The sequence below is a fragment of the Deltaproteobacteria bacterium genome, from assembly GCA_026129095.1.
Lineage (GTDB): Bacteria > JAGRBM01 > JAGRBM01 > JAGRBM01 > JAHCIT01 > JAHCIT01.
The window spans coordinates 115344-173014 of sequence record JAHCIT010000005.1; the positions used below are offsets into that span (position 1 = coordinate 115344).

At 63.5% G+C, this 57671-nt stretch carries 52 protein-coding genes and 2 tRNA genes (2 of these 54 cut by a window edge); 16 read left to right on the plus strand and 38 right to left on the minus strand.

Annotation, left to right across the window (positions count from 1 at the left end; all coding sequences use genetic code 11):
- From sdhB to KIT79_08735, 6 genes are all read right to left on the minus strand, one after another.
- Window positions 1-557: the 5' portion of a succinate dehydrogenase iron-sulfur subunit gene (gene sdhB / locus KIT79_08710; GenBank protein ID MCW5829381.1), read on the minus strand. 229 nt of this gene lie to the left of the window's left edge; only the first 557 of its 786 coding nucleotides appear in the window; it begins with the start codon at window positions 555-557; its stop codon lies off the left edge, out of view.
- Between the two features lie 46 nt (window positions 558-603).
- A complete protein-coding gene (gene sdhA / locus KIT79_08715) occupies window positions 604-2361 on the minus strand; it encodes a succinate dehydrogenase flavoprotein subunit (GenBank protein MCW5829382.1) in 1758 nt (585 codons plus the stop codon).
- A 37-nt stretch (window positions 2362-2398) separates the two neighbouring features.
- Window positions 2399-3145, minus strand: a complete 747-nt coding sequence (locus KIT79_08720; protein ID MCW5829383.1) for a hypothetical protein — start codon at window positions 3143-3145, stop codon at window positions 2399-2401.
- Window positions 3146-3320: 175 nt separating this feature from the next.
- Entirely contained in the window at window positions 3321-3830 is a 510-nt protein-coding gene (locus KIT79_08725) for a DNA starvation/stationary phase protection protein (GenBank protein ID MCW5829384.1), read from the minus strand.
- Window positions 3831-3957: 127 nt separating this feature from the next.
- On the minus strand, window positions 3958-6438 hold the full coding sequence (locus KIT79_08730; GenBank protein ID MCW5829385.1) for a DNA translocase FtsK 4TM domain-containing protein: 2481 nt from the start codon (window positions 6436-6438) through the stop codon (window positions 3958-3960).
- 118 nt (window positions 6439-6556) lie between these two features.
- Window positions 6557-7537 carry a class I SAM-dependent rRNA methyltransferase gene (locus KIT79_08735; protein ID MCW5829386.1) on the minus strand — a complete coding sequence of 327 codons (981 nt, stop codon included), beginning with the start codon at window positions 7535-7537 and terminating at the stop codon, window positions 6557-6559.
- Window positions 7538-7721: 184 nt separating this feature from the next.
- Here KIT79_08735 and icd point away from each other — a divergent pair, with 184 nt between their 5' ends.
- Both icd and mdh read left to right on the plus strand, forming a co-directional pair.
- Complete coding sequence (icd, locus tag KIT79_08740; GenBank protein ID MCW5829387.1) at window positions 7722-9026, plus strand: isocitrate dehydrogenase (NADP(+)); 1305 nt, start codon at window positions 7722-7724, stop codon at window positions 9024-9026.
- A gap of 33 nt (window positions 9027-9059) precedes the next feature.
- Window positions 9060-9995 carry a malate dehydrogenase gene (gene mdh / locus KIT79_08745; GenBank protein MCW5829388.1) on the plus strand — a complete coding sequence of 312 codons (936 nt, stop codon included), beginning with the start codon at window positions 9060-9062 and terminating at the stop codon, window positions 9993-9995.
- Here the strand turns inward: mdh and KIT79_08750 are convergent.
- The 4 genes from KIT79_08750 to KIT79_08765 all read right to left on the minus strand — a co-directional run bounded on the left by KIT79_08750 (window position 9992) and on the right by KIT79_08765 (window position 14259).
- Window positions 9992-10951 (minus strand): TerC family protein, encoded by a 960-nt coding sequence (locus KIT79_08750; GenBank protein ID MCW5829389.1) that lies wholly within the window; start codon window positions 10949-10951, stop codon window positions 9992-9994. The two genes, mdh and KIT79_08750, sit on opposite strands and share 4 nt — an antisense overlap.
- Before the next feature lie 64 nt (window positions 10952-11015).
- Window positions 11016-11825, minus strand: a complete 810-nt coding sequence (locus tag KIT79_08755) for an ABC transporter permease (protein MCW5829390.1) — start codon at window positions 11823-11825, stop codon at window positions 11016-11018.
- A complete protein-coding gene (locus KIT79_08760; GenBank protein ID MCW5829391.1) occupies window positions 11822-12757 on the minus strand; it encodes an ABC transporter permease in 936 nt (311 codons plus the stop codon). The genes KIT79_08755 and KIT79_08760 overlap by 4 nt, the downstream gene beginning before the upstream one ends.
- The gene (locus KIT79_08765; GenBank protein ID MCW5829392.1) at window positions 12754-14259 is read right to left on the minus strand and encodes an ABC transporter substrate-binding protein; all 1506 of its coding nucleotides are present in this window, start codon (window positions 14257-14259) and stop codon (window positions 12754-12756) included. The genes KIT79_08760 and KIT79_08765 overlap by 4 nt, the downstream gene beginning before the upstream one ends.
- Window positions 14260-14346: 87 nt before the next feature.
- Between KIT79_08765 and dacB the strand changes: the two genes are divergently transcribed.
- Window positions 14347-15825: a D-alanyl-D-alanine carboxypeptidase/D-alanyl-D-alanine-endopeptidase gene (dacB, locus tag KIT79_08770; protein MCW5829393.1), complete on the plus strand. Its 1479-nt coding sequence runs from the start codon at window positions 14347-14349 to the stop codon at window positions 15823-15825.
- Between the two features lie 7 nt (window positions 15826-15832).
- On the opposite strand, the gene KIT79_08775 is transcribed toward dacB, so the two are convergent.
- Window positions 15833-16519 (minus strand): HAD family phosphatase, encoded by a 687-nt coding sequence (locus KIT79_08775; GenBank protein MCW5829394.1) that lies wholly within the window; start codon window positions 16517-16519, stop codon window positions 15833-15835.
- Window positions 16520-16647: 128 nt separating this feature from the next.
- Here KIT79_08775 and KIT79_08780 point away from each other — a divergent pair, with 128 nt between their 5' ends.
- Complete coding sequence (locus tag KIT79_08780; GenBank protein ID MCW5829395.1) at window positions 16648-17748, plus strand: response regulator; 1101 nt, start codon at window positions 16648-16650, stop codon at window positions 17746-17748.
- 16 nt (window positions 17749-17764) lie between these two features.
- Here the strand turns inward: KIT79_08780 and KIT79_08785 are convergent, their stop codons facing one another.
- The 7 genes from KIT79_08785 to KIT79_08815 form a co-directional block, all read right to left on the minus strand.
- Window positions 17765-18814, minus strand: a complete 1050-nt coding sequence (locus tag KIT79_08785; GenBank protein ID MCW5829396.1) for a hypothetical protein — start codon at window positions 18812-18814, stop codon at window positions 17765-17767.
- 50 nt (window positions 18815-18864) lie between these two features.
- The gene (locus tag KIT79_08790) at window positions 18865-19686 is read right to left on the minus strand and encodes a sterol desaturase family protein (GenBank protein ID MCW5829397.1); all 822 of its coding nucleotides are present in this window, start codon (window positions 19684-19686) and stop codon (window positions 18865-18867) included.
- 34 nt (window positions 19687-19720) lie between these two features.
- Window positions 19721-20716, minus strand: a complete 996-nt coding sequence (locus KIT79_08795; GenBank protein MCW5829398.1) for a ferritin-like domain-containing protein — start codon at window positions 20714-20716, stop codon at window positions 19721-19723.
- A gap of 152 nt (window positions 20717-20868) precedes the next feature.
- Complete coding sequence (locus tag KIT79_08800; protein MCW5829399.1) at window positions 20869-23952, minus strand: c-type cytochrome; 3084 nt, start codon at window positions 23950-23952, stop codon at window positions 20869-20871.
- A 60-nt stretch (window positions 23953-24012) separates the two neighbouring features.
- A complete protein-coding gene (locus KIT79_08805) occupies window positions 24013-24759 on the minus strand; it encodes a cytochrome C (protein MCW5829400.1) in 747 nt (248 codons plus the stop codon).
- A gap of 279 nt (window positions 24760-25038) precedes the next feature.
- A complete protein-coding gene (locus tag KIT79_08810; GenBank protein ID MCW5829401.1) occupies window positions 25039-25707 on the minus strand; it encodes a cytochrome b N-terminal domain-containing protein in 669 nt (222 codons plus the stop codon).
- Window positions 25708-25941: 234 nt separating this feature from the next.
- On the minus strand, window positions 25942-26391 hold the full coding sequence (locus tag KIT79_08815) for a Rieske (2Fe-2S) protein (protein ID MCW5829402.1): 450 nt from the start codon (window positions 26389-26391) through the stop codon (window positions 25942-25944).
- Between the two features lie 642 nt (window positions 26392-27033).
- On the opposite strand from KIT79_08815, the gene KIT79_08820 reads away from it, so the two are divergent.
- The gene (locus KIT79_08820; GenBank protein MCW5829403.1) at window positions 27034-28011 is read left to right on the plus strand and encodes a calcium/sodium antiporter; all 978 of its coding nucleotides are present in this window, start codon (window positions 27034-27036) and stop codon (window positions 28009-28011) included.
- An 8-nt stretch (window positions 28012-28019) separates the two neighbouring features.
- Here KIT79_08820 and KIT79_08825 read toward each other — a convergent pair whose 3' ends face one another.
- Window positions 28020-29060, minus strand: a complete 1041-nt coding sequence (locus KIT79_08825) for an NAD-dependent epimerase/dehydratase family protein (protein MCW5829404.1) — start codon at window positions 29058-29060, stop codon at window positions 28020-28022.
- A 110-nt stretch (window positions 29061-29170) separates the two neighbouring features.
- Here KIT79_08825 and KIT79_08830 point away from each other — a divergent pair, with 110 nt between their 5' ends.
- Complete coding sequence (locus tag KIT79_08830; protein ID MCW5829405.1) at window positions 29171-29854, plus strand: glycosyltransferase; 684 nt, start codon at window positions 29171-29173, stop codon at window positions 29852-29854.
- Window positions 29855-29864: 10 nt separating this feature from the next.
- On the opposite strand, the gene infC is transcribed toward KIT79_08830, so the two are convergent.
- From infC to KIT79_08850, 4 genes are all read right to left on the minus strand, one after another.
- A complete protein-coding gene (gene infC, locus KIT79_08835; protein ID MCW5829406.1) occupies window positions 29865-30515 on the minus strand; it encodes a translation initiation factor IF-3 in 651 nt (216 codons plus the stop codon).
- 5 nt (window positions 30516-30520) lie between these two features.
- Window positions 30521-32308 carry a threonine--tRNA ligase gene (gene thrS / locus KIT79_08840; protein MCW5829407.1) on the minus strand — a complete coding sequence of 596 codons (1788 nt, stop codon included), beginning with the start codon at window positions 32306-32308 and terminating at the stop codon, window positions 30521-30523.
- Window positions 32309-32389: 81 nt separating this feature from the next.
- Window positions 32390-32464: transfer RNA gene (locus KIT79_08845), tRNA-Val, on the minus strand.
- A 118-nt stretch (window positions 32465-32582) separates the two neighbouring features.
- Window positions 32583-32864 carry a (2Fe-2S)-binding protein gene (locus tag KIT79_08850; protein ID MCW5829408.1) on the minus strand — a complete coding sequence of 94 codons (282 nt, stop codon included), beginning with the start codon at window positions 32862-32864 and terminating at the stop codon, window positions 32583-32585.
- Window positions 32865-33075: 211 nt separating this feature from the next.
- Here KIT79_08850 and KIT79_08855 point away from each other — a divergent pair, with 211 nt between their 5' ends.
- Entirely contained in the window at window positions 33076-34098 is a 1023-nt protein-coding gene (locus KIT79_08855; GenBank protein ID MCW5829409.1) for an NAD-dependent epimerase/dehydratase family protein, read from the plus strand.
- 87 nt (window positions 34099-34185) lie between these two features.
- Window positions 34186-35847 carry a hypothetical protein gene (locus KIT79_08860; protein MCW5829410.1) on the plus strand — a complete coding sequence of 554 codons (1662 nt, stop codon included), beginning with the start codon at window positions 34186-34188 and terminating at the stop codon, window positions 35845-35847.
- Between the two features lie 18 nt (window positions 35848-35865).
- Here KIT79_08860 and KIT79_08865 read toward each other — a convergent pair.
- Window positions 35866-35941 (minus strand) — tRNA-Cys (locus KIT79_08865).
- Between the two features lie 196 nt (window positions 35942-36137).
- On the opposite strand from KIT79_08865, the gene KIT79_08870 reads away from it, so the two are divergent.
- A complete protein-coding gene (locus tag KIT79_08870) occupies window positions 36138-36359 on the plus strand; it encodes a helix-turn-helix transcriptional regulator (protein ID MCW5829411.1) in 222 nt (73 codons plus the stop codon).
- Here KIT79_08870 and KIT79_08875 read toward each other — a convergent pair.
- Window positions 36284-36850, minus strand: coding sequence for a hypothetical protein (locus KIT79_08875; protein MCW5829412.1), 567 nt, complete (start codon window positions 36848-36850; stop codon window positions 36284-36286). The two genes, KIT79_08870 and KIT79_08875, sit on opposite strands and share 76 nt — an antisense overlap.
- A gap of 126 nt (window positions 36851-36976) precedes the next feature.
- Here KIT79_08875 and KIT79_08880 point away from each other — a divergent pair, with 126 nt between their 5' ends.
- Window positions 36977-38002, plus strand: coding sequence for a site-specific DNA-methyltransferase (locus KIT79_08880; protein ID MCW5829413.1), 1026 nt, complete (start codon window positions 36977-36979; stop codon window positions 38000-38002).
- 139 nt (window positions 38003-38141) lie between these two features.
- On the opposite strand, the gene KIT79_08885 is transcribed toward KIT79_08880, so the two are convergent.
- Genes KIT79_08885 through KIT79_08895 form a run of 3 tightly spaced genes read right to left on the minus strand, consistent with a single transcriptional unit; the run spans window position 38142 to window position 41990 of the window.
- Complete coding sequence (locus KIT79_08885; GenBank protein MCW5829414.1) at window positions 38142-40304, minus strand: beta-propeller domain-containing protein; 2163 nt, start codon at window positions 40302-40304, stop codon at window positions 38142-38144.
- Between the two features lie 4 nt (window positions 40305-40308).
- Entirely contained in the window at window positions 40309-41127 is an 819-nt protein-coding gene (locus tag KIT79_08890) for a hypothetical protein (GenBank protein MCW5829415.1), read from the minus strand.
- Entirely contained in the window at window positions 41124-41990 is an 867-nt protein-coding gene (locus tag KIT79_08895) for a TIGR02147 family protein (protein MCW5829416.1), read from the minus strand. Before KIT79_08895 ends, KIT79_08890 begins: the two co-directional genes overlap by 4 nt.
- Window positions 41991-42189: 199 nt before the next feature.
- Between KIT79_08895 and KIT79_08900 the strand changes: the two genes are divergently transcribed.
- Window positions 42190-43500: a geranylgeranyl reductase family protein gene (locus KIT79_08900; protein ID MCW5829417.1), complete on the plus strand. Its 1311-nt coding sequence runs from the start codon at window positions 42190-42192 to the stop codon at window positions 43498-43500.
- A gap of 66 nt (window positions 43501-43566) precedes the next feature.
- Window positions 43567-44913, plus strand: coding sequence for an IPT/TIG domain-containing protein (locus tag KIT79_08905; protein MCW5829418.1), 1347 nt, complete (start codon window positions 43567-43569; stop codon window positions 44911-44913).
- A 5-nt stretch (window positions 44914-44918) separates the two neighbouring features.
- On the opposite strand, the gene KIT79_08910 is transcribed toward KIT79_08905, so the two are convergent.
- Together KIT79_08910 and KIT79_08915 are read right to left on the minus strand one after the other, a co-directional pair.
- Window positions 44919-45707: an SAM-dependent chlorinase/fluorinase gene (locus KIT79_08910; GenBank protein MCW5829419.1), complete on the minus strand. Its 789-nt coding sequence runs from the start codon at window positions 45705-45707 to the stop codon at window positions 44919-44921.
- Between the two features lie 20 nt (window positions 45708-45727).
- Window positions 45728-46408 carry an endonuclease III domain-containing protein gene (locus KIT79_08915; GenBank protein ID MCW5829420.1) on the minus strand — a complete coding sequence of 227 codons (681 nt, stop codon included), beginning with the start codon at window positions 46406-46408 and terminating at the stop codon, window positions 45728-45730.
- Window positions 46409-46474: 66 nt separating this feature from the next.
- Between KIT79_08915 and KIT79_08920 the strand changes: the two genes are divergently transcribed.
- The 3 genes from KIT79_08920 to KIT79_08930 all read left to right on the plus strand — a co-directional run bounded on the left by KIT79_08920 (window position 46475) and on the right by KIT79_08930 (window position 49112).
- The gene (locus tag KIT79_08920; GenBank protein ID MCW5829421.1) at window positions 46475-47245 is read left to right on the plus strand and encodes an RNA methyltransferase; all 771 of its coding nucleotides are present in this window, start codon (window positions 46475-46477) and stop codon (window positions 47243-47245) included.
- Between the two features lie 218 nt (window positions 47246-47463).
- A complete protein-coding gene (locus KIT79_08925; protein ID MCW5829422.1) occupies window positions 47464-48681 on the plus strand; it encodes an ammonium transporter in 1218 nt (405 codons plus the stop codon).
- A gap of 92 nt (window positions 48682-48773) precedes the next feature.
- Window positions 48774-49112, plus strand: coding sequence for a P-II family nitrogen regulator (locus KIT79_08930; protein MCW5829423.1), 339 nt, complete (start codon window positions 48774-48776; stop codon window positions 49110-49112).
- A gap of 106 nt (window positions 49113-49218) precedes the next feature.
- On the opposite strand, the gene KIT79_08935 is transcribed toward KIT79_08930, so the two are convergent.
- Entirely contained in the window at window positions 49219-51012 is a 1794-nt protein-coding gene (locus tag KIT79_08935; protein ID MCW5829424.1) for a hybrid sensor histidine kinase/response regulator, read from the minus strand.
- Window positions 51013-51243: 231 nt separating this feature from the next.
- Here KIT79_08935 and KIT79_08940 point away from each other — a divergent pair, with 231 nt between their 5' ends.
- The gene (locus KIT79_08940) at window positions 51244-52230 is read left to right on the plus strand and encodes a type I secretion C-terminal target domain-containing protein (GenBank protein ID MCW5829425.1); all 987 of its coding nucleotides are present in this window, start codon (window positions 51244-51246) and stop codon (window positions 52228-52230) included.
- Here the strand turns inward: KIT79_08940 and KIT79_08945 are convergent.
- The 7 genes from KIT79_08945 to KIT79_08975 all read right to left on the minus strand — a co-directional run.
- Window positions 52227-52829, minus strand: coding sequence for an RlmE family RNA methyltransferase (locus KIT79_08945; protein MCW5829426.1), 603 nt, complete (start codon window positions 52827-52829; stop codon window positions 52227-52229). The two genes, KIT79_08940 and KIT79_08945, sit on opposite strands and share 4 nt — an antisense overlap.
- Window positions 52830-52863: 34 nt before the next feature.
- Window positions 52864-53685, minus strand: a complete 822-nt coding sequence (locus KIT79_08950) for a hypothetical protein (GenBank protein ID MCW5829427.1) — start codon at window positions 53683-53685, stop codon at window positions 52864-52866.
- Between the two features lie 169 nt (window positions 53686-53854).
- Window positions 53855-54826 carry a hypothetical protein gene (locus KIT79_08955; GenBank protein ID MCW5829428.1) on the minus strand — a complete coding sequence of 324 codons (972 nt, stop codon included), beginning with the start codon at window positions 54824-54826 and terminating at the stop codon, window positions 53855-53857.
- Between the two features lie 12 nt (window positions 54827-54838).
- Window positions 54839-55801 (minus strand): hypothetical protein, encoded by a 963-nt coding sequence (locus tag KIT79_08960; GenBank protein MCW5829429.1) that lies wholly within the window; start codon window positions 55799-55801, stop codon window positions 54839-54841.
- 4 nt (window positions 55802-55805) lie between these two features.
- Entirely contained in the window at window positions 55806-56279 is a 474-nt protein-coding gene (locus KIT79_08965; protein MCW5829430.1) for a cyclic nucleotide-binding domain-containing protein, read from the minus strand.
- Entirely contained in the window at window positions 56269-56823 is a 555-nt protein-coding gene (locus KIT79_08970; GenBank protein ID MCW5829431.1) for a gamma carbonic anhydrase family protein, read from the minus strand. Before KIT79_08970 ends, KIT79_08965 begins: the two co-directional genes overlap by 11 nt.
- 39 nt (window positions 56824-56862) lie before the next feature.
- On the minus strand, window positions 56863-57671 hold the 3' portion of the coding sequence (locus tag KIT79_08975) for a phosphatidate cytidylyltransferase (protein ID MCW5829432.1). The gene runs 298 nt beyond the window's last position; the window shows 809 of its 1107 coding nt (coding positions 299-1107); its start codon lies beyond the right edge, outside the window — the gene reads right to left on this strand; the stop codon is at window positions 56863-56865.

The following is a 57671-nucleotide window of genomic DNA, read 5'->3' on the forward strand; positions in this document are numbered from 1 at the left end:
ATGAAGCCGGTTTTCTCGTTGTAGTTCGGGCAGGCCTCCACGCAGCAGCCGCAGGTCATGCAGGTGGACAGCGTATAGGTCACATGCTGGTCCTTCGGGCTCTGGCGCGGGCCGGGGCCCAGGTCATAGGTCCCGTCGATCGGGATCCACGCCTTCACGCGCTTCAATGCCTCGAACATCGGCTGGCGGCTCACCTGCAGGTCGCGGATCACCGGGAACTTGCCCATGGGCTCCAGGACGATGGGCTGCTCCAGATGGTCCACAATGGCCGAACAGCTCTGGCGCACCTTCCCGTTGATGACCATGGTGCAGGAGCCGCAGACCTCCTCCAGGCAGGCGCATTCCCAGTTCACGGGGGTGGTGGGCTCGCCTCCGGCGGTTTTCGGATTCTTCTGGACGCCCATCAGCAGCGAGATCACGTTCATGCCCGCCTCGTAGGGGACCTCGAACTCCTGCCAGTAGGGCGCCGAGCCGGCCTCGTCCTGCCGCTTCACCTTGAACCGGACGGTCTTGCCGCCGCCTGTGTGCTGCTGTTCGCTACCGTGCGCCTGCGTCATCTTTGTCTGCTCCTGGAAAAATATCCGGCCTGTCCCGCCCGCCGTGTCAGTCGTATTTCCGGGCCACCGGCTTCATCAGGGAGATATCCACGTCCTCGTAGGCAATCTCCGGTGCCTCGGTGAGCCCCACGAACTTCGCTCGCGTGGTCTTGAGGAACTTCTCGTCATTGCGGTCAGGAAAATCGGGCTTGTAGTGGGAACCCCGCGATTCGTCGCGCTTCAGGGCCCCCAGCGTGATGACCCGCGCCAGCGCCAGCATGTACTTGAACTGGCGGGTGAACAGGATCTCCCGGTTCATGCGCGAGCCCCGGTCCACGATTCCCGTCCGGCTCCAGCGGTCCTGAAGCTCCTGGAGCTTCACGTCGGTTTCCTTGAGCTTGTCGTTGTACCGGACGATCGTGACGTTCTCGGTCATCAGGTCGCCGAGCTGGTCGAGCATCCGGAAGCAGTTCTCGCTGCCGCTCATGCCCTTGATCCGGTCGAACTCCTCCTGCTCGATCCTCACCGCGCCGGTGAATACCGATTCGGCCACCTTGTCGCCGGCCTTCTTCTGGTTGCCGAGGTAGTCCAGTATCTTTTCGGCCGAGTAGAACCCGCCGAAGATGCAGGAGACGAGCGAGTTCGCGCCGAGGCGGTTCGCGCCGTGATACTGGTAATCGACCTCTCCGGCGGCGAACAGGCCCGGAAGGTTCGTCATGTGGCCGTCATCCACCCACAGGCCGCCCATCGAGTAGTGGACGCCGGGGAACACCTTCATGGGCACCTTGCGCGGGTCGAAACCGGCGAACTTCTCGTAGATTTCGAGCACCGCCTTGAGCTTGGTGTCCAGGTAGTCCTTCGGCAGGTGCGTCACGTCCAGGTAGACCATCGCCTTGCCGTCTATGCCGAGCCCCTTGTTGAACACGACATCGTGGATTTCGCGGGAGGCGACGTCACGCGGCACCAGGTTCCCGAAGCGCGGATACTTCTCCTCAAGGAAATACCAGGGCTTGCCGTCCCGGTAGACCCACACCCGGCCTCCTTCGCCGCGCACCGATTCGGAGATGAGCCGCAGCTTGTCCGAGCCGGGGATGGCGGTCGGGTGGATCTGGATGAACTCGCCGTTGGCATAGTGCGCGCCGCAGGCGTAGGTAGACGCCGCCGCGCCGCCGGTGTTGATGGCCGAGTTCGTGGACTTGCCGAAAATGAGGCCTGGGCCGCCCGTGGCCACCAGCACGGCGTCAGCCTTGAACACCTTGAGTTCCATCGTCGGCATGTAGACCGCCACGATGCCCCGGCAGATGCCTTCTTCATCCAGCACGGGACGGAGGTATTCCCATCCCTCGAACTTCTCGACCGCACCCTCGGCCTCGTAGCGGCGGACCTGCTCGTCCAGCGCGTACAAAAGCTGCTGGCCGGTGGACGCGCCGGCGAACGCCGTGCGGTGATGGAGCGTGCCGCCGAACCGGCGGAAATCGAGGAGCCCCTCCGGTGTGCGGTTGAACGTGACGCCCATCCGGTCGAACAGGTAGATGATCCGGGGCGCGGCATCGCACATCAGCTTCGGCAGCTTCTGGTTGGCGAGGAAGTCCCCGCCCTTGATCGTGTCCTTGAAGTGAAGCTCCGGTGAATCGCCCTGGCCCTTGGTGTTCACCGCGCCGTTGATGCCGCCCTGGGCGCAAACGGAGTGGGAACGCTTCACCGGAACGATGGAAAACAGCGACACGGTGCCGCCCAGTTCGCAAACCTTCATCGCGGCCGAGAGCCCCGCGAGCCCGCCGCCGACGATGATGACGTGATTTCCTGCCTTGCCCTGTGCTGTCATGTGAGTTCCAAAATCCTTCAGTATTCGCCTGGAATAATCAGTTGCCGGACGCTTCCGGCAGCGCCGGTGCCTCTGAAGCCGTTTCAGCGAGCACGGCGTGGTGCTTGCCCGCCTCCTCCGTGCGGGGCTTGCCCCAGCCGAAGATCACGGCGGCCCCGACGCCCATGCCCGCCAGCGCCAGGAACAGCCCGAAACAGGCCAGCGCGGCGAGCTTCTGCGCCCTTGCCGTGATGGCGATGCCCCACTTGCAGAGAATCGAGAACATCCCGTTGGCGAAGTGGACCGCCGCGAAGACACAGAAAACGACGTAGAAGATGTTGGCCGGGATTCCGAGCACCGAGCCGCTGCCGATGTAGTTGTACATGTAGGCGGCATCCGGCTCGACGCCATTCACCAGATAGTTCCAGCGGGTGTGATAGACGTGGTAGCCGATCATCACGAACAGGGCGACGCCGCTCCACCGCTGGATGTCGAACATCCAGTTCCGCAGGTACGGGTACTGGGTCGCGTTCTGCTTGGCCTCATACGTGAGGTAGAAGCCGTAGACGCCGTGAAACAGGAGCGCGGCGACGAGCCCGATCTCGATGACCGGGAGCACGGGGATCGCCTGGATCGCCTCGCCGTGCTCGTTCCATGCCTTGTCGCTCCAGAAAATATACGTGTGGGCGTACAGGTGCTGGAGCAGGAACACGCCCAGCGGCACGACGCCGCTCAGGGCGTGGAGCCGCCGGAGAAGGAAATACCGTTCGTTCTGGGTGGGTAGGACCGAAGCGTCGTGAGCCATATCTGGTTTCTGCTGTCTTGCCGCCGTGATGTAGTTTGGCCGTATGCCTGTATACTGTATACAGATATACGGCCCAACGCTGGCCCGCAGTGACCGCCGTGTCAAGATGAATGCGGCTACACAAAAAAGTTGCCCTTCCCCGGTCAGGGGAAGGGCAGCCTGCAAACAAAAGCCCTTATTCTTCCAGCAGGGAGCGGAGCATCCAGGCGTTCTTTTCGTGGAGCTGCATCCGCTGGGTCAGGAGGTCCAGCGTGGCCTCGTCACTGGCCTTTTCGGCTGTCGCCACGATGGACCGGGCCGTGCGGATCACCGTCTCCTGCCCGTTAACCAGTTGCCGGATCATCGCCTTGGCCTTGGGAACCCCCTTGGACTCGGAAAGCGACGACAGTTTGGCGAAGTCCGAATAGGTGCCGGGCGCCGGTTCGCCAAGGGCCCGGATACGCTCGGCGATCAGGTCAACGGCCAGGGCCAGCTCGTTGTACTGGGTTTCAAACATGAGGTGCAGCGTCTGGAACATGGGCCCGGTGACGTTCCAGTGGAAATTGTGGGTGGTGAGATACAGCGTATAGGTGTCGGCCAGAAGGCTGCTCAAGCCCCTGGCGATGGCCACCCGGTCCTTCTCCCCGATGCCGATGTCGATTTTCGGCGGCCCGCTGGCGCCGCCGCCCTTGTTCTTCTTGCCCATGAAAACGTCTCCTTTGCTGCCGCGTTATGTGCATGACACGCGGCAACACCCGCCGCGCATCCTATCCGTGATGCCGGCACCAAACCATGACATTTGGCAGGGATGTCCGGCTGGACGGGCAGCCTGACTACCCGGCGCGCCGCTGGATCATGCCTTCGACGGCTTCGGGGGGAAGGATAAGATCGCGGCGGCCGGTCTGGCCCACCTGGGGGCCGACAATGCCGTCGTATTCCATCTGCTCGACGTAGCGGGCGGCCTTGTTGTAGCCGACGCTCATGCGGCGCTGGAGATAGCTGATGGATATCTTGCGCTCCTTGAGGACCACGCGGATCGCCTCGATGTAGCGGGGATCGCCGAACATGTCCTCGCTGGAGCCGCCGGGCCCCTCCTCGTCGTCACCGGGCATGGTGAGAATCTCGCCGATGTATTCGGGCTTGCCGGTCTTGCGCAGAAAATCACAGACCGCGTTCACCTCGTCGTCGGAAATGAACGCCCCGTGAATACGCTCGGGGGCGCTCGATTTCGAGTGGATGAACAGCATGTCGCCGTTGCCGAGCAGTTCCTCTGCGCCGGGCTCGTCCAGCACGGTCTTGGAATCAACACCCGTGCGGAGCTTGAAGCTGACGCGGGTCGGCAGGTTCGCCTTGAGCGATCCGGTGACGATGTTCACCGACGGACGCTGGGTGGCGATGATGAGATGGATACCGACGGCACGGGCCATCTGGGCAATCCGCTGGATCTGGACTTCCACCTCCTTTCCCACGGTCATCATGAGGTCGGCCATCTCGTCCACGACAACGAAGATGCGGTGCATGGGCACAGGGGGAGTCAGCGCCATCGATTCGGGCAGCGGGGACGGCAGTCCCGATGCGGCATCCACTCCGGCCGATTCACCCGGCCGGATACCCTCGGCGGCGGCCTCGGCCGGAAGGCTGGAGCCGTGCCAGTTTTTCCACGAGCCATCCTTCAGGGCCTTGCGGACCGTCTCGTTATAACCGTCAATGCTCCGCACCCCGCGCTCGGCCAGTTGCGTCAGCCGGTGCTCCATTTCGGCCACGGCCCACCGGAGTGCCGAGGCGGCCTTCTTCACGTCCACGATGATCGGGGCCAGCAGGTGAGGGATGTCCTCATAAGGCTTCAGTTCGACCATCTTCGGGTCGATCATGATGAAGCGGGCGTCCTCCGGACGGCATTTGTACAGGAGCGAGATCAGGGTCGAGTTGATCCAGACCGACTTGCCTGCGCCCGTGGTGCCCGCAACGAGCAGGTGCGGCGCCTTGGTCAGCTCGAAATAGATCGGCTTGCCGTGGATGTTCTTGCCCATCGGAACGATGTAGGGCGACGGGGCCTTCTGGAACTCGTCGTCCTCGACCAGTTCCTTCAGCGTGATCGTCTCGCGGTCCTTGTTGGGCACCTCGATCCCGACCACCGATTTGCCCGGGATGGGCGCGAGAATCCGGATGTTCGGCACGGCGAGGCCCAGCTTGAGGTCCGGTATGAGCTTCTGGATCGCCGAGACACGCACCCCCTGCCCCGGCTCGAACTCGTATGTCGTCGCCACCGGGCCGGGCTCGATCTGGGTCACGCCGCCCTTCACTCCAAAATCGAGAAGCTTCTTTTCGATGAGCCGCGCCGTCGCCTGGAGCGCATCGGGGTTCTGCCTGATGCGGCGGGCGTCGGTTTGCAGGAGTTCCACCGGCGGGAGCGGCGCGGGTGTCCCTTCGGCACGGGCGAATTCAAACGCCTCCTGCACCACCTTCCGCACCTTGGCACGCTTTTTCTTCTGGGCCGGGGCGGCTTCCCCGGCCTCGTCGTGGGTCACCACCACCGGTTCGGGCGTCGGACGCGCCGCATCCAGTTCGGCCGACATCTCGCGGACAATCGATTCGCGTTCTTCCAGGGCGTCCTGGACCAGCTTCTCCTCGCGGGCCTTTTCCATGGCCGCACGGGCCCAGTGCCAGGTGTCACGGATCGCCTTCAGGAGCGAGAACCGCACCAGCAACTGAAGGGAGACGACGGTAAGCGCAAGGCCGATCACCACCGCACCCGACCGGGAGAAGAACCGGGCCAGAAGGCCCTGCCCCACCAGGAGACCGATCGTTCCGCCACCAGCCACCTGACCGGCCGGACCATGGGAAAACACCACGCTCGACAGCGCCGCCGCGCATATAACGAGGCCGCCAAAGGCGGCTGTCCGGGCGGCGAGCGCCTTCCCCCACGGAATCTCCCGCTCGGTGAAAAACCGCCAGGCCAGATACAGTGCCGCCGGTCCCATGAGCCAGGAACCCCAGCCCACCATGTCGATCAGGAGATTCTCGGCCACCCAGTGCCCGGCACGGCCGAACCAGTTGGCCATCTGCTCGCCGGGACGGTCGCTCGCATCGTACGAAACGAGGCTCCCCAGAAGGAATATGCCCAGAAGTCCCCATCCGAGGCCCACCATCTCGTTTTTGATTGCGCCAAAGCGGTCAGCTTCGCCGCCGGTGACAGCGGCGCCGTCCACCGCCGCAGGGGAAGTCCGGCGGGCGCGCCTTTTCGGCGTAGCGGCCTCCGGCGGCGGCAGTTCCGGCATCAGGTCTTCAGTGGTTTCGGGGACAATCGTCGGCATGGTCCGGGCGTACGTCCAAAGAAGGCGCGGCTCCACAAAAGTCGGCCGCACCTATATAAGCCCACACCTGACACCGGAACCCCAACAGGATACCGGACCCTGCGGGGATTGCAACGGATTACCGCGCCGGTTCGAACAGGCCGGCCTTCAGGTAATCCGCGCCCGGAAAATCGGGCGGCGGCGGAAGCCGCTCGACAAGGCGGAACATGGCCAGCGACTGCCGGAACGATGCCCACGACCAGCCGGCAAGGTTCGACGCCGCCAGCAGAAGGCCGCCCGGCGCAAGGACCGTTTTCAGGTCATGGGCCATGCTCAGGTACCCGTCACGAACAGTGAAACGGCCCTCCCGGCTCGTGGCATAGGAAGGCGGATCAACGACGATGATATCGAAACGCTCTCCACGGCCGGCCAGGTCCGCCAGATAGGCCACCGCGTCGGCCCGCACCTGACGGATTGAACCCTGCACTCCGGACAGTTCCGCGTTGGCCCTTGCCCAGTCGAGCCACCGGGGACCGATATCCACCTCGACAACCTCCGGCGCACCGCGGAGCGCCGCCACCACCGAGAAGGCGCCGGTGTAGGAGAACAGATTCAGGGCACGAACGCCCCTGCCCTCCTTCAGCCGGCGCCTGACCTGCGCTCCAACAACCTTGCGGCCGTCGCGCATATCGAGAAAAAGACCGGTCGAAAACCCTGCCTCCAGCGACACCCATAACGGAACGCCGTTTTCTGTCACCTGGAACCGTCCCGCCGGTGGCTCCCCGAACAGGACATCGGGCCTTGCAGGCTCGTCGCCGGAATGGGAGAGGTTGTCCGGCCGGGATTTCCAGACAGCACTCCTCGCTTCCATGCCAAACCGGTCCTTCAGGGCCGAAGCGGCCTGCTCGCACCAGTACCGGGCGGCATTCCGGGGATTCTTTTCGGTCTTCGGATAGTGGGTGGCCAGCAGGTGACCGGCATAGAAGTCGATGGTCAGTTCCGGATGCAGTTCAAAATGGGAAACCCGGAAGGCATCCGATGCCTTGGCTACGCCCGCCCGGAGATCGAGCAGCCGGGCGAGATTGCCGGACGGTGATGATGAACCGGACGCCATACTCAAGGTGCCGAGTGTAGACGAAAAACCGGCATTTGCCGGGCGTTCCGGAAAGGCAGCCGGAACCTGCAACCGGCGTCTTTTCTCCGGGGTATGAATAGGCTACTCAAAAGGCCCGTTCGGCCGGACCGGCACTCCACATGCGGTCCGGATACTCCCCAAGCGCCCGGAAAAGGAGCCCCCGCCGCTCATGGCCAAATACAAGAAACTGACGCCCCCCACCACAGGCAGCAAGATCACCATCGCCAAGGACAAGTCGGTGGCTGTCCCGAATGATCCGGTCATCCCGTTTATCGAGGGGGATGGCACCGGACCTGACATCTGGCGGGCTTCGCAGTTCGTGTTCGATGCGGCGGTCCAGAAGGCATACGGCGGCAAGCGCAGGATCGTCTGGTTCGAGGTGTTTGCCGGTGACAAGGCCAATGACGTCTACGGGCCGAATACCTGGCTCCCCGACGACACGCTGAAAGCCATCAAGGATTACGTCGTCGCCATAAAGGGACCGCTCACGACGCCGGTAGGCGAAGGTATCCGGTCGATCAATGTCACGCTCCGCCAGGTCCTGGACCTTTATGCCTGTGTGCGGCCGGTCCGGTGGTTCCAGGGAGTCCCGGCCCCGGTGAGCCGCCCCGGCGATCTCGACGTGGTGATCTTCCGCGAGAATACCGAGGACGTCTATTCAGGCATTGAATACGCCTCCGGAAAGCCCGAGACGAAACAGATCATCCAGTTCATCAACAAGGTGAACGGCAAGAAGGGCGGTTCCGGCAAGAAGGTCGACCTCGCCGCCGGGGTCGGCATCAAGCCGATCACGAAGAAGGGAACCCAGCGGCTCGTCCGCAAGGCAATCCAGTACGCCATCGACAAGGGACGCCCGTCGGTCTCGATCGTCCACAAGGGCAACATCATGAAGTTCACGGAAGGCGCCTTCCGGAACTGGGGCTACGAGGTGGCGAAAAAGGAGTTCCGCAAGCAGATCGTCACATGGGACGAGGTGCAGAAGGAGCATGGCGGAAAGGTTCCTGCCGGAAAGATTCTCGTGCAGGACGTGATCGCCGACAACATGTTCCAGCAGCTTCTCCTCCGGCCGACGGACTACTCGGTGCTGGCGACCCCGAACCTGAACGGCGACTACCTTTCGGATGCGGCCGCCGCGCAGGTGGGCGGCCTCGGCATTGCGCCGGGAGCGAACATCGGCGACAAGGCGGCGGTATTCGAGGCCACCCACGGCACCGCTCCCAAATACGCGGGCCAGGACAAGGTGAACCCCGGGTCGGTGATCCTGTCGGGAGTGATGATGTTCGAATACATGGGGTGGGATCGTGCGGCACAGCTCATCACGGCCGCGATGGAGAAGACCATCTCCGAAAAGACCGTCACCTACGACTTCGAGCGCCAGATGCAGGGTGCGAAACTGCTGAAGTGCTCGGAGTTCGGCAAGGCGGTTGCGAAGAACATGGACGCCGTGATTGGCTCCATCAACACTCAGAACTGATCCGGCCTCAAGAACCGGGAAGGCAGGTAACCCATGGCTCGCGCAAAAATCGGACTGATCGGCGGAGGCAACATCGGCGGGCAGCTCGCGCTGCTGGCGGCCCAGAAGGAACTGGGCGACGCGGTGCTGTTTGACATCCCCCAGACGGAGAAGATGACCAGCGGAAAGACGCTGGACATCCTCCAGTCCACGGCAGTCTACGGACAGTCGGCCAGCCTGTCGGGCACGACCGACTGGAAGGATCTGGAAGGCTCGGACGTTCTCATCATCACCGCCGGTGTCCCGCGCAAGCCCGGCATGAGCCGCGACGACCTGGTGAAGATCAATACCGGGATCATGAAGGACGTGGCCGAGAACGCGAAAAAATACTGCCCCAAGGCGTTCACGATCGTCATTTCAAACCCGCTCGACGCGATGGTCTACGTGTACCACAAGATCACCGGCTTCAGCTCGAAGAAGGTTTGCGGCATGGCGGGCGTGCTGGACTCCTCACGCATGGAGACTTTCATCGCAGAGGAACTGGGCGTGTCCGTCGCCGACGTGACGGCGCTCGTGATGGGCGGCCACGGGGATTCGATGGTCCCGCTTCCGCGGTTTACCACGGTGGCGGGCGTGCCGATCACGGAACTGCTGCCGAAGGAGCGGATCGAGGCGATCGTCAAGCGGACGGCCGACGGCGGCGGCGAGATCGTGAACCTGCTGAAGACCGGTTCGGCCTACTTCGCCCCGGCCGCCAGCGCCATCAAGATGGCCGAGAGCTACCTGCGTGACCAGAAGCGGGTACTGCCGTGCGCGGCCTACCTGAACGGCGAGTACGGAATCCGCGGCTACTTCATCGGCGTCCCGGCGGTGATCGGCGCGGGTGGCGTGGAACGGGTCGTCGAAATCAGGCTCACCGCGGACGAACAGGCACTTCTCGACCGCTCCAGGGGCCATGTGGCCGACCTCGTCAAGGCAACGGGAATCTAGCCGCCGTCCAGGTTCACATCGAGTTCCGGGCCGCCGGGCGGCTCGTCCATCTTCGGCCACAGGCGGCTGGCCACGACGCTTGCCGTCAGCACGAAGGCAATGAACCCAAGCGCCAGCCATGTGGGCAGATGATAGTGGTTGGCCAGCAGCATCTTCACTCCGACGAACACAAGGATCACCGCGAGGCCCTGCTTCAGGTAGTGGAACAGGTCGGCCAGCGCCGCCAGCGCGAAGTAGAGCGCACGCAGGCCCAGTATCGCAAAGACATTCGAGCTGTAGACGATAAACGGATCCTGGGTGATTGAGAGAATCGTCGGAATCGAATCGACCGCGAAGACGACGTCGGTCGATTCGATCACCACCAGCACGACAAAAAGCGGTGTCGCCACGCGCTTTCCGTTCACCACCGTGAAAAACCGGCCCCCGTCATATTCGTCCGAAACAGGGATGAACCGGCGAACGACCTTTACCACCGGATTCTTGCCGGGATCGACCTCCTCGTCCTTGCCGAACGCCAGCTTGAAACCGGTGTAGACGAGAAAGGCCCCGAAAACGTAGACCATCCAGTCGAAACGCTGGATCAGCACGATACCGGCGCCGATGAACACCGCCCGCATGACCAGCGCGCCCGCAATACCCCAGAAAAGTACCTTGTGCTGGTATTCCCGCGGCACCCGGAAGTACGAAAAAACCAGCAGGAACACGAACAGGTTGTCCACCGAGAGGGATTTTTCCAGCACCCAGCCGGTGAAATACTCAAGGGCGGGCCCTCTCCCCAGCTCGTACCAGATGCCCAGGTTGAACAGCAGCGCCAGCCCGATCCAGAAGGCGCTCCAGCCGAGGGCCTCCTTGATGCCGATCACATGGCTTTTCCGCTGGAAGACGCCGAGGTCCAGAACAAGCAAAAAAATGACGGCCGCACCGAACACGGCCCACATGATTTCCTGGTTGGACATGGGTGAAAGGGCTCCCGGCGGCGCCTGACGCCGGACCGTTCATAGTTCCCCGGAAACCAAAGCGCTAGCGCCGTTCTCCAGACTGGATCCGTACATCCAGCCGGTCCCGCAGGGCTTCACCGGCAAGGTTGAAACCAAGCACTGCCGTGGCGAGCACTGCCCCCGGCACCAGCCCCACGTGCGGCGCGATGAGCAGGTAGTCGATGCCGCTGTCGAGCATCGACCCCCATGAAGGACGGCCGGGAATGCCGAGCCCCAGAAACGACAGGGAACTTTCGGTCAGCACCGCTGCCCCCAGGGCGAATGCCCCCTGTACCGCCAGCAGGGCGTACAGGTTGGGGAGCAGGTGGCGGACCATCACGGACAGTTCGCCCGCGCCGGTCACCAGCGCCGCCTGAACGAACTCGCGCTCCCTCAGCTCCAGGACCTGCCCGCGCACGAGCCGCGCATATCCCACCCATCCAAGGGCCGACATGGCGGCGATAAGATTGATGAGCGATGGCCCCAGCACGAAGGCAAGCCCCAGGGCAAGCAGGATTCCGGGGAACGCCTGCAAGAGGTCTACCGTCCGCATCAGGGCAAAGTCCCAGGTGCCACGCCTCCACCCGGCCCAGAGCCCGACGGCAGTTCCCACGGTCATCGAGATCAGCACGACGGGAACGCTCACGAGGAGTGACACCCGCGCCCCGGCCAGCACCCGTGCCAGAAGATCCCGGCCCAGTTCGTCGCAGCCCAGCCAGTGGGCGGCGGAGGGCCCCGCCAGTTCCAGTTCCAGGTTCGTCTCGGACGCCCCGTACGGAACCAGCCACGGCCCGGCGATCGCCAGCACGCACCAGCCGCCGATGATCCACAGTCCCGCAGGAATCCGCCTCACCCGCCGCCCCCCTTGCCGCCGGACCGGATGCGCGGATCGGCCGCGCCATAGGCGATATCGGTCAGGACATTCACCAGCACGTAGGTCGTGGAGATGACGATGATGACGCCCTGAACGACCGGAAAATCCCTCTGGAGGATTCCATTGATGAGCAGGGTTCCGATACCGGGCCAGGCGAACACCTTTTCGGTAATGATCGCCCCGCCCAGCAGCACGCCAAACTGGAGCCCCAGCACACTGATCACCGGGAGCAGCGCCGCCCGGAGGGCGTGCGTCCAGATGACCGCCCGCTCGGCAAGCCCCTTGGCCCGTGCCGTACGGACGAAATCGGCTGACAGCACATCCAGCATGCTCACGCGAACGATGCGCGACAGGCCCGCCGCGAGGGCCAGGCCGAGCGTGACGGCCGGCAGGATGACCGACGCGCTGCTGTCAAACCCGCCCATCGGCAGGAGGCCGAGATGGACCGCAAACAGAAGAATCAGCACCGGACCCACCCAGAACGTCGGGAGTGAGACACCGAGCAGGGAAACCCCCAGCAGCATCCGGTCTATCCAGGTCCCCCGGAACCGCGCCGCCAGCACCCCCAGAGGCAGAGCGAACAGTATCGAGAACGCAAGGCCCGCCAAGGCGAGCCACAGGGTCGCCAGGTAGCGGTCGGCGATGAGGCGGCTTACCGGCATTCCGGCAGCGATGGATATTCTCAGGTCGCCCCTCGCCAGGTCGGCCATAAACCGTCCGTACTGAACCATCACCGGCTGGTCCAGATGATACTGCTGCCGGATGGCCTCGAGATTCGCGGCCGTGGCCCTCTCCCCCGCGATCACGGCGGCCGGATCACCGGGAAGCATGTGCAGGGCAAAAAAGACCAGTGTGGAGACTCCCCATACGACGGGGAGCGCCGCCAGAAGCCGCCGCCAGATGACGTTCATCTGGCCTCCTTGCGGATGTTTTCGATCATCCAGAAGGAAGCGGCCGGGTCGGGCTCCACTCCCCGGATGCCCGGCTGGGCAACGGCGATATTGTCGCGCCAGAAGAGCGGCACGTACGGGAGATCGCGGGCGGTGATCTCCTGAACCTCTCCGTAAAGCCCGGCCCGGCGCTCCGGGTCGATCTCGGTGCGGGCATCTTCCAGCAGGCGGTCAACCTCCGGGCTGGAGTAGTAACCCCGGTTCTTGCCGCCCCGGTCCGGCGTCTCGCGGGAATGGAAGATCGAATACATCATGTCCGGATCGGCGATGGCGACCCAGCTCAGGGTAAACACCTGGAAATCGCCCCGGACAATCTGGTCGAACAGGGCCGCCCATTCATAGCTTTTCACCTTCACGCGGATGCCGACGGCCGCGAGGCTCTCCTGCATCACCTCGATGTTGCGGAGCGCCTCCTTGTTGGTCGAGGTTTTCCACTCAACCTCGATGCCGCCCGGATAACCGGCCTCGCCGAGCAGCGAGCGGGCCCGGTCCGGATCGAATCCATAGGTGACGGAAGGCTGGCGCCACGCCCAGTGAAAACCGGGAAGATATCCCGTCGCCACCGATGCCATTCCCCGGAGGCGGTAATGCACCAGCCGGTCGCGGTCGATGGCATGGGCGAACGCCTGCCGGACGCGCGGATCCTTCAGCACCGGATCACGGAGATTGAAAGCGAGGTAGGTGTAGTTGGCGCCGGGACCGGTGACGACCTGGAACCCCTTGTCCCCCAGATGCCGGGCATAGAGCGGCGTGATATTGTTGATGGCAAGGTCTACCGATCCGTGCAGGAGCCCCAGAACCCGGCTTGTCTCGTTCGGAATGACCTGCATGACGACCCGCCGCATTGCGGGCGGCGGCCAGTTGCCGCCCTCCTCCACGGCCTCCAGCACCACCTTTTCGGACGGAATATATCCGGCAAGCCGGTAGGGTCCGGTCCCGACCGGCGTGCGCTTCAGCGTGTCCGGCGCTACGTGGGCCGGCGGAATGCCGATCGTGAGATCGGAGAGAAACGACGCTCTCGCCTGCTTCAGCCGGAACCTGAACTCGTAGTCGCCCAGAACCTCGATCGACTCGATATTGTCGAATGTACCCCGGAGCGGGGAAACGGAATCCGGATCCAGGATGATTTCAAACGTACGTGCCACGTCACGGGCCGTCAGCGGTGTGCCGTCATGGAACCGGACGCCTGGACGGAGCAACATGTGCCAGGAAACCGGCGTCTCGGCCGTATAGGCCGCCACAAGCCGGGGCACCGGGCGGCCGGACCGGTCCACGCGGAACAGGCCGTCATAGACCAGCTTGTTCACGTTGTCGGAATAGATGTCGCGGGCGAACCGGGGATCGAAATTCGTGGGATTGGCCTCCAGTGCGACCACAAGAGTGCCGGCATTCGTCCGGGGCGAATGGCATCCTCCGGCCACCACCAGCCAGATCAGCCACAGCAAGTATGAAAAGGTTTTCACGCTGTCAGCCGGTTTCCGCGCCCTGCCTGCACTTGAAACGAGTCTATTTCTGGACCCGCCGGGGAGCAATCGCTACAGTGACTTCCGATGAGAAAGGTTCTTCTTCCTGCTGCCATAACCGTTGCGCTTCTTGTCTCAGGCGTCAGTCTTGCCCAGGAAAGCCCAAAACCGGTTGCCGTTCCCGAGCCCAACTGGACCGAAGTCGCCCGGAAGGAGTTCAGCGGGAAACCCATCGGACAGACCCGCTGGAGCTTTTACGCCGAGGAACTCCCCACTGGCCGTGTGCTCGCCTGCGCCCAGTGCGATGAAATGCGGATTCCGGCCTCGACCCTGAAGCTGCTGACAGGTGCGGCGGCGCTGGACCGCCTCGGTCTCGGCTACCAGTGGGAAACGAAGCTCTTTGCTGACAAGCCGGCAAGCAAAAGGAAAATCGAGGGGAACCTTTACCTCAAGGGTTACGGTGACCCGGCCCTGATTACCGAGCGCCTGCTCCTCATTGCCGCCGACATCCGGAACCGCCTTTTTCAGGAGGTCACGGGCGATCTGGTCGTGGATGCGACCTATTTCGATAACGAGCTGCTGAACCCAGCCTGGGGAGCGATGGCCGACAACAGCGACCGGAGCTACGTGGCCGCGACATCGGCCGTCAGCATCAATTTCAACAGTTTCACGGGTGTCGCCGTTCCGGGTGAAAAAATGGGCGATCCGGCCCTCGTCTACATGGAACCGGTCACCCGGTTCGTCCGGGTAGACAGCACTGCAACCACCGGCGGCCCCAGGGCTCCCCTGACGCTGGTCGCCAGCCGCATCGGCACGGCCGCCAGACCAGTCATGCAGGTGAAAGGCTCCATTCCGTCAAGCCTCGCGGCCAAGCGTTTCTACAAGCAGGTGCCCGACCCGGCTCTCTACGCAGGCCATCTGCTCAAGGAGTTCCTGGAGCGCGAGGGCGTGAAGTTTGGCGGCACGGTACGGGTGGCAGCGACGCCGGAGGGCGCTCAGATAGTCCAGACGTTCACCGGTCCGCCGCTTTCCGAGGTCATCCGCTACCTGAACAAGCACTCGAACAACTTTGTTGCGGAGATGCTGCTCAAGACACTGGGGGCCCAGCAGAAGGGCGAGCCCGGCACCACGGCCAAGGGGCTGGAAGTGGTGAAGGAGTTCGCCGCCGATATCGGCCTCAATCCGGGTCAGGTGGAGATTTACGACGGCTCCGGGCTCGCCCGGAAGAACCAGATGACCGCCCGGCAGCTCGGGAAGGTTCTGGACTGGGTGTTTCACAACGCGGAGATATTCCCCGAATACGCGGCCTCGCTGCCGGTGGCCCAGACAGACGGCACCATCCGCCGCCGGCTGAGAAACCCCAAGGTCGCGCAGCGTATCCGGGGCAAGACGGGGCTGCTTGATGGGGTGACGACCCTCGCCGGTTACATGTTCCCGCTGGGGTCAAAGCCCATCGGATACGTCTTTTTCGTCAACGGCCCCGGCGCGCTCGGCGACATCGAAGCCCAGCAGGACCGCCTGATGATGCAGATGATGGACTTCTACACGCTGGAGCAGGCGCCCTGAGCGGCGCCTACCCTCTCGTACGGCTGGTACTGTGAACAGGCCATGAACGCGCGCGGGCGATGTCGTTCAGCTCTCCGCGCGGATTGATGCAGATCGGGAATCCCACTTCGGACAGCACGGCCGCATCAGCCGGCGAATCGCCCAGATAAACTGCATCCGAAAGCGGTATGCCGAGCTCGCCGCAAACCTTTTTGACAATTTCCAGCTTCCCATTGCCGTGGGGGACCGGGCGAATGGGCCGGTCGGTCATCCGGCCCTGCGCGTCTATTTCCATTTCGGTCCCAACGGCCCGGGTGGCGCCAACCGCCTCCGCGATCATCTCGACGGCAGGTTGCGGTGCCGTCCCCATCACCACCACCGGGACACCCCGGCCGCTGTAGAGCCGCAGCGCGGCCTCGGTTTCCACGTAGATCTTGTGCAGGCAATGGCGGCGGGTTCCCTCGCGGACACGGGCATATCCCGAAATCTTGTCCTCGCCCCTGAAGGCGGCGCTGGATGCCTGGATAAAGTCGTCCATCTGGGCCCGGCCTGCCAGGTACATCGCCATCGTCGCGGTCAGACGCGGGATGATCTTCAGCGCCTTCAGGCCGCTCAGCAGGTGCCGGGCGATATCGATTCCCATCGTGCCGCCATACAGGGTGTTATCGAGATCGCAGAAAACAATCCGGGCCTGCGGGTAGTCGGGAATGGCCATAAGCGCCGTGAGCGTAGCACACCCGGCGGGCAGTCTAGAGAGGGATATGCTGTGAAACGGAACCCGGAGCAAGCCATGTTCCCATTGCACTGGGCCGTTGCTTGGGCAATATACTGTCCCAAACCCGTATGGCCATTGTCACCAAGACGTCAGACCCAAACGAACTCCTCGGCATGATCGAGGATGGCTCGATTCTCGAAATCGTGGAACCGGTCTGCCAGACCAAGGCCAAGGTCGAGGTCGCCATCTGGGATGACGAGCGGGTGGCCAAGTTCTACTTCGACGGCGGCCGGATGGTTCACGCCGTCAGCGGAACCCGCAAGGGCCGCGACGTGGCCTACAACCTGATCCAGTTCCGCCGGGGCGTATTCAAGTTCCGCCGGGACGTGACGGCACCGGAACAGACGGTCGATATCCCCTATGACGCCTTTTTCGACCAGTTCCAGATCGGCATGGCCGAACTGTTCAGCCAGATTGCCGTTGCCCTGGATGACCGCCCCGTGGCCGCCGAACTCCGTTCCCACAAGGGAGCCCTGATTGCGCGGTGGTCGAACTCCCTCGCCCTGGGGTCAAGGCTCGGCAAGCTTGAGCATTTCTCTCACGAGCAGGTCCGCAAGCTCATCGACGCTATCGGCTCCGACCGGCCCGACACCTTCCGCCCGCTGGAGGGGGTTCTCGAGTACCTGCGCCGTCTCCAGAGCTTCAAGGCAGTGGTCCGGATCATCTACACAGATGTCGAGCAGACACCCCGGCTCCGCCAGTGGATCGACGACAACCTGGAAGGGGCCGTCTCCCGCGCCTTCAGCGACGCGCTCCGGAAGGCCGACCGGTTCGTCACGGCGCGCAAGCCCCTTATTCTTCATATTGACGACGACTCGAACATCCACATGCTGGTCAAGTTTGCCCTCGCCAACGTGGATGCGGAAATCATCACGGCACGCGACGGCCAGGAAGGTTTCCGCCGGGCGCTCAAGGATTCGCCCGACCTCATCATCCTGGACCTCGCCATGCCGGGGATGAACGGCTTCGAGGCGTGCGAAAAGCTGAAGGAGCACGAGAAAACGAAGGGCACGAAGATACTGGTCCTGAGCGGTTCCGACACGGAGGTAAACCGCGAAATCGTCCTCGGAAACCTCAAGGCCGATGCATTTCTCGCCAAGCCGTTCGACCGGCGCCAGCTGGTGATGACCGTGCTTTCGCTGGGCCGGTTCGAGATGAAGAAACGCTAGCAGGGCTTACGGAAACCTACTTCACGCTCCGGGCGATGCGAATCAGCTCCGGGTAAGGGTAGTTCCCGACCAGCGTGAGCTGGGTGTTCCCCTGGATCCACATGACCGAAGCGAAGCTGCCGTTGAAATTGAGGTACCCGTCCCGGTCGCCGATCCGGACCTTCTTGCCGAGCATCTGTGGCGTGATGTCGCCCGCCGCCCGGTTCTGGGTCAGTGACAGGTAGCTGGCATCCCTGCCCATGATGAACGAAACCATCGGCAGGCAGTGTTTCGACCGGATGATCTTTTTCTGTTCCACACCCGGCGGGAGATATTCCGGCAGGCGTATGTCGAAGTTCATGGTCGCCTTCGCCTCTTCCATGGTAATTCCCTCGTCGCGGTGGTCCCACTCGAAGACGACGGCGTTCCGGGGGAACTCGAAGGTGAAATCACCGGGCTCCAGGGCGACATCAAATCCCGCCTTCTCAAACTCCATGCGGTACCAGAGTTCCCCTTTCGGAGTGGTGATTTCGACCTTCAGTGGAAGTGAATAACGGTTATACACTGACGAGACATACGGATAGAGGTAGTCCAGTTTTTCCATCGGGACTGCCTTCCATGGGGTCGCCTCGTAACCGGCAATCTTCAAGGGTTCCCGCATCTGCCAGGCGTAGTTTTTCATGTTGTAGCGGGTGAGAAGTTCCACATGGTCACGGATCTGCGGGACGGGCGGGTTTTCGAGGCCCCGGACCCGGATACCGAACAGCTCGTTCGGGTACCAGAAGATCATCGTCTCTCCGTCATAGATGAACAGGTCGCCCGCCCGGCTTCCGGGTTCGAGAACTTCCGACCGGACCTTCCAGGGTTTCTGGTAGACGACCTTCCGGACGACCTTCGCCTTCGGATCCGTCTGGATGAGACCCGTTTCGGCGATCTGGGCACGGTAGCTTTCCAGTGCCAGCAGATTGTTGACCATCTGGTCGGATATGGCCTGCGCGAACAGGTTGGTGCAGGCGGTCAGGCATAACACGACGGCTGGCGGCAGGAGCCGGCGGATGAACCGGTGGCTGATACTGGATGCTTTCATATGCGATCTCTCCTGCCGGGCCGTCATCAGCGGCTACCGGCCTGTTCAGGCTATGCGGATCTGAAGACCCGCCGGAACCAGCTTATCCACTCATCGAATGCGGCATGAACCGGATTGTTGACCGGACGGCCTGCGCCAATCCCGAAACGGACCGGGTCGGAGGTCTCCCGGGCGAAGCTCCCGAACAGCCGGTCCCAGACGATCAGCACGCCGCCGAAGTTCCGGTTCAGGTAAGGGCTGTTCTCGCCATGGTGAACCTTGTGGTGCCGGGGGGTGTTGAGGACCCATTCCAGCGGGCCCAGATTCAGCGGAACCTGCGTATGGAGCCATGACTGGTAGAAAAGGCTCGCTGCCTGCGCGAACAGGACCATCAGGGGGTCGAAGCCGAGGAATACCAGCGGCAGCCAGAAGATCATGGCGGTCATGGGAACCCAGGTCTGGCGCAAGGCGACGCTCAGGTTGAAGTGCTGCGACGAATGATGGGTAATATGAGAAGCCCAGAGCCACCCCACGTGATGGCTGGTCCGGTGAAACCAGTAGAAACAGAAGTCTTCTGCGATGAACAGGAGCAGCCATTCCCACCGGAAGCTGCTGCTCCCGAACGTCCAGCCGGGTGTCCACAACTGGATGACCGGGCGCTCCGCCGCCCACAGATAGATCCGGAGCAGCACTGGCACCCAAACCAGATTGATCAGGAAGTAGCCCGCATAGAGAGACAGGTTGGCAAAGGTGTCCGCAGGGTCGTAGAGGCCGGGCCGGCATTTGCGGCTCCAGAGCCACTCCACGAGTATCGCCAGCCCGAAAAGACCAAGCCCCCAGGCGTAGACGTCACGCAGGGGGCTTGTAAGCAGCGGGGCCAGGATATCTTTCATGGGCGGCCATCCGGCCGGTTCCAGATGGAGGTTTTCAGGCCGTCGCTTCCCAGTCCTCGAACTTGAGGATGTCGAGCTCCCGGAACCGCTCGCGCAGCTTGGGCGTCAGCAGGCCCACGCGCTTCAGGTTCGGTACGATCTTGGAAAAAAGGATTTTCCTGAACTCCTTCATGGCCGGGGAGTTGAGCATGTGCTCCAGGCACTCCTCCTTGGGATATCCCAGCGTCTCCCAGACCTCCTGCATCAGGAACCGGTCGCGCATCAGGATACAGGCCTCGTAGATCCAGTCCTCGCGGTCGCGCAGCTCGCTCGCCGCCATGTCGTCGTAGTAGCCCTTCAGCGACAGGACTCCGAAGGCCACATGGCGGGATTCGTCCTTCATCACGTAGTGGGTGAGATCCTTCACCAGCGGTTCGCGGGTGAAGTTGTACGTCATCTGGAAGGCGGCGAGCGCCAGCCCCTCGACGAGTATCTGCATCCCCACGTACTTGAAGTCCCACCGGGACTCGGTGAGGATCGAATCGAGCAGTTTCTTCAGGTGCGGCGAGATGGGGTAGGTGAGTTCGTACTTCTCGTTCAGGTATCTGGCGAACACCTCCACATGCCGGGCCTCGTCCATCACCTGCGTCGAGGCGTAGAACTTGGCGTCAATGCTGGGCACGGCCGTAACGAGCTGGGAAGCCGTCAGCAGCGCGCCCTGCTCCCCGTGCAAAAACTGCGAAAGCGACCATGAACCCGAGTGGTGGCGGAGCTTGCGGATCTCCTTTTCCGACAGCCTGCGCCAGATGTCGGTATTGTAGAGCGCATGCATGGCGTCGGGATTGTTCTCGGACTCGGGATCGACGCTGGTGTCCCACTTGAGCGTCTCGCCCGACTCCCACTGGTCGCGCTTGGCCTTTTCATAAAGTTCGCGCAGCTCACGCACCTGGACCTCGTAGTTCCAGTTGTAAAGGGTGTCGTACTTGCTGAGAACCCGCTCGATCTCCTCGTGAAGCGGCAGTTCCTGGGCAGCGGTTTCCGGAGGCGTCATGACAAAACTCCCGTTCTGGCAACGGAGCGGCTTGGAGGGCCGTTCGGTCTGTAAGTCCTGACATTGTGACCGGATGACCCGGACGGGACAAATGAAAACCGGCCACCCTGAAGTGGCCGGTTTCCGGGCTTTGGACGGGATTTTACGAAGCCCTAGAACCCGAACCCGTCGTCTCCGCCTTCATCGCCGCCTGCCTCACCGGACGGACCGTAGGAGGGTTCCTGGCCGGGAATACCCGTAACCGGCTGATAGGCAGCTGGCGGAAGCTGCCCGGCGCGGGCGGCGGCCAGGTTCGCATTGAATGTCGAACCGACGGCGCCCTTGACCTGGGCCTCGCGCCCGTAGACCAGCAGCCAGTCGGAAACACCCTTTATTTCCTTCCAGTTCTGGATGATCTGCTCGGCTTCATCCGGGCTGGCCCTGGCCGGGTCATAGATGGTGAGTCCGTCCTCAGTCTGGGGGAACGACCAGAACGAGGGCATCACGATACCCGGGTACATGTGCATCGGGTTCCGGGCGAACCGCTGGACCCAGTCGGGCTTGAGTTTCTCCCAGGCGATCCGGAGGTCGGGAGCGAGCTGTCCCACCTGCCCCTTCACGATCTTGGGATTGACCTGGTGGCAGCTCGTGCAGGCGTTCCGCTCGAACACCTGCTTGCCGAGCGCCACGCTCGCCGGATCGAGCGGGCCCACTTCGGTTGGCGTCAGGTTGGCCAGATCGCCTGCAACACCGCTGAAATAGTTGACCACCTTGAAGTGCTCGCCCTCCTGCCAGCCGAACGTCGGCATCCGGATCTCCAGCCACGGGCGGACTTCAAACGGATTCAGCAGGAACCTGGTCAGCCAGTCCGCCTGGACCTTGGCGCCGAGGAAGGTGAGGTCCGGCGGGCCGAGCCGCTGGTTATCCTCATAGTACCCCAGCACACGGCCGCCACGGCGGTCCACGATATGACAGGCCTTGCAGTTGTAATACTCGACCAGCCGCTGGCCCTCGTCGATCGCCTGCTGCCGGGCCGTGCCGCCGGCCTGCCACTGACCGGTGACCCGGATATTGGTGAAACCCTTGACCAGCACCATCAGGCGGTGGGCCTGATCGTCCGTAAATCCGTGCTCGCCAGTCTCCGGGTTGTAGCCGAACTGCGGCATCTTCTGGAGGTTCCGCTCGTCACGGTAACCACGGGGGTTCTGGACCTTCCCGAGGAACCAGGATTCCCAAGTCCGCTCGACCTGGGTCGCCGGTCCGAACGCCAGCTCGTGCGCGCCCTTGAGCGCAAACTCGGTCAGTTCCGGCGCGACCTTCTGCTCGTTCTCGAAACCCTTGATCGTGTGGCAGCCGAAGCAGCCGTAATTCCGGACGATCCACTCGCCCTTGGCGATCATCTCCTCGTTCGACAGCGCCTCGGCAAGGCCGTCCACTGCCGGGAACTCCATCTCGCGCTTGCCCATCAGGAACGTGGTGAGATCCCGGGCCTCGTCGTCGGAAAGCCGCAGCGACGGCATGGCCGTTTCGTGCGAATAGCCTGACGGGTTCTTGAGCCAGTGATAGAGCCACTTGGCGTTGACCTTGCTCCCGACCGTGTAGAGGTTCGGCGCGCTGTCAAACTCCTTGTAGAAGGGGCTGTCCCGATCGTAGTACCCGGCCGGGCGCGCATTGGCGAAGTCGGAGGTCGCCACATGGCAGGCCTTGCAGCCAATGGAATCAAACAGCTTCTCGCCCTTGCCCGCACTGCCAGCCGTGAACCATGACTCTGCGCGATTGTCGCTGTTTTTGGCCGGGTAGGCATCGTCAGCCTGGCTCCAGATGAACGCCACCAGCGACTTGATCTCGTACTCGCGCTGTTCCTCGTAATCAGGCGATGCGGGATCGGCGCCGTAATCCTGGAAGTAGGGCATCCGCGTCTTGGGCAGGATCTTGTGGGGATCCTTGATCCAGGCATACAGCCATTCGGGCGTCGTCTTGGCCTGAATACGGGTCAGGCTCGGCCCCGGCTTGTGGCCCAGTTCATCAAGAACCTCGAACCCCTTCGCCTGGTGGCAACCCCAGCAGCCCAGCTTCTCGAACGACTCGCGTCCGTTGTTCAGCTCCTGGGCGTAATCAATGTATTTCTGGTACGGAATGCCGGTCCATGGATCGGGCGCACGGCTGGCGACCTGGAGCTCGGTCTTGTGGCACTTGACACACGACGACTGGACCATCGTCGGGTCATAGTGGGAATCGTAGTGGTACCCGTCAGGCAGCCGCTTGCGGCCAAGCAGCGGCCAGTCCCAGTAGTGAATCGTGCCATGAGCCTCGTCCACCGGCTCCAGAGCATAACCCTGTCCCTGGTGGCAGGAGGTGCAGCCGAACTGCTCGGGCGGATGATCACCGAAGATCGCTTCCATGTGCGGGTGCGACCGGAAGAGTTTCTTCTCTTCCTTCTCCCAGCCCAGCTTGTCAATGGCGTAGTGGCAGGTCGAGCACCGGTCCACGGCATACTGCTGCTCGTTAAACTCGTTGAGCCGCGTCCCGCGGATTACGTACTGGACGACGTCGTCATCGCCGAAGAACCACCAGAAGACCCCCTTCGAACGGCGGTGAATGCGGTCGTAACGCGACTGGACCTCGCCGATCCGGTCGCTCACGCGAACATGCATCTGCTGCCACTTGTCCACATCAGACATGATTTCGGCACGCTCGGCAGCGAGCTTTTCAAGCTCGGCGCGGATGCCCCGCAGGATGCCGCCCGTCCGCTCAATCGCAGCGGCGATCTCGTCCAGACGCTTGCGGGCATGCTCAAGGCCCTTGGCGTCACCCAGATCAAGAGCGTGCGTGAAGTGGTACCACCATTCCAGATCCTCGGACTTGGCGTTCTGGAACTCGATATTGGCCAGATACTCCCGGCGCTGGGTCGCCGTAATGCTGCTTTCGATCTTCGAGAGACGGCTGCGATCGACCTTGGCCCATGCGGCGGCCAGTTCCTTCTCGATTTCGGCGAGCGGCGGGAACTGCCTGGCCTTTTCGATCTCTTCCTCGGGCCAGCTTTCGGGGAACTCGCCGTGGATCAGGGCCTTGCGGGTTTCTTCCAGTTCCCTGGCCGCGCGGTCCAGTTCGAGCGTCTTGAACTCGCGCTGGTAGACCTTCCAGTCCCGGCGCAGGACGAACTCGTCCAGCAGCGACCACGATGCGATCAGCAGCATCAGCACCGACAACGCGAAGAACGGTACTTTCAGCGACTCTTGTTCAACCGGCTTTGCCACAGGCGTTTTGCTCCCCGTTCCGAAATCAGTCTCTCAACGGCGTCCTGCCACGTCTCCGGCTCAGACGTTGAACCAGGGTGTCACCCAGATGTATTTCACATGCAGCGTCCACCGCATCACCATCTTGAGCGGCAGCAGCATCATCGTCAGGAAGAAGAAGGCGGTTACGCCGTACCTCGCGACCCCCATCTTCTGCAGCGTGGGCGACTTGTCCTTGTAAAGCTGCCAGTACGCCACACCGGTCGCATAGAAGGCCGCGAGGAACAGGGCGCCAACGAGATCAACCCCCATTACCTTGATGTGAGGCGAGATACTCTTGATGAATCCGAGATCCACCAGGTTCACGTTCGTCAGTGCCACGACCTTGTGCGAATCCCACGGCTCCCATGGCAGGAAGAAGTTCCAGCCGGGGCCCCGGAGGAACACGCCGATGATGATGAGCGCGATCCACAGCACCACGTATCCGAACAGGAAGGTGTTGATGGCGAACTTCCGTTCCTCGTAACAGTAGTAACCGTTACCCTTCGGGTTCACATCGACGTACGGAAGCACCATCAGCCCGGCGATGATGAAACCGGGGAAGATCACGCCCGCAAGCCACGGATCGAAGTAGACGAGCATCTCCTGCAGGCCGAGGAAATACCAGGGCGCTTTCGACGGATTCGGCGTCTTGCTGGGGTTGGCAGGCTCTTCCAGCGGCGCATCCACCACCAGCGACCACAGCATCAGGATGACCAGCGTTGCCAGCGTCGCGATGAACTCCGCCCGGACCAGATAGGGCCACACATAGATGCGGTCCTTGGCCATCTGGCGCGACAGTTCCTCGTCATCAACCACATACACGTTCTGTGCGGGGGGCGTCTGCGACTCCACCGGGCGAAGGGTGCCGGGCTCGGCGGCCAGCGGAGTCACGGGCCGTGCGGCGATCGCCGCACGGGCGCGCATGGCGCGGGCACGGGCGGCGGCCTTGGCCGCTTCCAGGTCCATCTCGGCCCCTTTGGGCTTGCTGTCTTTTTCGTCTGCCATCGTCCCTGTTTCCTTGTGATCCCGCCCGTCCGGGGATCTCCCGTCTGGACCGCCCTGCGATCAGAGCGGACCCGAGATGCCCCCGTCCTTCCGGATCCGCCAGAAGTGAAGGATCATGAGAAGCGCTGCCGCGATGGGAACCACCAGGCAGTGCAGGATGTAGAACCGGAGCAGTGTCGCCGGCGCCACGATCGTGCCGCCCAGCATGACCGTGGCGGCGTCATAGCGGCTCCCAATGCCAAGCTGCTCGGCGAACGGGCCCGCCTGTCCGAGCAGCGGCGTCGCCCGGGCCATGTTCGAGGCCACGGTGATGGCCCAGATGGCGAGCTGGTCCCACGGAAGCAGGTATCCGGTGAACGACAGGAGGAGTGTGAAGGTGATCAGCAGCACGCCGACAATCCAGTTGAACTCGCGCGGCGGCTTGTAGGAACCGGTCATGAAGACACGGAACATGTGAAGCATGACCGTAATGACCATCGCGTGCGCGCCCCATCGGTGCATGTTCCGGACGACGGCGCCGAACGGGACGTCGTGCATCAGGTATTTCATGTCGATGTAGGCGTATTCGCCGGTCGGGCGGTAGTAAAACATCAGCACCACACCGGTGATCGTCAGGACGAGGAACAGCAGGAATGTGATCCCGCCCATGCACCAGGTGAACTTCACGCGCACGGCATGACGGCGCATCTTCGGCGGATGCAGGTGCAGCCACACGTTGCCCAGGATCATGAGCTGGCGGTTACGGCCGGTATCGGCGTAACCGTGCCGGAACGCGCTCTTCCAGACCTGGGAGTTGAACACCTCGTCCGCGGCCTTCGCGGCCCCTGACCGTGTATCAGGCGCCAGCGGCTTCGGCGTGTCGCCCGCCTCCGGCTTGCCCTGCTCGTTCTTTTCTTCTGCCACTTCTGCTCTCTCCCGAAACGCTCGAAAATTCCGATACCTGATGCCGCCAGCTTCCGGCCGTCAGGCTATGAACACCGATCCCGGCTTGCCCCACTCGCCCTTTTCCCACCGGTAAATGATGCTCTTGTCGATGAGGAGCCGTCCGTCTTCGGCCTTCTGGATCCGGTACCGCTCCAGCGGGCGCGGTGCCGGTCCCTCGAAGTGGATCCCCTCGCGGGTAAATCCGGACCCGTGACACGGGCACTTGAACTTGTCCTCGGCCGCCAGCCACCGGGGTGTGCAGCCCAGATGGGTGCAGATGGTCGAAATCGCCACGATCCCTTCATCCAGATGTGCAATCCAGACCTTCTGGTCGCCCTGGTATTTCGTGGAGATGGTCCCCTTCGGGTACTCCTCCGGATAGCCGGCCTTGAAGGTCTTGACCGGCTCGAAGAGAACACGCGGGAACAGGAAGCGGTGGATGGCCGCGATGCTGATCTGGAGCACGCCGCCGATGGCGCCCCAGCCCATCAGGTTCAGCAGGTTGCGCTTGGTGAGCGCCAGCCCCCAGATGTGGTTTTCGGTCAGCTTGTCGGGCGGGAGGCCCACGACCACTTCCGGCTTGGGCTTGCGGGTCGGGACCGGGCCGGCGGGAGCCGCCGGTGCGGTGGCCTTGGGGGCCGGCTTGGGCGCCTCGGCTTTGGCAGCCTTGGGCTTGGGCCCTTCGGTCCGGAGCTTATTGAACTTTTCGAGGAGTTCTTTCTTTCGTGCGTCGTCCATCGGCGAACTGAGGCTCCCCCATCGTTTTCACGCCTGAAAATCCCAAGTCCCGCTGCGCCACCAAAGGAAACGGCGTTGCTCCGGACCGGACGGCCTGAAACCGACCATTTTCGGCCTCCCCCGAACCCGGCCTTTCCGGCCCAATTCACGGGAGTTTCCGGTGCCTTACCGGATAACCTGCAGAGCGCTCCGGTGCTGGCACGGGCTACGTTCTAGCCACAAACGGGCAACCTAGCCAAGTGCCCCCCAACAAAAATCGTATACAGTCCACAGTCGACACCGGCTGTCCTCTCGCAGGGGATGCGGGGTGCCTATTGGAAAATCCCGGCACGCGAGAAATTTCCCCTGGTTTCCCCTCGCACCGGGGCCTGTTCCGGCTAGGCTGCCGGTCCCATGGTGCTTTCAGTTTTTGCGGTTGTATCGGGACTGGCAATTCTTGGATGGAGCGCAGGGCTCTTTGTGGACGGGGCCTCCCTGACAGCCCGTTATCTTGGGATGCCGCCTCTGCTGATCGGCATGGTCATTGTCGGCTTTGGCACTTCCGCTCCGGAGATGCTGGTGTCGGCCCTGTCGGCGATCCAGGGAAGCCCCGGAATTGCACTCGGAAATGCCTACGGCTCCAACATAGTCAACATCGCCCTGATACTGGGAGTGACGGCCCTCGTAGCCCCTGTTGCCGTACACTCCCGCATCCTGCGTTCGGAACTCCCGGTCCTTGCCGCCGTAACGGCACTGGCTGCCTGGCAGCTCCATGACCGGGAACTTTCCCGGACAGACGCAGGGGTGCTTCTCGCCGTGTTCGGAGTACTGGTGGTGTGGAGCGTTCTGCAAGCCCTCCGGCACCGGTCCGATTCGCTCGGCAGCGAAATGGAAGGAGAACTGGAGGCCCGTCCTCTGGGGCCCGGTCCGGCGATCCTCAGGCTTGTGGCGGGACTGGCACTTCTTATCGCCAGTTGCCGGCTTCTGGTCTGGGGGGCCGTGGAAATCGCCAGAACCCTTGGCCTGAGCGATCTGGTGATCGGACTGACTATCGTGGCCATCGGAACGTCACTACCGGAACTCGCTTCTTCCATCGCTGCCATCCGGAAGAACGAGCCGGATATCGCCTTCGGGAATGTCCTGGGTTCCAACCTGTTCAATACCCTGGCGGTCGCGGGAATCGCCGGCGTGATCCAGCCCGGCGCGATAAGCCCGGATCTATATGAACGGGACATCCTGACCATGGGAGCCCTCACGATATCCCTGTTCCTGTTTGGCTACGGTTTCCGGGGGCCGGGCCGCATCAACCGGTTTGAAGGCGGCGCCCTTCTGGGCGCCTACATCGCCTATACGGCCTGGCTTCTCCACGGCGTCATCGAACAGCTGAAATAGCCGGGCGGTCACGGATGCGATGGCCGGGAGCACTCCGCCACCAGCCCCGAAATCCCGGCGTCGGGACTGACGGCCGGCTGCCAGCCAACCGCTTCACGAAGCCTGGCGGAGTCGGTCACGTAAACCCGCTGGTCGAACATCCGTGGAGGATGAAACTCCAGATTCGCGGCGGGCGCTGCATCCAGTGACGGGTGGTTCACCACGTCCAGGAACGAGCGGGCGAAACCGGGGCCACCGCCGGCATTCCAGATGCCGCCCGGAACATCACGGGTCACCAGCAGCTCCACCAGGGCGCAGGCATCGTCCACATGCAGCAAGTCCCGCACCTGCCGGCCGTCACCAAACACGCGGACCGGACGGCCTCCCGACCGGGACCGGACGACATGACTCACCCACCCCTGATCCTCCACGCCTGACTGGCCGGGCCCGTAAATGCACGAGCAGCGGAGCACATGGCCCCTGAAACCGTGACGCCGCGATCCGTCCAGAACGTATCCCTCCGCCGCCCGTTTCGAGCAGCCGTAGGGCGTGAGGCCTGAATCGGCCACCGGGAACAGTTCCGAAATTCCCTGCTCCCACCGGCCCGTGAGCCCCAGACGGCCACCTGGCAGTTCGGCGACAAACCGGTTCACCGCATCGCCATAAACCTTGTTGGACGAAAACAGCACCAATGGACCCCGGTCGTCCCGTCCGGCCAGCGCCTCAATGAGAGCGACCGTCCCGATCACGTTGTTCCGGGCGTCTTCAACCGGGTCCGCCAGGCTGGCGCCGATCCCCACCTGTCCGGCACAGTGAATCGTGGCGGAAACGGCTGGAAGCCCCGCGAGCAGCCGGGCCGCATCGCACACATCTCCATCCACGACCCGGATTCCCTCCACCCGGTCCAGCCCGCGCCAGCGGCCGGGGTCCGGTGCGCCCGGCCTCCCATCCCCCAGAAGGCGTGCGCGCGAGTGGTTGTCGATCAGCGTCACCCGGGCGCCGCGGGCGATGAACCGCCGGGCCAGGTTCGACCCGATGAAGCCCGCACCGCCGGTAATCAGAACGTGCATGCCGCTCCCGTCAGAAAAGCCGTTTCCGGTATACTATCCTGCCGCCTGAACATTCCAAACGGAGGCTATGTCTGCCCTCGCCAACTGCCCATATCCATTGTCTCGCACCTGTGTTCAACGAGGAGTGCGCCGTCGCACGGTTTATCGAAACCACGGCCGCCGCGCTCTCGGCCACCGGACACCCGTTCTCGATCGTCCTGCTGGACGATGGCTCCACGGATTCGACTGTCAGGCAGGCGCAGGCCCTTTCCGGCCAGTACCCGGTACGGGTGCTGGAGTTCCCGCATCGCGGAATCGGCGCCATCCTGCGTGAACTCATCCGGTTCGCCCGGACGGCCGCTCCGGACGACCGGATCGTGTTTACCGAAGGAGACGGCACCTGCGACCCTTCCTTTATTGCCGCCGCCCTGCCACTGATTGACGGTGGCGCGGATATCGTGGCCGGAAGCCGGTACCTGCCCGGCTCGCAGGTGACCGGGTTCCCTCTCCGGCGGCGGCTGCAAAGCGCCGCCGTCAACCGCCTGTGCGCCTGGCGGGCGGACACGGCGGGCGTGTCTGATTATTCGCTTTTCGCCCGCGTCTACCGGGCAGGGATGCTTGCGTCGGTGGATGAAAAGGCGCTCACGACGGATGGCTTCGAAACGAACGCAGAACTGCTGATGGTGATGCTCTCCGGCGGGGCCGCCGCCGCTGAAGTGCCGGTCAGCTACCGGTATGATCTGAAAGAGGGGCCAAGCAAGCTGCCGACGGCAAGAACCATCGCCGGGTACCTGAAGCTGCTCCGGCGGAAATAGCCCGCCTGAGCTACTCCGCAGCGGGTGTTTTTGCCGGCTTCTGTTCCGCCTTCGCACCCGCATCGGCCGCAGGTTTTGGTTTCGCCTTGGCCTTGGCTTTCGCATCCGGCTTGCCGGGCAGCGGGGCCACGATCATGAACAGGTTGCGGCCTTCCATCTTCGCCTGATGCTCGACGGTGGCGGTCTCCTTCAGATCTTCAATCATGCGCTGGATCAGGCGGTGGCCGAACTCCGGATGCTGCATCTCGCGGCCGCTGAACATGATCGTCACCTTGACCTTGTTCCGTTCCTCAATGAACCGGCGCGCATTGCCCAGCTTCACCTGATAGTCATGATCGGCGATCTTGGGGCGGAGCTTGACCTCTTTGATCTCGACGTGATGCTGGTGCATCTTCGCTTCGTGCTGCTTCTTCTTCTGAAGATATTTGAACTTCCCATAGTCCATGATCTTGCAGACGGGCGGCTGCGCGGTGGGTGAAACCTCGACCAGATCCAGCCCCTTTTCACGGGCGAGGGCCAGCGCCTCGCGCGGCGACATGAGGCCAAGCGGCTCGCCGGCTTCGCCGACGACGCGGATCTCCGGGATCCGGATCTGTTCGTTCTTGCGGGGTTCGTCCGAGTTGGGGCGCACAACCCGGCCTCGAAAATCACGTGGAAGGATAGGAACTACCTCCGGGCCGCGGCTTCGGCGCGGCAGAATAAAATGAACTCATCAACGCTCTGGGTGTCAAGCTGGATTTTCCCGCGGCCACGGGGGGCGACCTTGCCCTCGGCCATTTCCTTGTCGCCGGTGACGAGGACGAACGGTATCTTGCGGACCTGCGCCTCCCGGACCTTGAAACCCAGCTTTTCGTTACGCAGGTCGGCTTCTGCCCTTATACCTGCTTCCTTGAGTTTCTTCAACACAGTCTGGGCGTAGTCCGCCTGGGCGTCGGTGATCGTGGCTACCAGTACCTGCACCGGCGCGAGCCAGAACGGGAACGCCCCCGCGTAGTGCTCCACGAGGATGCCGAAGAACCGCTCGATCGAGCCGTAAATGGCCCTGTGTATCATGATCGGGCGGACCTTTGCGCCGCCCGAATCGGTGTATTCCAGCTGAAAACGCTCCGGCAGGTTGAAATCGACCTGCACGGTCGAGCACTGCCACTGGCGGCCGATGGAGTCCCTGATTTTAATGTCAATCTTGGGCCCGTAAAATGCGCCGCCGCCCTCGTCCACCAGATACCTGAGGCCGCGCTTTTCGAGCACTTCCCTCAGCGCCGCCTCGGCCTTGTTCCAGACGGCCAGCTCGCCCACGTATTTCTCCGGCCGCGTCGAAAGGTTCACCTCGAAATCATTGAACCCGAACGTGCTGAGCACCTGGGTCATCAGGTCCAGGATCGCGTTGACCTCGCCGGCGATCTGGTCCTCGCGGCAGAAGATGTGCGCGTCATCCTGGGTAAAGCCGCGCACCCGCATGAGGCCGTGCAGCACGCCACTCCGCTCGTAGCGGTAAACAGTACCCAGCTCGGCATAGCGCACCGGAAGGTCGCGGAAGCTCTTGGGCTGCGAGCGGAAGATCAGCACGTGGAACGGACAGTTCATCGGCTTCAGCTGGTACTGCTCGTCCTCGACCTCCATCGGGCGGAACATGTTCTCGGCATAGAAGTTAGTATGGCCCGACGTGTTCCACAGGTTCAGATGGCCCACATGCGGCGAATAAACGAAATCGTAGCCCGACTGCTGGCAAAGGTCTTTCAGGTAGTCCTCCAGCAGCTTGCGGATCATCGCACCGTTCGGATGCCAGAAAATGAGCCCCGGCCCCGCACCATCGGGCTGGATCGAAAAGAGATCGAGTTCCTTTCCCAGTTTCCGGTGGTCGCGTTTTTCGGCTTCTTCAAGCCTCTGGAGCCAGTCCTTCAGTTCTTTTTCCGTCGCGAAGGCGGTGCCGTACACCCGCTGGAGCATCGGGTTCTTCTCGTCGCCGCGCCAGTAGGCGCCAGCGAGCTTCAGGAGCTTGAGGGCCCGGAGCTCACCCGTCGATTTCACATGCGGGCCGGTGCACAGATCAATGAACTCCCCCTGCGAGTAGGCGCTGATAATTTCGCCCTCGGGGATTCCCCTGATGATTTCCACCTTGAAATGCTGCTTGAGGCCCTCAAAGAGCCGGATCGCGTCCTCGCGGGAAAGCTCGCGCCGCTGGATCGGGTCGTTGCGGGTGATGATCTCCCGCATCCGCTGCTCCATCTTTTCCAGGTCTTCGGGCGTGAACTGCCGCTCGTAGCCGAAATCGTAGTAGAAGCCGGTATCGATGGCCGGGCCGATGGTGATCTGGATGCCGGGGAACAGTTCGCTCGCCGCCTGCGCCAGCAGGTGCGAGGTCGAGTGGCGCAGGATTTCGAGGCCCTCGGGGGTCGTGTAGTCCACCTGACGCCCGTCGGTGAGCACTCCGGTCGTTGCCTTGTCCTTGCCCATGGAAAAACGGGGCCTGTATACCCCGTGCGTTACTCCTGTGTCGTATCCCGCCGGCTTCCGGGCCGAAGCCGGACCGGAAATTGGTAGGCGCAGGCGGTCTCGAACCGCCGACCTCTACCGTGTCAAGGTAGCGCTCTACCCCTGAGCTATGCGCCTGTATGGACCGGTTTTGCCAACATCCGCCGGTTCCGCAGCCATGCGGACTGCCAGCGGGGCGGACAACGTAGAGGGACCGGCGCGGAGCGTCAAGACGGGCCGGGGAATAAGGGCCCCGCTAGCCGTTCTCGACCACCAGTTCGCCGTCAGCGACGATTTCCGACTGGCAGGCAAGGCGGCAGCCCTCGCGCACCCTGCTGTCACCAAGGCGGTTCCGCTCGAACAGGTTGACCTTCGAAAGCATCTCCATGCCCTTCAGGACTTTCACGGTACAGGTGCCGCAGGTGCCCACCTTGCAGCCGAACGGGAGCGAAACCTGGTTCGCCTCGCAAACATCCATGAGGGGCCCCTTTGGAGCCTCGACGGTCTTGCCATCGGTGACGAAGGTGACTGTGGGCATGGGCGGCCTTTCCTGCTCGCGTCCGGAAGCTGGCGCGCATCCTAACCCGGCAAGCGGAACAAAGGGCAACGATAATGTCCCGCAAAGCCCGTTCTTCCCCCAAACACCCGTTGGACTTTACCGACCGATTGGTTAGTAGTGCCGCAGGACGGGCGGGCGGGATTTTCTGAACCGGCCTCACCCGCACAGGCACCGAAGGAGCAGGCACAAAATGGGCAAGACACTCGTTACCGGCGCGGCCGGATTCATCGGATCGCATGTCGTACGCGAACTGCTGGCGAAGAACCGGCAGGTGAAGGCGATGATCATGCCGGGCGAGAACACCAAGAACCTCGAAGGTCTCGACGTGGAAAAAATCGAGGCGAACGTGCTGGATCCTGCCGCCGTCCGCAAGGCGATGGAGGGCGTGGACCGGGTATTCCATCTCGCCGCCGTCTACGCGATCTGGCTTCCCCGCCGCGAGAAGATGTACGAGGTGAACTGCGTGGGTTCGCTGAACCTCCTGTGGGCCGCGCTCAAGGGGAACGTCGAGCGCGTTGTCTATACGTCCAGTATCGCCGCCGTCGGCGTACGCGGGAACAAGGAACCGAGCAACGAAACCGATACCTTCAACAAGATGGGCCACGCCAACGACTACGTCTATTCCAAGTGGCTGTCGGAGGAGGAGGCCAAGACGTTCGCCAACAACGGCCTCGATATTGTTTTCTGCAACCCCGCCTTTCCGTTCGGCGCACGCGACATTGCCCCGACCCCGACGGGACAGATCCTGCTCGATATCGTGAACGGCAAGAACACCTTCTACTTCGACGCCGGGTTCAATGTCGTGGACGTGGAGGATGTCGCCCGCGGCCACGTCCTCGCCGAGGAAAAAGGAAAGAAGGGGGAGCGTTACATCCTCTCCAACCAGAACGTCGAGATGAAGGAGTTCTTCAACGTTATCGCCCGCGTCACCGGCGCCGAGTTCAAGCCCCGGCGGCTTCCGATCAACGTCATCATTCCGGTCGCCGACTGGATGGAGTACCGGGCCGACACCGTGACCCGCAAGCCGCCGCTCTTTGCAGGCAGTGCGCTCCGGTACGCCAAGAGCTACCTTTACTATGACAATGCCAAGTCCCGGCGGGAACTGGGCTATTCTCCCCGGCCCATCGAGGAGTCCATCCGCCGCGCTGTCGACTGGTACGCCGAGAACGGGTACATCACGAACAAGAAGTTCCTGAAGCAGTACCGCCGGTAGCAGGCGAGGCCTGCCGCGCCCGCCGGCACAGGCCTCTGGAAACCGCCAGCTTGTCGAAGGACCGGCGGCGGCCCCACTATAGCGGCCGTGATCGCCGACATTGCCATCGCGTTCCCGGCCGCCGTGCTGGCGGCCATCCTGCTCTGGCCGCTGAACGACCCGGTACGCGGCGGTCTCGCCGGAAAGTCGCTTCTCGTTCTGGCGGTCACGCTCGCCCTGGCCGCGCTGTTTACCCCGGCTTTCGACGGCTACCGGTCGGATCTCTGGGTCTATCTCGCCGTTTCTGAGCGGATCGCCGCGGGCGACTGGCTCCTGGGCCGCGAGCCTTTCCGGCTGGAACCTCCCGCCGGTCCCCACCACTCCGCCATCTGGATTCTGACCGGCCTCCTGAACCGGTGGCTGCACATTCCCGTACACACCCTGGCGAGGCTGGCCGGAATCCTCGGCATAGGTCTTGCCCTTTTCGCCGGATGGCGGCTGGCATCAGCGGCGCTCCCGGAGCGGCGCGCCCTGGCATCCGCCCTGTTCCTGCTTTCACTGAGTGGCCTGTGGGCGGCCATCGGCCTGAACCGTAACGTCGCCATCCCGCTGGCGATGCTCGCCGCGGCCGAAACCCTGAAACCCTCCGGGCGCTTCCCGCTCGCCTCGCTCTGGATCGCGCTCGCCTTCTGGGTCCATTTCTTTGGCGGACTTCTTGCCTGCGGGGCGTTTGCGCTCGCCGTCATGGCCGCCAGTAACGGCCCGCCGCCATTTCCCTGGAAACGCCATCTCCTTGCACTAGCTGCTGGACTGACCGGCGCGCTGCCACCGCTTGCCTACCATCTCTCCAATGCAGGAACGCCTGTGCTGAACCCCGACTATCTCTGGGGGCCCGGCCAGTTCACGTGGAACGGGCTCCGCCTGCTGAACCCGCTGCAACTTCTCCGCGAGATTCCGCCCACGCTGCTGGTCCTGGGAATGGCGGGGCTTCTCACCTCCCGGTGGAGCGGACCGCTCCTGCCATCCGGCCTCAGGCTTTCCCGGTATGGAAGCGCCGCCGTGGCCCTCCTGCTGCTCACCCCGCTCTACCATCTGTTCTCGGAGCACTTGGGCGGCTGGCTCGCCCTGAGAACCGTTCCGCTCGCCTTTCTGTGGCTCCCGGCCGCGGCGGCCATTGCCACGCTTACCCGGCCGGAACAGGGACTCCCGGCGAGACTGGCCGCCACCCTTCTCGCCGCCTGCATCTTCTGGCAGGGGGCGGCCCGGGTGGTGCGGGATTTCCGGCACGACGGCCTTCACTTCCCCTTTTCCGCCGGGGCGCAGGCAGAAGCCCGGTCATTCAGGCCCCTTCTGGAAGGACGTCACTACCTGTCGATCGAGGGTATCGCCTACGCCCTCGCCGCCCCCACGCTTGGCCATCCGGCCGCCGTGACACCCGGCCGCGCCTCGCCCTTTCATCCCTGGAAGCGCCGGGCCGCCGATCTCTCGATGGCCTTCTCTGCGAACAGCGTCGCCTGCTGGGCGGAGTTTTTCCGCCGCCATCCGGAGACAGAGTATCTCGTCACTCCGTCGCCGGAAGCGGCGGTCGAGAGGCAGCTCTGGAATGAACTCCTGCCGGGGATATCGCCGGAATCGGTGCGCGAAAAGTTCATGGAGCCGGGTGCACTGGATCCGGCGGCCGAGGGCCGCTGGTTCATCGTGGACCGGATTGATACCGGCCGGATCGTGACCGCGGAGAGCGGAACGTGCGCCGCACTGCAGGCTGAATGAGTTTCCGGGGAGAAAACATGGAGGCGGCTATCGGATTCGAACCGATGGATGACGGTTTTGCAAACCGTTCCCTTAACCACTTGGGTAAGCCGCCCCGGAGCGGAGAACTGTCTTAGCGGCTGGGCCGGGGGCAAGACAAGGGACACCGTACTTCAGGATTCAGGGCGCCGCGAGCTCGGCCGTGGCGGTTTCCTCCAGCGTGTCGAGATCGAAAGCCGATAAGAGTTCGGGCAAGGCGGCAATACTTATAGTCTCTGTATTCCTATACTGCTTCTTCCTACAGTTTCTGCGTGCCTGCTCCGCAACAGGTTCTTGGTAAACGGATCCGCCATCTTCGCGAGCAGCGGGGTTGGACGCAGGAAGACCTTGGCCGCAAGGCCCGAAAACACCCCACTTATATTGGCGGGATTGAGCGTGGTGAACGGAATGCAACCGTTCAGGTTCTTGCGGATATTTCCAAGGCGCTCGGAATCAGCATCGCTGATCTGTTTACAGGGGATTCAGGCCAGTGAGTCCTCCACATCCGATCGAAAGATTTTTCAATGCGAGTGCCGACGATATCATGTCGGCAATCGAGCACGGTTTTCGTGCACAAGTAGACGTTAAGGGAAAGCTTGCGGAACTGTTTCTGCACCGACAGCTGTGTGCTCTTGAAACTGGCGGCACAATTTCCAGACTCCAATGGCTCGATAGAGACAATCAGCCGGATTTTATATTTACCGCTCGCCAACATACGTTCCGTGTCGAGTGTAAGAATGTCCGAGCTGGCAGGGATCAAAGATATAGACAAAGCCCGCATCAGGAATGGTTCAAAGTCGAACTTCAGAAGACACGTTCCGGAACCGACAGGCAGGGGAACCGGACCCGAGGATACAGAACAGACCGGTTTGATATCCTTGCGGCGTGCCTGTTCAATCAGACCGGCCAGTGGAACTTCCTCTATGCTCACATACGTGATCTTGCCCACCGAAGAGACCTGCCAAGTATCTTGGAAATTATGCATCCGGTACCTCCCGTTTCACAGGGAATATGGAAGGCCGATATCGAAGAGTTCCTCCGATAGGAGCCATTTCTCTGAGACACCTCGTGACCTATACTCTGCTCCGTGAACAAATCGCCGCTGGATCATATTGAAGTCAATTACGCTACTGAACTGGGGCGTGCCTACTGTGGCAATGCGGAGCAGTTGCTTCGGTTGTTGCCCAAGGAGTCCGTAAACCTCGTATTTACATCTCCTCCGTATGCACTAGAGTTCAAAAAGGAATACGGTAACGTTGCAAAATCCGAATATGTTAGCTGGTTTCTAAAATTTGCTCGCCACATCCACACGGCACTTGCCAATGACGGCAGTTTTGTCCTGAATATCGGTGGCAGTTACCAAGCGGGTTCTCCAACCCGTTCCCTATACCATTTCAAGCTGCTTTTGGCTCTCTGCGAGGAGGTCGGTTTTCATCTCGCTCAGGAACTATTCTGGTATAACCCAGCAAAGTTACCAGCCCCTGCCGAGTGGGTGAACGTAAGACGAATCCGGGTCAAAGATTCAGTTGAATACTTGTGGTGGTTTTCCAAGGGATCTTTTCCCAAGGCTAATAACAAAAACGTCCTGAAGCCTTATTCGCCGGATATGGAACGTCTCATGGAGAGAGGATACAAGGCCAAGCTTCGGCCGTCCGGACATAACATCACAAACAAGTTCGACACGCGTCACGAAGGCTCTATCCCGTCTAACCTGCTGGAGCATGGGAACAACGACAGTAATGGGTTTTACCTGAAAGCCTGCCGCGAAGCCGGACTCAAGGTTCATCCGGCAAGATTTCCTCCTGCATTACCCAACTTTTTTATTAAACTGTTAACGAATCCTAGTGATCTGGTTCTGGATCCGTTTGCGGGCAGTAATACTACGGGTGCTGTAGCGGAAAAACTTGGCCGACGGTGGATCGCGTTCGAGCTGAATGAGGAATATCTGAAGGGCAGCCGTTTCAGGTTCGAACCCAATAAAACCGGGCAGCCGCCTAGGGAAGCTAGCCCGAAAAATTCAGCAGCCAGCAATAAATCCCAACTTTCATTTATGATTCGCGAAGAACCTCCCCCCTTGGCCAAATCTCCCAAAACACCAGCAAAAAGAATGGCGAAACATCATCGAACCGTGCGCTAAAGCCTGCCGCCGGACGAGTATGCGATCAGAATGTACAAGAACTATAGCGAATGGGGAGCAGCGATCTCGCTCCCCGCTCCTGCTGATCAGATTCCATACGGTTCGTCTGTAGTCGGGTTCATCCACCCGCAGCTGTATTTCAGGGCGCCGTGAGTTCCGCCGTGGCGGTTTCCTCCAGCGTGTCGAGATCGAACGCCGATACCCGCACCGTGCCGATCAGGTAGACATGGTCGCCGACAAACACCGACCGGCGGACCCGGTTCGGCATGCAGTAAAAGAGGGGGTCCTCGCACTCGCCCGCCTCGGCATCCTGGGCGAGGCTGCCCGCGTGCGAGAGGGTACCGCCATCAACCTCGACAAGCTCCAGTGTCGTCGAATACTCGTAGTCGTCAGAATCGAAACGGTACCGCTCCATCGGGATGGCCAGCAGCGAATGGGGCGGCCAGTACTGGAACGCCTTGTGCTCCCAGGTGGCCTCACTCCATCCGCCGCCCAGGAGCGCGCCGAGGTCCAGCGTGTCCGACTGGACCGGCGCGGCAAAGTCGCTGACATCGAACAATGCCACCTGCGTGGACCAGTCGAAGGTTTCCGTATCGACGGCGAAGCCGACCGTGAGCAGCCGGTCCCCCGCCAGCGGATGGATGTAAGTGGAAACACCCGGCACCTCGACATGCCCGGCGACTGACGGCGCAGCCGGATCTGCCAGATCGATCGCCCAGAGCGGATCGATGTTCCGGAACGTCACCAGGAACGCCTTGTCCTCCAGAAACCGCGCCGCCCAGATGCTTTCACCCCTGGCGATGCCGCCCAGATGCCCGGTCACTTCGAGCGAATCCCCGCCTTCCATCACATAGACATGATTGACCGGCTCCACGCGCCGGACTCCCCACCACCAGGGGAAGCCGCCGCTCGTCACGGCAATCCGCACACGGTTCTCCCGCTCCGAGAGCGCAAACGGGCCGTACAGGGTCCCCTCCACGCGGCCGCTTCCGGTATAGGCGGTATTAGCCCCGTCCAGATGGAAACGGTGCAGGTTGGTATGGCCGGGCAGTATCTCCTGATCCCAGAACCACCACGAGGCGAACGCCTCGTCGGCGACCAGCAGCGTGTCCCCGCTGGAATAGACATGACTCGCGCCCGTGGCGACCTGCAGGACCGGCGATTCCGCGAGATCGCCCGACAGGTCCAGCGTCCGGATCGTGGTGAAGCTGCGGGACCAGGAGTCCTCCGGGAGCGCGAAGTTCTGGCAGTTCTCCCCAGAAAGGCTCTCCAGATCGTACCCGCCGTCACCATCGCTCACGGCCGACTGCGGCGCGAAATCGGCCAGGCCCATGCGTGCAATGATCCGGTCGTTCTTCCCGATCGCCTCGATGACCGCGCTGCGGATAGCCGCCCATCTCTGGAGATCGCTGCCGCCGCCTTCCCAGAACCAGTCCGGAAGCTCCGGCCAGTAGTTGAGGGCGTCGGCCGCCTTGCCCCCGAAGGTGACCACCCGCACCACTCCATCCGTGAGCCGCGCCGCCCGGTAGTCGCCCTCCGTGTAGATTTCGTGCAGCACCGCCGGACCCGTCCGGTCGGTAACATCCAGAACGGCGATCTTGATGATGCTGTTCCACCAGTAGCCGGGCCCCGCGATGTCGATGGCCGGTTCCGCGCCGGGCGACCCAGGCGAACTGCCCCAGTCGCCAAGGCCAATGCCACCGGGCTGGGACCGGAGCGGATGGCCTTCAGGGAGATCCCACGGACTTACCGCCGAAACCACCACCGCCGTGTTCCCGTCCAGCAGGAGTTCCAGCGGCCAGCCCTCGACTGCCGTACGCGAACGGACGGCAAGGTCCCCCGGCTCCGGGATCTCCAGGATCACGATGTCCGTGGGGCCAAGGACATAGAGGTAGGTCCCGTCGGTCTTGACGATATCGCCCTCGTCAGCCGCCGCCTCCTGGTTGTTGGTACCCGAATAGGCCGGTCCGTCACTGCGGCCCGCGCCGCCGAGCGCCATGTCCACTTCCGCTCCGCCCAGTACCGGCACCGGAATGCCACCGCTCATGCTGCCACGAAGGGCCTGCTCGGCCTGGAGTAGCATCACACGCATCTCCTGGCTGAGTCCGCGGCGAAGCCGCTCCTCCAGTTCGCTGCACGATGCCGGGACCGTGAGCGCCGCACTCGTCATCACGCGAGGCTCCAGATCGACCGGCTCCAGGGCAAACCCGCCGCCTGACGAACAGGCGGCCAGCGCGCACATGATTGCAAAAAGAACGGGGAGCGGCGCTCCCGCTCCCCGTTTCTTCTGGCCGTGCATCATCAGTTCACTCCGCAACCGCTCCGGAAGCTTCGATTGCCGTGGCCAGCACGCTCTCGATATCCGAGCAGTCGCCCGTACCATTGGCGATCGTGAGCACATCACCCGACAGTTCCAGGTCCTCGCTGGCGACGCAGGCGGTGAGCGGCAGACCGGCAAACCAGTCCGTCACTTCCATGGCCAGCCTGAAATCGCCCGTGTGCGGCAGCGACACCGGCCCCGGCAGGACTACCGGCAGCGGATCGCTGATCCCAAGGGAGAAGAAAGTCCCGTCACCGGGATCGCCGAAGGAGCCGCTCGCCACGAGGGATTTCCCGTTGAGGGGCGAACCGGCATCGATCAGGCCGTCAGCCGGATCGCCCGGCTCCAGTTCAAACAGGACGCTGCCGAAAACGGTGAGCGGCAGCGGGACATCGGCCAGTGACGGCGTGATGCGGCCGGAACGCAGGTTGACCCGGAAGGGCCCGTTGATGCTCACCAGGCCGGCATCGCAGGTAACCAGCGGAGCGACCATGATCTCGCTGAACCGTCCGCACGTGACATCGGACGGGAGCTCCAGCACGATCCGCTTCAGGTAGGCCGCCGAGGCGTCGAACCGGAACGGCGCGCCGTCACTGTCCCGTGCGACCGGCACCCCGCCGTCTGTCTCATCCGAAACCAGCCGGAACGTCACGCGGGTATAGAGCCCATAGACGCCGCCGCCATCGATGACCGGATCGAAACCGACCGGCTCTATCCCGTTGCCGGTCCAGGTGCCATCGCAGGAGAGCGCCACCGCCAGCAGCGGCAGGGCGAGCAGGTGAAACAGGGAGCGGTTCAATCTCACGGCTTTTTTCCTCCTGTCACGGCGAAAAGCTGCATACCGAGCACATAGACCTCTCGGGGCTCGTCTCCGCGCGGGGCGTCTTCGATCCGGTTCAGCAGGTTCTTGCCGAACTCCTCGATTTCACGGCAGATAAGTTCGTACTGTTCCCGCGTCAACGCGATCGTCACCGAAGTCACGTTACGTTCTTCCCGCGGCAGGTTATCCATGCTGCTGGCCGCCAGGGTGAGCATCTCCCGGTGGTAGTTACGGGCCGCCAGGAGCTCGACCGGGGATTCGGCCGACAGTTTGGGCGAATCGAGTTCGAGTTTCCCGTCGCCGTTGCGCCTGACGAGCCCCAGATCCTCCAGGCGCGTGAGCGCCTTCTGTGCTTCGCTCCTGGTGACCGGGGGTTTCAGCCTTTTGGCGATCCACTCGGGGTCTTCACGGAAGTCAGGCAGCAGGAACATCTCGCGCACGGGGATATTGTGCCAGGCCGAATACACCTCGTACTGGCTGCGCTTCATCTTCGCCGCGCTGGTCACCGGGTGCGGGGACCGGCGAAGCTGCTGGTAATACCGGTTCCGTTCATCGTCGGTCCCGGCCTGGCTGAACATGACGAGCGCCTCGAAGGCGTCGCGCTCCCGGGCATCCAGTCCCAGTGCCTTGGAGAAGCGGCCAATCGAGTCGGCCGTGAGGTTCCGCTTGCCGTCGATCACCAGCTTCAGGAAGCTGGAGGTGTTGAACCCGGCCTTGCGGGCAAACTGGCGGTGCGAGAAGCCCGGCCCGCTCTCCTTGAGGAACTGGATCATGTCCCTCAGGTAGTCCCGGTAGTCATCGTAGGCGGCCGGACTGGGGCGCTCGGGCGTTGTTCTCTCGTCAGCCATGAAAGTCAGCTTAATGATCTACAAAAACTCCAGTAATGTAAAGAGGTTAGTGCCTCTAAATGTTTTCTTTCCGAGAACACTTTAAGTCACAGATGGTCAGGTTTCCTGCCATTCCCGTTGATGCCGGTGGACCAGTCGCCGGCCGAAGTGCCAGATTGGCCCCGGCCTGAAACTGCCAACCTGCGGTAACCATTGAGCTATGCCCATCGACATCTCCAGGCTTGATCTTGGCGGAGCCGCCGAAATCCCCGACGAACCGGACTACCTCGTCATCGGGGCGGGACCGGCCGGTTCCAGCGCCGCCGCCCGGCTCGCGCAAGCCGGGAAAACGGTTTACCTCGCCGATTACGCCCGGTTTCCCCGCGAAAAAGTGTGTGGCGACGGCCTTTCGCCCAACGCCGTCAGCTCCCTGATGGAGATCGGCATCGGCCCGGAACAGTTCGAGGGGCATTACACCCCCATCACCCACGTCCGGCTCGTGGCCCCTTCCGGCCGGGGTTTCGTGGCGGCCTATCCCGAAAACGGTCGGGCAAAAGTCCGCTCCGGTTATGTGGTCCCGCGCCGCGAACTGGACGCGCTGATCCTCGCCCATGCAGTCAGGAGCGGAGCCAGGTTCCGCACCGGCGTCCGCCTCCGGAAGGCCGAATGGGAAAACGGCCAGCCGGTGCTCACCGTGGACGACAACGGAACCATCCGCCGCCTGACCCCCCGGAACCTCATCGCCGCCGATGGCGAGTTCAGCCTCATCCGCCGGGGGCTCGTGCAGAAATCCCGCGAGGTCCAGTCCCTCGCAATCCGTGCCTACTACGAAGGCTGCACGGCCCCGGCGCACATGGAAATCCACTTCCCGGCGGAACTGAAACCCGGCTACGGCTGGATATTCCCCGAAACGGACGGACGGCTCAATGTGGGCGTCTATGTCTACCAGCACACGCTGGACAAAGGCCTCGACATCCACGAGGCGTTCCGGTTCTTCACCGGACAGTACGAGCCGGCACTCCGCTACCTGAAGGGCGGCCGCATCTGCGGCAATCCCCGGGGCTATCCGATCACCTTCTACGAACCTTCGCGGGAACCCGGCTGCCGGCGGGTGCTGCTCGCCGGAGACGCCGCCGGGGTGGCCGACAACCTGACCGGAGAGGGTATTTTCCAGGCGATCCGCACCGGCATTGATGCCGCCGGTGCCCTGCTCCACTCGCCGGAGACCGCCGTGGACGCCTATCAGGCGAAGCTCGCCGGGCAGTTTTCGGAAGCCCGGACGCGGGGGCGGTTCATCGGCTGGGTGCTGGAACACTTCGCGTGGTTCATCAACTTCCTGTTCCGCCGGTGCGAGGCAAACAGCTACGTGAAGGACCGCGTGTTCCGGGTGGTGAACGCCGATGCCCCGCTCTGGCACTTCTTTACTCCCTCCCTGTGGCTCCACATCTTCGCCGGGGGCAGCGACCGGAAACTGCCGGATACGGGAACCGGTGCCGGAAAACCCCGGTCCCTAACCTCCTGTAAACCCTGATAAACGGACCCTTTCCCGCGTTGACGCCCCCTTTGCCGCCGCTGCATACTGGTCCCCAGTAAACCTATGCGAAGCGTTTCCGGCAGGTTCCTTGACGGTATCCGGGCGGCTGTCCTTGCGGGCGTGCTGCTTGGAGCGGCAGCCTGCGTGAACGAGCAGCGCATACTTTCCGACACTGACGATCCCAACGCCCCGACCCGCGCCCCAACCATCACGACAGTGATAGCCCCGGCGGATCAGGGGCTCGCCCCGGCATCCTGCGGCAACCCGATCGAGCCATGGGGACCGGCCGGCGGCAACACCGAGATCATCGTCAGCGGCGACAACTTCCTCTCCGGGGCCTCGTTTTTCGTGGGCGGACAGCCCGCACAGGTGTCCGGAACCGTGCAGACGGGGCAGGCGCGTATCATCACGCCACCGGGACGGCCCGGTGCCGTTGATGTCATCGTGGTAAACCCCAACGGCACCCTGGGAAGAAAACCCGGCGCGTTCGTCTACTGCGCCGAGCCCGCCAGGGTTTGCCTGAACTTCCTGACGGGTTCCGGTTGCCCGATACCCGTCGATGACGACGAGGATGGCGTCTTCTGTCCCGTCGATTCGGTCACGGCATTATCCTGCCCCGTGGGGCCTGACGACCTGAATCCGAAGGTGGAAGTGGGCGGCATTTTCCCGGTGCGCGTGCGCGTCCGGAACCTGCCGGGCGGGGATGACCTCCGCGGCGTGGAGTTCTGCGCCGCCCCACCCTGCGATCTCGACAACTCGGATGACATCGATGTGGCGGTGACTGCCTCCGACGGCGCTTCCATCGCCCTGTTTGCCGGCCCGACGCCCACCTCGCGCGACCTGATGGTCGGCGAAACCGGCGTGTTCCGCTACGATTTTGCCGCGCTCACCCCGGGCTCCATCGGCCTCGGCGTAAGGATTTCCGGATACAACGACCGGCTGAACTCGATCCTGCTGTTCCCTGCCGGGGGACCGGTGCAGCATCCGGCCACCTTCCGGCTGACGCCGCTCCAGGCGATCGTGTCGGTCAACTCCGAGCGGGTGTCGGCGGGTGACCAGATCCGCGTCACCGTCAACATCGGAAACGCCGGCCCCCGGGCGCTTGCCCAGGTGGCGCCGAGTACTCCCACTTGCAACGGCGATGGCGATGCGACGCTGCGCTTTTCCAGCGTGCCCACGGAAGCGGAGGCCCTGCCGGTGCTGCCGCCGTTCGGCGTAACCGAATTCATCCTGATCTATGAGGCCCGCTGCGAGGGCTCGCTCTTGTTCTCCTCCATCGCCAGCGCCCTGGACATCGAACTGGCCGATCCGGTGGTCGAGGGCGTCGAGCGGACGAGCCCCCTCATCACCATCGAAGGTTCGCTCGAAAGCTGCGATCTGGAACCCGAACGGATCGACTGTCCGCGCTAGAAAACTCAGATCAGCACGACTGAACCGCCGGGCCGTATCTTCCAGTGCGAGGCGAACGATGCGCCCTGGGCCGCCAGTTCCCAGAACCCGTGACTCCCCACGAGAATCCCCTCGCCCCTGTCGGGCAGGTCCGAATAGGTCCTGACGATCGGGAGTGTCCGTATCCTGCCGCCGCTGGAAACTTTCACCGAGCCCTTCTCGAACGGGAACTCGTTCGGGCCGATCGGCAGGATGACGTTTCCGAACCGGTCGATGGCCGCCGGAACGACACGGATGCCGTTGCGGCTCCGCACCGGCTCGGCCAGTTCGACCCGCACCGGCGAGCCAAGCGCCGGACCGGCTGTTTCGGGCTTATCCCCGGCGGCCAGCCGCGCCGCCACACGGGCGAACACGTCACGACCGTGGAAGGTTGTGGAAACGGCCGCACCCAGTTTTTTCAGATCGATCTCCCGGGCCCCGCGGCCGAACCCCTTCAGCAACGAGAACACACCGTTGTCGGGCCCCACCAGCCACCCGTTGCGCCACGGGTGAATGAGTCCCCGCCGCCCGGAACCGACTCCGGGGTCAACGACCATCACGTGGATCGTCCCCTCCGGAAAGTACGGATAGGCCGACCGGGCGAAAAATGCCGCGTGCCGGATATCGTGTGCCGGCAGTTCGTGTCCCAGATCCATGATCCTCGCCAGCGGCGCGTGCTGGAGGATCACGCCCTTCATGGCGGCGACATAGCCGTCCTCGGTGCCGAAGTCGGTGGCGAGCGTAATCACCGGCGGCGGTGGAGTTCGTTTCTTCACGGGCGTCTCTCCTGTCCGGTTCAGAGGAACTTTTCCAGCGGGCAACCTTCACACCGAGGCGAGGGCCGGCAGTGCCGGTTCCCTACCGCCACCAGCGCGGCGTGGAACTCATTATAGACGCTGACGGAGGCCGGAATCCGCTCCATCGAGAACCGCCGCAGGGGTTCATAGGAAATATCCGGTTCCACGAGGTTGTGCCGGGCCAGGATGCGCCGCGTGTAGGCGTCCACCACGAAGGACGGCTGCCCGGCCGCATAGCAGAGGATCGAGTCGGCCGTCTCCGGACCGACGCCATGGACCTCCAGAAGCTCCGCCCGGAGCGCCTCCATCGGCTGGCCGAACATCGCCTCCAGCGAGCCGTGCCGGCTGACGACATGCCGCACCAGCGACTTCAGTCTCCGGGTCTTCACGTTGAAATAGCCCGCCGGCTTCAGCAGCCGGGCAAGCTGCCGGTCCGGCAGGCGGTCGATCGAGTGCAGGTCGAGCACCTTCGCGCCTTTCAGGTTTGCGATCGCTTTCTCGACATTCTTCCAGGCCGTGTTCTGCGTCAGCACGGCCCCGACGAGCACTTCGAAGGGCGACTCCCCCGGCCACCAGCCAAGCGGACCATAGTGCGCGGCAAGGTGCGTCCGCAGATCGTCCAGCGGAACCTTCCGCCGGGTGAGCGGGCCATGTGGATGGGCCTGGCGGGCCTTTGGCATGGCGCCAATCATAGCCGGTCCGGGGGAACTTTCCCCCGCGCCCGTCCGTCGTCTATGGCAGGTGGCGTGACTTCTGACGGAACATCTCCGGTATCCCGTCTGGACCTCGGCCGGGTTGTGACCGTGCTGGTGCGTCCCATGTACGCGGGAAATATCGGCCAGTGCGCGCGGGCCATGATGAACATGGGGCTCACCCGCCTGCGGCTGACCGACCCGCCCCGCGACTGGAAGGGACCACAGGCAAGGGCCATGGCCGTGGGCGCCTGGGATGTACTGAAGAAGGCGGAAGTCTATCCCAACCTGCCGGGAGCGCTCGCCGACGTGAGCTTCGCCGTGGCGCTCACCGCCTCCTACCGGCGGACGATCGACATCGTGCCGTTCGGTACAACCATCTCACGGCTTGCCGGGGCCTCGCAGACCGGGACGGCGGCGATCGTGTTCGGTCCCGAATCCCACGGACTCACCAACGAGGAAGTCGCCCGCTGCCACGTCGCCGCCGAGCTGCCCACGGGAACGGAGTTCCCTTCGATCAACCTGTCGCAGGCGGTGATGGTAACAGCCACGTTGCTCCAGCTTGCCGTCCATGAGCCCCGGCCGCCGGCCCGCGAGGCCGAACTGGCCACCGCCGCCGACCTGGAGGGATACCTCACCCATCTCCGCCGCGTACTCGACCAGGTGAACTTCCTGCCGTCCGACAACCCCGACAGCGTTTTCATCCGGCTTCGCCGCATCTATGCCCGAGCCGGCCTCGAAAAGGGCGAGATCAACCTGCTCCGTGGGATTCTCTCGAACGTCGAATACGGCCTGGGAACCCGGAAGCTGAAGAAGAAAGAGTAAGACTTTTTCCACACCCCCGTTTTGGCCTCCCCCTTGCTCTGGTCCGGTAGCTGCCACCCGATCCCGGGTGGACAAAAACGGATGCGGAGGATGCAACAGTGGAAACGCGCAGGCTTGGAAATCCCGGCCGGGGAAAACTTTTATCCATAATTTCAGCAGGTTGTCTGGGGGCAGTCGCCCTCCCGGCGGTGCTGTGGGCTGCCGAGGAAGCCCCCGCCATCGACAAGGCGGATACCGCCTGGATGCTCATTTCTTCAGCACTGGTGCTCTTTATGACGCCAGGGCTGGCCTTCTTTTACGGCGGGATGGTCCGCAAGAAGAACATTCTGTCGACGCTGATGAAGAGCTTTGTCGCCATGGGCGCACTGGCTGTCGTCTGGGCACTGGTGGGCTTTTCGCTCGCCTTCGGACCCGGAAACGCCTTCATCGGTGATCTTTCCTACCTGGGCCTGAACGGGGTGGGTGGAGCCCCCGGCCCGAATGCCGACAACATCCCGTTCCTCGTCTTCATGGTGTTCCAGGGGATGTTCTTCGTCATCACCCCGGCGCTCTTTTCGGGCTCGATCGTGGAGCGGGTACGGTTTTCGGCCTATCTGGTCATCATCGTCCTGTGGGCGCTCATCGTCTATGCCCCGCTCTGCCACATGGTCTGGGCACCGGGCGGATGGCTGCTGGAAGACGGCGCGATGGACTTTGCCGGTGGCACCGTCGTGCACATCAGTGCCGCCACGGCCGCGCTGGTACTGACGCTGGTTCTGGGCAGCCGCCGGGAGTATCCCAAGGAACCGATCATTCCTCACAACCTGCCCCTGTCGGTGCTGGGCACCGGCATGCTGTGGTTCGGATGGTTCGGCTTCAATGCCGGCAGCGCACTTGCCGCCAACGAAATCGCCGCCAATGCGTTTGTCACCACCAACCTGGGTGCGGCCGCCGCCTCCCTCGGGTGGACCTTCTGGGAATGGTTTCACCGGGGCAAGCCGACGACCCTGGGGTTCATATCGGGTGCCGTGGCCGGACTGGTCATCATCACCCCCGCCTGCGGCTTTGTCTCCCCGATGGGCGCCATCGTCATGGGGTTCTTCGGTGCCATTGTTTGCTACCAGGCCGTCGTGCTGCGTCAGAAACTCAAACTGGACGATTCCCTCGATGTTCTCGGGGTGCATGGTGCCGGTGGCGCGATTGGTGCATTACTGACCGGGGTGTTCGCGACGACAGCCGTGAACTCCGGCGGTCAGGACGGCCTGCTGTATGGCGGAGGGCTGGGCCCCCTGCTGAAGCAGCTGGTTGCCGTGGGCTTCACGATCGTATTCGTGGCCGCGCTGACCTTCGTGATCGCCAAGGCCGTGGACGCCCTGATCGGGCTCCGGGTCGACGACGAGTCGGAGCTGGAGGGCCTGGACCTCAGCCAGCACGACGAGGTGGGCTACAACTTCTGACCGGACCGGTGGAGTCCACCGGCCGGCCGGGCTAGAGTCACAGAGACGGGCGGCGCCGCGGGTGCGGCCACCCCCCGAAGGAGTGTCGGAACATGAAGAAGATCGAAGCCATCATCAAGCCGCATAAGCTGGACGACGTGAAGGACAAGCTCCGTGAAATCGGCGTCCAAGGCATGACCGTCACCGAGGTGAAGGGATTCGGCCGCCAGAAGGGGCACACGGAGATCTACCGCGGTGCCGAATACGTGGTGGAGTTCCTGCCCAAGACGAAGATCGAGATCATCGTGGACGACGGGATGGCCGACAAGGTGATTGACGCCATCCGCGGCGCGGCCAACACAGGCAAGGTGGGCGACGGCAAGATCTTCGTCTCGTCCATCAGCTCGGTTCTCCGGATCCGCACGGGCGAAACCGGCAGCGACGCGCTCTAAAGGCAGCAAACGGGAAGGCGGTCACAAACGGCCGCCCCGGCGTGAAACCCCGAGCCTTCCGGAAGTGAAGGCGCGGGGTTTTGTGTTTGAAACCTTCTGCCCCGGCCTATCCGCGGGCCCGACGCTGGTAAAAGAGATCCAGCCGGCGCTCCAGTTCGTGGGCAGTGCCCGATTGCCAGCGGACGTAGTCATCAAATCCGCTTTCAAGGGCGGCGCGGTCTTCCTCGTCGCCCAGGGTCAGCGCCACCACCGGCACATGGGAGGTCCGGGGCGAAGCCCGGAGACTCCGGATCAGTTTCTGGGCAGCCGGGCTCTGCGGATCGGTCAGTTCCATCACCACGACATCGGGATCGAGAACCGCCATCCAGACCCCGGGGCCTTCGGCCGGGTCGATCTCCGCCGCGTCGATAAGGCCCGTGTGGTGCCCGGCCTCACGGAGCGTCTGCTCCAGCGCCGACGCACGGCCGGGATTTTCGGCCAGCACGGCGGCGCGGGGACGTTCCACCGGGAGCGAGACCGTCACCCGGCAGCCGTCCTTCAGGTTCTCGATCCGGAGCGAGCCGCCATGCCGCTGGAGCCAGTAACTGGCCAGTGTGAGTCCCTGTGTCCGCACCGGTGGTGTTCCGTAGGCCGGCAGTTCATCCGCTCCCGCGCCGAACCGGCCGACCAGTTCCGGCGGGAACCCGGGCCCCGTGTGCATCACCTCGATTTCGTGGACCGGCTGCCCGCGGAACAGCTGGCGCGTCCAGACGGCCACTTCGCCGCCGGGGGGCGTGTGACCGAGCGCGCTTCCTACAAGCTGGGCGATCACCTGGCGGAGCCGGTGGAAGTCGTAACGGCCCACCAGCATTGTCTCGCCGTCGAACCGCATCCGGACACGCCGGACACGGGCCACCGGGCGGAATGAATCGACGATCTCGCGCACGAGCGATCCGACCACCACCGGCGAGCGGTGCAGGGGTTCCGCCGCGCCGTCGAGAGCCGCCACGTCGGCAAGCCGGTCCACCTCATCCAGCGCCCCCATCAGCGACCGTTCCGAAAGCTGGAGTGACGAATCGGCCCACCGGAAGGCGTCATTTCCTGCACCGGTTTCGGCTTCAGACGGCTGCGGTTCCAGCCCCCGCAGGATATCGCGTGCCGACTTCGACAGATGCCATGCGCTCGTAAGCTGTCCCCGGATCATGACCGAGCAGCTGTGGGCGAGCCGGTTCTTGAGAGCGACGAGATCGGTCAGCTTCGCGTTCGAATCGGCCAGCGCCACTGACTGCACCTGGAGGGCCTCCACCAGCGTTCCGGCGAGCATCACGCCGAGGCCGGTCCACACGGCCAGAATGAAAAGACTCGGCAGGTACACCCCCGGCGAGCGGTAGAAATGGTCCATCGGGACCGACGAGAGCGGCGCAACCGGAAGCCGGCCGGTAACCTCAAGGAATCCCGTCACGAAAACGGCCAGAACCGTTATCGCGCTCCAGAGCGCGGCACGCCTCAGGCCGAACAACGCCGCCGCCACGGTTGCGAGCACCGGCACCGCGACAAGACCCACCGTGCTCATGAGCCCCAGAAGATGCGACGTCCAGACAGTAATAAGGCACACCCACCCCATGAGGAGATGCGGAACCGGCGTCCCCAGGTGCACCGGACGGTCACGGAGCGACCAGGCGGCGAAAAGGATCGCGAGATTCCCCGCAAAGGAGATCATCAGCAGCTTCTGTATTTCCCAAACGGCGGACGGCTCGAACACGTTGGCCGCGCCCGGTGCCACGGGTGAAACCACGCCGATGAAAAGCCACAGGCCGGAAATGATGACCGCCAGCACCGCGACGACGAGCGATTTGTCCGCATCGCTCCGGGTAAGAAACCGGATCAGGAAGGTGGAGAGCCGGGCCAGTTCGATCTTCATGGGTGAGCCTCCCGCCGGTTCCGGCCAGCGGCTTCGGGTAGCCGCCGCTGAATGCACTTCATTTGGTTTACATTTTATCATATGAACGGCTGGCCGCACGCAAATTCATCGTAAATAAATCCAGAAAATTCAGCGTGTTAGACGCACCGGGCCAGCGCAGAGCGTCATGCGATCCATCAAGACAGCAGTCCGTCACAGAAAATCCCGCGTGAAACCGGTATGCTCGGCACCATGAGCCGCCAAATGCTTCCACTGGCCGGGGTTGCCGCCGCGCTGCTGCTGGCAGCGTTGTGGGCCCTGCTGCCCCGGGCCGGAAACCGGCAGGAAGGGACGCCCGGCGGCTCCGGGGCCGGGCATACTCCGCAGCCGGCGACCCCGGAACTGCACCGGACTGCAGCCACAACGCCAGGGCTTCTGCCGGGTACGGATTCAGCCGGGGAACCGGCGCACACGGCATCGGTCCTGCCCGCCCCAGTCATCCCGGCAGTTCCGGCCGCGGAAGAAGCCGCTCCGTCCCTGGAGCCGCAGCCGAAACGGAAAGGTCCGAAGGGGCCGAAGGCCGGCAAAAAAGAAGACCCGATGAACATGATCGTGATCCCGCCTCCGCCAGTAACCGGCAGCGCGCCGCCCGTTCACGGCACCCGCGAGCCCGACCACATCCAGGGTTCGGAAAGTTCCGATACGATCCACGGCGGCACAGGTGATGATCTGATCGAGGGTGGCCCCGGCGACGACTGGATCGACGGTGAAATCGGCGACGACATCATCTACGGCGGTCCCGGCAACGACACGCTGCAAGGCGGCGATGGCGACAACTACCTGGACGGCGGCCCCGGCGACGACTGGCTTTATGCCGAGCACGGCATCGACACCCTGCGCGGCGGCCCCGGCGCCGACATGCTCCGGGGCGGCGGCGACGCCGACGTATTTCTCTACGAGGCTGGCGATGCCGAGGGCGGCATGGACCGGATCGAGGACTTCAATCCGGCCGAGGGCGACGTGCTGGTCCTGACCGGCCTGCTCGCCTCGCTCGGATACAGGGGAGATGGCAGCGCGGCATCGCTCGCGCCGTTTCTCAGAATGAACGGGACCGTGCTGGAGATTTCCTCGAACGGCCGGGAGTTCCAGCCCCTCGTTGACCTGAAGCAGGCCTATACGCTTGAAGCACTTGTCACTGGCGGCAACCTGCGCGCCACCGCACCAGGCTCCCGCCCTTAAGGACCGTCCCGCTTCTCCCGCGCCACCAGGTACAGCTCGGCCGACTCCTGCCGGGTCGCCTTCGGCCGCGTCATCCTCACGTCGCGGAAGTGCCGCTTGGCCTCGGACACCAGTTCATGCGGTGTCGCACCAGGGAACACCTTGGCGCAGAAATGGCCGCCGGGCCTGAGAAACCTGAGCCCCGCCTGCATCAGGTCGAGCGTAAGCTGCTGGGATCTGGCGTAGTCGGCATGGTGGACGCCGGTGAGGTTCGGGGCCGCATCCGAAAACACGGCATCCACCGGACGCCCGGACAGCAACTCCGATACTTTTGCCGCGATCTCCGGCGAGGTGGCGTCGCCTTCCAGAATACGGATGTTCGGGGCCGCCACGCCCGGCATCGGCTTCAGGTCCACGGCAATCACCAGTCCCTGACGGCCCACCGTGCGCGAGAGGGTTTCGGTCCACCCGCCCGGGAACGCGCCGAAATCAAGCACGGCATCACCCGGCCGTGCGAGCCGGAACCGGTCGAGCAGTTCGTCCAGCTTGAAGGCCGCCCGCGAGCGGCGTCCTTCGGCCTTGGCCTTGCGGTAAAAGTGGTCCTTGCGCTGGTAGGCCACGGAACGGGGCTCCAGCCCCCTTGTGGAATGCCGGTTACTGGCCGTCGAACAGGGAAAAATCGCTGCCCCGCCCGGCGGCGCGATCACGGGCGTCGGCCTTCTGGTCTGCCGACAGATCCGTCGGGATCTCGATCGTCACGTCCTTGGGCACCCGGTCCGGATCCGGAATCCGGTCCTTGTTCATGTCGTAAATCGCCGGCCACAGGCGCGAATCGCCGAGCTGGTCACGGGCGATCTTGCCAAGCGTGTCATACCGCTGGGTCGTGTATGACCGCGTGCTGCCACGGTAGCTTTCCGAATAGGCCGCCTCGCGGCGGGCGGGCGGCTCTGGAGCACGGCGGGCCGAGTATTCCTCCACCGGCTTCGGGGCGGCCGCCACGGGAGCCGGCGGAGGCGGTGGAAGTTCCTCTTCGGGCTCCTGCGCCTCCAAGGCCGCCATCTCGGCCTTCAATGCTTCCTCGCGGATGCGGGCTTCTTCCTCGGCGCGGCGGCGGGCTTCTTCTTCCTCGGCCTTGCGGCGAATCGCCTCTTCCTCGGCACGACGGGCGGCGTTTTCCTCGAAAATCTTCTTGTTCCGCTGGGCGGTTTCCACCGCCTGCGCGGCGGCGGTGTTCGCCTGGAGCGCCCGCTGGCGGGCGATATCGTACTTGCCGGCCTGGCTCGCCTCGCGGGCATCCTTCAGCAGCCGCTCGGCGTTGGCCAGCTCCGGGCGGGCGAACTTGTGCGCATCGGCCTGCTGGGCCTCGCGGATCACATTCTCGGCCTGCTGCATCTCCTGTTCGGGCGGCTTGCCACACCCTGAGAGGGCGAGCGGAATCACGGCGGCGAGCACTAGGCCAAGGCGGTTGCGTATCATGCGTTTCGGTCCAGTCCTTCGGAAGCGGGGTACTTCCGGCTGCGGTCCCCCTTTGGAAAACGGGAAGCCGCGCCGGGGAACCCCGGAATTAAATAAGAAACCCGTGGGATTCTAGCAACTTAAGCGGGCAAGGCAAAACACCCGGAAAATACGGCCTAAACCCGCCGCTTTACCGCACCAGCACAAAGTCGATCCGGTTGTTGACCTGATGCGAGGCCGGGGTGTCCGGCGGGACGAGCGGCACCTCCCGGTCCCGCACCTTGACGGTGATCCGGTCGGCCCCGATACCCCATTCGGACACGTACCGGCGCAACGCGCCGCCGCGGCCCACGGCCAGAGCTTCGGGGCCCAGCGCCTCCGGCGGCTTCTGGCCCTTTCCCGCCGGCAGCGGCGGTTCCGGGAACACATGGACCTCGATCAGGAGCCCGATGTTCTTGAACTCGCGCATCTTGAGGATGATCGGGTTCAGGCTGTCCATGGCCGTGGTGTTTTCGAGCTGGTTCGGATCGCCCGGCCGGAACCGGACTCCCTGCGGAATCCCCCACGCCGTGACCAGCCCCACCTCCGGCCCCGAGGCGATCAGCATGTCCCATGATCCGGTGAACCTTTCGATCATGTCGTTATAGGCGGACTGCCAGATACCCCGCAGGTGCTTTTCAAGCGGCCCCTCCACCGGGCGTGAAACACGGGTGCGAAGGTCGAACTCGGCGAGCTTGCGGCGGCGCGAATCGTATACCCTGACCGGCGCCTGCAAGAGCAGCGTGGGCGGTTCGTTCTCGGTCTTGGGCGGTGGCACCCGGAGCGTCACGGCCCCGGCGAGAGTTTCGGGATAGGCGGATGTCTCGGGGTCGGACTCCAGGGGAACGATCCGGAATCCCCGCCGCCGGAGTTCCCGGACCAGCGCGCCTTTCAGGTCTTCGCCTGCGTTGATCCGGTAGCTGCTCTCCTCGAAACGCCAGTAGGCGGTGCGTATCTCCGAGGGAGTGTCAACATAAAGCCCCAGCGGCGAACCACCCGGCGGGACTTCCGGCTGCGCCGCCGCCCTGAGGATCACCTCCGGCCGGCCGGAAGAAGTGGGCGTGCAGCCCGCCGCGAGAAAAACCACACAGCAAATCAGCACGCGGACCGGATAGCGGTTCATGGCTCTCTCGTATCACGATCCGGCGGCGAGCTTCAACAGCACGCCGTCCAGAAGGCCGCCGTCAGAGGCGACGATCCGGTCCGCGCCGAACCGGCGCATCACCTCCAGCACGATGTAGCTCCCGGCGATGATGAGATCCTCGCGCCCCTTGAGAAGCCCCGGCAGTTCCACGCGCCGGTGGACCGGAAGGTGGCGGAGCTGCTCCAGCAGTTCATGGGCGCGGCCGAAGGAGATGGGATGGTTGTTGATCCGGTCCGGGTCGAAGCTCCGCTGCTCAAGGTCCAGCGCCGCCAGCGAGGTCACGGTCCCCGCCGTGCCACAGATGCCCGGCACGGTCCGGTCCGGCAGGTGCTGCCGGAAACGCGAGAGTGGTTCCAGGTCGGCGGCCACCCGCGCCGCGAGGGCCCGGCACTCGGCATCGGTGGGCGGATCGGATTTCAGGAACGTCTCGGTCAGGACGACGACACCGGTATCCAGGCTCATGTGGTCGGCGATCTCGCCATCACGCACCAGGATGAACTCGGTGCTGCCGCCGCCCACATCGAACACCACCTGCCAGCCGGGCGGGTGGTGGAGACGGAGCAGGACGCCGGCCGTCGCCAGTTGCGCCTCGGTGTCGCCGTCGATCAGCTCGATCCCGACACCCGCCTCCCGGCGGAACCGCTCCAGCACCTCGTCGCGGTTTGCGGCCCGCCGGAACACGCTCGTCCCGACGGCGCGGTACCTGTCAACGCCGAGCTGTTCGAGCTGGCCGCGAAATCCTCGCACCGCTTCCAGCGCCCGGCGGAGCGGCTCCTCGCCAATGCGACCCGTATGGATGATCCCCTCGCCAAGCCGCGTGAACACGCGGTCGAACCTGAGGGGCTTCATCGTGCCGCCGGGAACGGTCTCGACCGCCTTCATGCGGAAGGCGTTTGTGCCCAGATCGAGGGCGCCCAGCCTGCGAACCCGGCCGGAAGAAACATTACCGGTCATGGTTTCAGGCCTTGGATTCCAGGGTACGGCCGAAGCCGTCCATCAGGATCTGCTCAAGCCCCCGGATCTTCTCGGCGCAGGAGCGGCCCATCTCCCATGCAAACCTGAACGCGGCGACCGCGTTCCTGTCGGCGAACTTGAGGAAATCCTTGCGGCGGAGCATGAGGAGCTGGCAGTCCTCTTTTGTCGTGGCCGTCACCTGCCGGATGCCCGACTCGAACAGCGAGAACTCGCCCAGGAAGTCGCCCTCCTCGGCCTCATAAAGCTCGACCGGACCGCCGTCCGGGCCCTTGCGGGTAATCCCCACCTTGCCTTCCATGATGAAGAAGACCGTCTCGCCCTTCTGGTCCTCAAGGAACAGGTGAGTGCCCGACGGCACGGCCTTTTCGATCAGGATGCCGGCCAGCGCCTTGACGATATCCTCGTCCAGTTCGCAAAAGACGTTCAGCGTGAGCAAGCTGTCGGGGTTAACCGGCACGGAACTGCTTTCCTTCCCCGGCCGCCTCGCGGAGGGTCCGGCCGCTCACTCCGGTACCGGATGCCAGATATTCCATCGCGGTCCGGTGGTAGTGGGGCGGCGTCATTATTATCCGCTGGCGCTCCCGGTCTTCAAGGGGCCGTTTCACGCGGGCAGGCGAACCCATGACGAGCGACCCGGCCGGAATGACCGTCCCGGGCGTCACGAGCGACCCGGCCCCAATCAGGCAGTCGTCGCCGACCACCACTCCGTCCAGCAGCACCGCTCCCATGCCGACCAGGACGCGGTTGCCGATCCGGACTCCATGAAGCACCACATGATGCCCCACCGTGCAGTCCTCGCCAATGGTGGTCACGAAACCCTGCCCGCTGTTGGAGTGGATCATGGACAGGTCCTGGATGTTCGTGCGCCGCCCGATCCGGATCGGCTCCACGTCGCCCCTCAGCACGCAGTTGAACCAGACCGAGCTCTCCTCGGCCAGTTCCACGTCGCCGATCACCTGGGCGGAATCCTCCACCCAGGCATTGTCGGCCAGCTTCGGCATCCGTTCGCGCCAGGGTCGCAGCACAGTCCGGTTTCCTTCCTAGTTCCCGCTCACGTACCGGGCGAGATAGTCGGCCAGATCCCGCAGATCGGACTCGGTCCGCGGCGAGAACACCCAGTAATAGTAGAGCTTCACGTAGTAGTAGGTCATGGGGATCGCGAAATTGATCGAATCGAGACGGTCCAGGAACCCCCCGTGTCCGGGGAGCAGGCCAGAGGCGTCCTTCACCTGCGCGTCACGCTTCAGCATCGACTCGTACAGGTCGCCGATCAGTCCCAGCACCGCAACCAGTACGCCCAGGATGACACAATGGGTGTAGGGGAAATCTGCGCTATAGGGGGCATCGCCGAATATCCAGGTGGTGAAGACGAACCGGGCGGCCGTGGCACCGGCGATCGCTCCCACGATCTGCCCCACGAATCCTTCCCACGTCTTTTTGGGGGAAATGCTGGGCGCGAGCTTGTGGCGCCCGAAGGCGCGGCCGAAGAAGTATCCGCCCGTGTCGGCCAGGAACGTCGCCGCGACACCCATGAACAGGAAATACATGCCAATGTCGGCGAAACCCGGGGCTGCATGCGCCGCACCCGCCGCGTTGGCGAAGTATTTCACCTGCAGCTCGCTGCCGATGTTCCGCAGCCAGACCAGGTGCGACGTCAGCCAGCCGACATAGATCACGCCGAACACCGTGACTGCCGATCCCGTGATGGCCGCCGATATCTCGCGCTTCCTCAGCTGCCGGGTGAACCCGGTCAGCATGATGACCGTGAGGATCAGCGTCGAGAAATACTCGTTCGAGAACGACGCCCCGAAAACGAGCGCGAGACTCCCCACCATGCCGGTGCCCTTCG

What these genes read in the sequence shown, in the direction of transcription:
- KIT79_08905 (MCW5829418.1), top strand. Translation starts at nt 43,567, where the DNA reads ATGCGAAGCGTTTCCGGCAGGTTCCTTGACGGTATCCGGGCGGCTGTC.
- KIT79_08785 (MCW5829396.1), bottom strand. Translation starts at nt 18,814, where the DNA reads ATGAAAGCATCCAGTATCAGCCACCGGTTCATCCGCCGGCTCCTGCCG.
- KIT79_08775 (MCW5829394.1), bottom strand. Translation starts at nt 16,519, where the DNA reads ATGGCCATTCCCGACTACCCGCAGGCCCGGATTGTTTTCTGCGATCTC.
- sdhA (MCW5829382.1), bottom strand. Translation starts at nt 2,361, where the DNA reads ATGACAGCACAGGGCAAGGCAGGAAATCACGTCATCATCGTCGGCGGC.
- KIT79_08915 (MCW5829420.1), bottom strand. Translation starts at nt 46,408, where the DNA reads ATGCCAAAGGCCCGCCAGGCCCATCCACATGGCCCGCTCACCCGGCGG.
- KIT79_08790 (MCW5829397.1), bottom strand. Translation starts at nt 19,686, where the DNA reads ATGAAAGATATCCTGGCCCCGCTGCTTACAAGCCCCCTGCGTGACGTC.
- KIT79_08885 (MCW5829414.1), bottom strand. Translation starts at nt 40,304, where the DNA reads ATGATGCACGGCCAGAAGAAACGGGGAGCGGGAGCGCCGCTCCCCGTT.
- KIT79_08850 (MCW5829408.1), bottom strand. Translation starts at nt 32,864, where the DNA reads ATGCCCACAGTCACCTTCGTCACCGATGGCAAGACCGTCGAGGCTCCA.
- KIT79_08855 (MCW5829409.1), top strand. Translation starts at nt 33,076, where the DNA reads ATGGGCAAGACACTCGTTACCGGCGCGGCCGGATTCATCGGATCGCAT.
- KIT79_08960 (MCW5829429.1), bottom strand. Translation starts at nt 55,801, where the DNA reads ATGACCGGTAATGTTTCTTCCGGCCGGGTTCGCAGGCTGGGCGCCCTC.
- thrS (MCW5829407.1), bottom strand. Translation starts at nt 32,308, where the DNA reads ATGGGCAAGGACAAGGCAACGACCGGAGTGCTCACCGACGGGCGTCAG.
- KIT79_08805 (MCW5829400.1), bottom strand. Translation starts at nt 24,759, where the DNA reads ATGGCCAAGGACCGCATCTATGTGTGGCCCTATCTGGTCCGGGCGGAG.
- KIT79_08955 (MCW5829428.1), bottom strand. Translation starts at nt 54,826, where the DNA reads ATGAACCGCTATCCGGTCCGCGTGCTGATTTGCTGTGTGGTTTTTCTC.
- KIT79_08935 (MCW5829424.1), bottom strand. Translation starts at nt 51,012, where the DNA reads ATGAAGATCGAACTGGCCCGGCTCTCCACCTTCCTGATCCGGTTTCTT.
- mdh (MCW5829388.1), top strand. Translation starts at nt 9,060, where the DNA reads ATGGCTCGCGCAAAAATCGGACTGATCGGCGGAGGCAACATCGGCGGG.
- KIT79_08725 (MCW5829384.1), bottom strand. Translation starts at nt 3,830, where the DNA reads ATGGGCAAGAAGAACAAGGGCGGCGGCGCCAGCGGGCCGCCGAAAATC.
- KIT79_08895 (MCW5829416.1), bottom strand. Translation starts at nt 41,990, where the DNA reads ATGGCTGACGAGAGAACAACGCCCGAGCGCCCCAGTCCGGCCGCCTAC.
- KIT79_08940 (MCW5829425.1), top strand. Translation starts at nt 51,244, where the DNA reads ATGAGCCGCCAAATGCTTCCACTGGCCGGGGTTGCCGCCGCGCTGCTG.
- KIT79_08820 (MCW5829403.1), top strand. Translation starts at nt 27,034, where the DNA reads ATGGTGCTTTCAGTTTTTGCGGTTGTATCGGGACTGGCAATTCTTGGA.
- KIT79_08730 (MCW5829385.1), bottom strand. Translation starts at nt 6,438, where the DNA reads ATGCCGACGATTGTCCCCGAAACCACTGAAGACCTGATGCCGGAACTG.
- KIT79_08825 (MCW5829404.1), bottom strand. Translation starts at nt 29,060, where the DNA reads ATGCACGTTCTGATTACCGGCGGTGCGGGCTTCATCGGGTCGAACCTG.
- icd (MCW5829387.1), top strand. Translation starts at nt 7,722, where the DNA reads ATGGCCAAATACAAGAAACTGACGCCCCCCACCACAGGCAGCAAGATC.
- KIT79_08930 (MCW5829423.1), top strand. Translation starts at nt 48,774, where the DNA reads ATGAAGAAGATCGAAGCCATCATCAAGCCGCATAAGCTGGACGACGTG.
- KIT79_08720 (MCW5829383.1), bottom strand. Translation starts at nt 3,145, where the DNA reads ATGGCTCACGACGCTTCGGTCCTACCCACCCAGAACGAACGGTATTTC.
- KIT79_08750 (MCW5829389.1), bottom strand. Translation starts at nt 10,951, where the DNA reads ATGTCCAACCAGGAAATCATGTGGGCCGTGTTCGGTGCGGCCGTCATT.
- KIT79_08970 (MCW5829431.1), bottom strand. Translation starts at nt 56,823, where the DNA reads ATGCCGAAGCTGGCCGACAATGCCTGGGTGGAGGATTCCGCCCAGGTG.
- KIT79_08810 (MCW5829401.1), bottom strand. Translation starts at nt 25,707, where the DNA reads ATGATCCTGGGCAACGTGTGGCTGCACCTGCATCCGCCGAAGATGCGC.
- KIT79_08795 (MCW5829398.1), bottom strand. Translation starts at nt 20,716, where the DNA reads ATGACGCCTCCGGAAACCGCTGCCCAGGAACTGCCGCTTCACGAGGAG.
- KIT79_08760 (MCW5829391.1), bottom strand. Translation starts at nt 12,757, where the DNA reads ATGAACGTCATCTGGCGGCGGCTTCTGGCGGCGCTCCCCGTCGTATGG.
- KIT79_08875 (MCW5829412.1), bottom strand. Translation starts at nt 36,850, where the DNA reads ATGCATAATTTCCAAGATACTTGGCAGGTCTCTTCGGTGGGCAAGATC.
- KIT79_08900 (MCW5829417.1), top strand. Translation starts at nt 42,190, where the DNA reads ATGCCCATCGACATCTCCAGGCTTGATCTTGGCGGAGCCGCCGAAATC.
- KIT79_08815 (MCW5829402.1), bottom strand. Translation starts at nt 26,391, where the DNA reads ATGGGCTGGGGCGCCATCGGCGGCGTGCTCCAGATCAGCATCGCGGCC.
- dacB (MCW5829393.1), top strand. Translation starts at nt 14,347, where the DNA reads ATGAGAAAGGTTCTTCTTCCTGCTGCCATAACCGTTGCGCTTCTTGTC.
- KIT79_08780 (MCW5829395.1), top strand. Translation starts at nt 16,648, where the DNA reads ATGGCCATTGTCACCAAGACGTCAGACCCAAACGAACTCCTCGGCATG.
- KIT79_08950 (MCW5829427.1), bottom strand. Translation starts at nt 53,685, where the DNA reads ATGATACGCAACCGCCTTGGCCTAGTGCTCGCCGCCGTGATTCCGCTC.